Genomic DNA, 55,756 nt, shown 5'->3' on the forward strand with positions numbered 1-55,756 from the left:
TACTGCGCGCCCTGAGCGAAGCAGACGCCATTGCGGCCTCAGAGCAAGAGGTGCGCGACATCCTGCTCAGTGAGGCGCAAAAATACCATAAAGAGGTTCAGTTTGATGGGCTGGGTTCCGTGCTTATCCGCGTCAACCAGAGCCGGGGCCCGAAGGTGATGGTCTGCACCCATATGGATGAAGTCGGTTTTATGGTGCGTAGCGTCTCGCGCGAAGGGGCCATTGATGTCCTGCCCATCGGCAACGTGCGCATGATGGCCCGCACCCTTCAGCCGGTGCGCATCACCACGCGTAACGGGGAAAAAATACCGGGACTGCTGGATGGGGATCTGAAAGGAGAAAACGTTGACAATTTGCGTGTCGACATTGGCGCGACGTCGGCGGAGGAGGTGTTCGCCGCCGGTATCGACGCAGGCGACCGCGTGACGTTCAATACGCCCTTTCAGACCCTTCCTCACCATCGGGTGATGGGTAAAGCCTTCGACGATCGTCTCGGCTGTTACCTGCTGATCGCGCTGCTGCGCGAGCTGCACCAGACGCCGCTCGACTGCGAGCTGTGGCTGGTGGCCAGCTCAAGTGAAGAGGTCGGCCTGCGCGGCGGCCAGACCGCCACGCGCGCCATTCATCCTGATATCGCGCTGGTGCTGGATACCGCCTGCTGGTCAAAAAATTTCGATTATGGCAGCGCCAACCATCGCCAGATCGGTGCGGGCCCGATGCTGGTGCTGTACGACAAAACGCTCATCGCCCCAGCCAAACTGATTGCGCTGGCTGAGACGATCGCGCGCTCGCAAGGGATCCCGCTGCAAAAAGACATGTTCAGCAACGGCGGAACGGACGGCGGGGCGATCCATCTCTCCGGCACTGGCGTGCCGACTCTTGTGCTTGGTCCCCCGACCCGACACGGGCACTGCGCGGCATCCATTGCCGACGAAAAAGACATTCATCACACCCAACAACTGCTTGTCGCGCTTGTGGCATGCATGAACCGTGAGACCGTGGATCATCTGACGGACTTCAGATGCTGATCTCACGCGGCCAGGAGGAAGTATGCTTTCAATTGAATTTTTCTGCCCACTGCCCAACGGCCTGCATGCGCGTCCGGCCTGGGCGTTAAAAGAGCAGTGCAGCGCATGGCGCAGCGACATCCGTTTTATCAACAGACGGCTTAACACTCACGCGGATGCCAAAAGCTCGCTGGCGCTGATCAGTACCGGTACGCTGTTTAATGACAGCTGCGTGCTGGAAATTAACGGCAGCGACGAGGAGCAGGCCCGACGCGTGCTGGAGGCGTATCTCACCGGCGCGTTTATCGACAGCGACAGTATTCCCTCCGGCGACGCGCCGCACGTTGCGCATCCCCTGCCCCGTTCGCTTGTAAGGCTTGCTCCCCACCTTCAGCACGGCATTACGCTCGCCAGTGGCATCGGGGCTGGCACTCTGCGAGGCTGGCAGAGCGATAACCTCAAACGTTATTGTCAGATCCCCGCCTCGCCGGAAGATATTACCCGCCTGGAACACAGCCTGGCGACGCTGGCTGAACAGCTCAACCACCGTCTGCGCGGGCTGGACGGCGAGAGTAAAACCATTCTCAGCGCGCATCTTTCGCTGATCCAGGATGAGGAGTTTGGCGGCACCATACGCCGACTGATCGCCGAGGAACGGCTAAGCCTTGCGGAGGCGATCATTCGTAATATGGAGCTGATCTGCGACAAGCTGTCGCTCTCCGCCAGCGACTACCTGCGTGAACGCGTCAGCGATATTCGCGACATCAGCGAGCAGCTTCTTAACATTACCTGGCCGGAGTTGCAGCAAACCTCCGCATTCACCCTCAGCGCTCCCACTATTCTGGTGGCGGAAGATCTGACGCCCAGCCAGTTTCTCAGCCTCGACACGCAGTATCTGAAAGGCATGGTGCTTGAAAAAACAGGCCGGACGTCGCATACGCTGATCCTGGCACGCGCGGCCTCCGTGCCTGTGCTGAGTGGTTTAACGGTCGCCTCGCTGGCGCCGTTGATGGGAAAAAAGGTCATTCTGGACGGCATCTGTAGCGTGCTGGTCGTTGAACCCAACGACGCGGTGAATGATTACTATAGCGTGGCGCAGCGCCTTGCCGACCGACGCCACCAGCAGCAGATCAAAGATGCGGGTCTTCCAGCACTCACCCGCGACAACGTACCGGTAAAGATTGCCGCCAACATCGGCAGCGCGCTGGAAGCGCCCGGGGCGTTTGCCTGCGGCGCGCAGGGTATCGGGCTGTTTCGCACTGAAATGCTGTATATGGACAGAGACTCCGCGCCGGACGAGCAGGAGCAATTCGAAGCCTATCAGCAGGTGCTGCTCTCCGCGCAGGGCAAGCCGGTCATCTTTCGCACAATGGACATCGGCGGCGATAAGCAGATCCCTTACCTGAACATTCCCCAGGAAGAAAACCCGTTCCTCGGCTATCGCGCCGTTCGTATTTATCCCGAATTTGCCGATCTCTTCCGCACCCAACTGCGCGCGATCTTACGCGCAGGCGCCAGCGGCAATGCGCTGTTGATGATCCCGATGGTGCACAGTCTCGATCAGATTTTATGGATCAAACAGGAGCTGCAAAACGTTCGTGACGCCCTGGCCTCACAGGGGTTACGTCACACCGCACACCTGCCGCTGGGGATCATGGTTGAAGTGCCTTCAGTCTGCTTTATCATCGATCACTTCTGCGAAGAGGTGGATTTCTTCAGTATCGGCTCGAACGATATGACTCAGTATCTCTACGCTGTCGATCGCAACAACCCGCGCGTTTCGGCGCTGTATAACCCCATCACACCGTCTTTTTTACGCATGGTTCGCCAGATTGTCACCGCAGCGCATCGTCACGGGAAATGGGTCGGCATTTGCGGGGAACTTGGCGGAGAGCAGCGCTACCTCCCTCTTCTGCTTGGTCTGGGCTTAGATGAGTTCAGCATGAGCGGGCCGCGCATCCCTGCGGTAAAAACCCAGCTGCGTCAGCTGGACATGGCAACCTGCCGGGCGCTGGCGGAAAAGGCCTGCGACAGCCGCAGCGCAGAGGAGATTGAAGCCCTGCTGGCGGATTTCACACCGGAAGCGCCGCCGCGTCCCTTGCTGGCCCTGGAGACTATCGTGGTCAATGAGCCGCTGACCTCAAAAGAGCAGGTACTTCAGTTCTTATGCGGAAATCTTGCGATTCATGGCAGGACCGAAAACCCGCTGGAGCTTGAAGAAGATCTCTGGCAGCGCGAAGAGATTGTCACCACCGCCGTCGGGTTTGGCGTGGCGATCCCTCACACCAAATCGCAATGGATACGCCACTCCAGCATCAGCATTGCACGCCTGGACAAGGCGATTGACTGGGAGTCGGATTTGGGCGACGTCGAGCTGGTGATCATGCTGACGCTCGGCGCTCAGGAAGGGATTAATCACGTGAAGGTCTTTTCCCAGCTGGCGCGGAAGCTGGTCAATAAAACGTTTCGCGAGTCGCTGTTTGCAGCAAAGACGCCGCAAAGTATCCTGGATCTGTTGAACGCTGAAATCACGTTCTGACTGTCACTGAAAGCGTGCGCGATACTCCCCCGGCGTCAGGCCAAACTGGCGCCGGAACAGACGGCTAAAATAGTCGCTATCGGCATAGCCGCAGCGCTTCGCTACTTCCCCCACCGGCAGGTGGTATTTTTGCAGGATGGTTCTCGCCTTCGCCATACGCACCCAACGAACGTAATCCACAAAACTCATCGTCCCCTGTTGGGAGAACAGGCGTGACAGATGGTTAGCCGAAATATTAAAAAGCGCGGCGACGCTGTCCCGCGACAGGGATTCAGCATAGTTTTCCTGCACCCAGTTACAAATGCTCTGATAGAGGAAATCCCCGCGCGACAGTCCCGGTTCAGGCAGCGACGACACCACTTTCCGGCACCAGTGCAGCAGGCTCAGCACCAGCGGTTGAATAATGGCCTGATCCTGCGGGGAAGCGCTCAGGTGCGTCAGGGCCATCAGCATCGCAGCACATTCGCCTCGTTCAGGGTGAGGAAGCTCAACGTGTCGCTGCGCAGGCACGGAGCGCCCGTGACGGGTATCATGAAACACCAGCCCCAGCCACGACGGCGCAAAAAGAATGCTCAGCAGCATGACCGGTCGTTCAAACACCGGGACGCTGGCGGCCTGGGCGGGAAGAAACAGCATTTCCCCCTGGCAGAGGGTCTGCTGCCCGGTAACCAGTCTGTTGCCATATTCCCCGCGAAGAACGACATCAAGCCGTGGCCAGTCGCGGCTCACGCTTCCGACAGCGTCAGACGCGCCACGTTGAGCAAACCAGACTCGCCCCAGTTGCTGTGGGTTGAGCACCAGGCCGCTCAACAGATCGGCAAAAAACTGCTGATCGGCGGGCAACAGGGTTGCGTGCATATCACCCCCTGCGCGCATCCGGGCGTACCAGATCGAAGCGATGGCTGTCACTGATGGCGTAGTAGGCCGTCGGTCCACCCGCACGCAGAATGGGCTGCGCTTTCGCGGTCTGGTAAATCCCCTCTTCCAGCAAACTCTCGGCGATATGGACGCCCACGACTTCGCCGAGCACCAGCCAGGTATCAATCGGTGTCCCATCCGCGCCGGTAAGCTGAATGCACTGTGACAATCGACACTCGAAATTCACCGGGCTTTCCGCCACGCGCGGCGAGCTCACAAGCTGGCTGGCAACGGGCGTCAGGCCGGCAAAGGTAAATTCATCCTCGCCATGAGGGAGCGTGGCGGAGGTTTCATTCATCGCCTCGGCGAGATCGCGCGTTGCGAGGTTCCAGACAAACTCCCCCGTTTCGGTAATATTCCGCACGCTATCCTTCCAGCCGTTGCTGGAAAAACCAATGATCGGTGGGCGATAGTTAAAGCAGTTAAAGAAGCTGTACGGGGCAAGGTTCAGTTGACCGGCCTTATCACAGGATGAGATCCAGCCAATCGGACGTGGACCGATAATGGCGTTCAGCGGGTCGTGCGGCAGGCCGTGCCCCTGAGACGGTTGGTAAAAGTACATATCGCTCTCTCTACGCTGGGGCTGCAACGCGCATTGCCCGGGTTCAGTCTTTCCAGCGTAACGAAATTTCCGTTCAGCGTGAATCGGGACGCCGGGTTTATTGCCAAAAATTCATATGGCGCATGATTGTGACCTTCATCACTTCAAACTTACGGTTTCAGACAGTATCATCAGATAAGTTAAACCCTCGCTGCCAGACGGCGAGGGTTTTCTTTTGGATTGGTTTCTGCGTTACACGCAGCATTAACGACATGGAGTAAAAATGTCCAGACCTACGATTATCATCAATGAACTCGACGCAGAACGTATTGACCGACTGTTGGAGAAACCAGAATTCGCCTCGCTGCCGGTAGCCGATGCGCTGAACGAAGAGCTCGACCGGGCGCAGATGTGTACGCCTGAGACCATGCCGCATGATGTGGTCACCATGAACAGCCAGGTGAAGTTCCGCAACCTGACCACCGGAGAGGAGCTCACCCGTACGCTGGTCTATCCGGCGCAGATGACCGACAGCAGCACGCAACTGTCGGTGCTGGCACCCGTGGGCGCGGCGCTGCTTGGACTGCGCACGGGCGATACCATCCACTGGGAACTCCCGGGCGGCGCCTCAGCTCACCTGGAAGTGCTTGAGCTGCTCTACCAGCCCGAAGCCGCTGGCGATTACCTGCGTTAATCCCTTCTGAACAAGCGACCCCGCTTTGCACAGAGGATGCACACGCATCCTCTTTCCGCAAATTCACCCTATTGTGCTATACCGGACAAAAACCGCTTAATCCACGCTTAGTCTGTTGTAGTGCCGTGGGGACGGTCATGGGTGAGATACTTGTTATCACACTGGTTTTTCTCATCATCCTGGCGATCCTCGTCGTGGCGGTGCTGTATCTTGAGCGCCACTGGTGAGTGAGGAACCTCACACAACGCCGCCGGGGAAGGCATTCACTAGTCCCTTCACTTTCTGCTGCGCTGCCTCCGGGGTGTCTGCGCCAGGCACCAGGATCACCTTGCGGCACTCCTCCTCCCGTTTTTCGAAGATCTTATAGGCGCGTTCCGCATCAGCCAGCGGAAGATAGTGGGTCACAATATCTTCTGGGGTAAGCAGCCCCTTTTCGATGAGCGGCAGCAGCTCTCCCAGCCAGGCATGGACGTGGGTCTGCCCCATCTTAAAGCTCAGCCCTTTATCGAAGGCATCGCCAAACAGGAAGCCGTGAATAAAACCGGCGTACACGCCCGGCACGCTGACCACGCCGCCGCGTCGCACCGCAGCAATGCACTGGCGCAGGGCTTTGCCGCTGCTGCCTTCAATTTTCAGGTTACTGAGGATCGTTTCCGTGGTGCTGCCTTTGGCCTCAAACCCGACGGCATCAATCACCGCATCCACTCCGCGCTGTCCGGCCGTTTGCTCAATGATTTTCTCCGCCGCGTCGTTATCGTCATCAAAGTTAATCGGGATCGCGCCGTAGCGCTCCTGGGCAAACCGCAGTCGATAGGGATGATGGTCAACCACGAAAATCTGCTCTGCGCCGAGAAGCCGCGCGCAGGCAATGGTCAGTAACCCCACCGGCCCGGCCCCGAATACGGCGACGCTGGAGCCTTTCTGGATCTGCGCATTTTTTGCCGCCTGCCAGGCGGTAGGCAGAATATCTGACAGGAAAAGCGCTTTGTCGTCAGACAGCAGCTGGGGCACTTTAAACGGCCCCACGTTGCCTTTCGGGACGCGCACATACTCCGCCTGTCCGCCCGGCACGCCGCCGTAAAGATGGCTGTAGCCAAACAGCGCGGCAGGGGCGGGAATTTGCTTTTTGTTCAGCGCCGCGCCCTGCCCGCGGTTCGTGTTTTCGCAGGCCGCGTACTGTTGCATCTGGCAAAAGAAGCAGTCACCGCAGGCAATCACAAACGGGATCACCACCCGGTCACCTTTCTGCACGTTTTTCACTTCGCTCCCGCACTCCACCACCTCGCCCATAAATTCATGACCAAAGATATCGCCGTGCTGGACCTTGGGAATTTTTCCGCGATAAAGATGCAAATCAGAACCACAGATCGCCGTGGCCGTTACGCGCAGGATGATATCGTCAGGCTGTTCGATGCCCGGATCGGGGACATTATCGACCCGAACATGATGCGGACCGTGATAGGTGAGAGCTTTCATGCAACCTCCGAAAGGGTGTGGGTAAGCTTATAAAAGGGTAGCTACCTCTCGGGATCTGCCCCGGAATCCGGCTGTTTTGAGATTTATCCTGGCGAGATAAAAAAGTGCTGTCGGGATTACAGAAACCTTTTATATTTTGTGGTTGAATGATTTCAGCGTTTATAAACAAGGAGAAACGGTTATGTATCAAACAATCATTATGCCGGTTGATGTTTTCGAAATGGAACTGAGTGATAAGGCTGTACGTCACGCGGAATTTCTCGCGCAGCAGGACGGAGTTATTCATCTTCTGCATGTTTTACCGGGCTCTGCCAGCCTGAGCCTGCATCGTTTCGCTGCTGATGTGCGTCGTTTTGAAGAGCATTTACAGCATGAAGCCGAGACACGCCTGCAAACCATGGTCGGGCACTTCAGCATCGATCCTTCCCGCATCAAAACCCACGTCCGGTTCGGTAGCGTGCGCGACGCCGTTAATGAGCTGGCGGGGGAATTAAATGCCGACGTGGTAGTGATTGGTTCACGTAACCCTTCCATCACCACTCACCTGCTGGGGTCGAACGCCTCCAGCGTGATCCGCCACACCCACATTCCGGTAATGGTCGTGAGATAAAAAAAGAGGCCACCTTTTGGTGGCCTCTGGCATTGCAGGTGTCGTCTTGCTTTCTTTTATTATGCGGTTTTGGTGCGGATCAGATAATCAAACGAGCTCAGCGACGCTTTCGCACCTTCGCCAGTGGCGATGATGATCTGTTTGTACGGCACGGTGGTGCAGTCGCCCGCCGCAAATACGCCCTTCACGCTGGTTTCGCATTTCGCATCAATGATGATCTCGCCCATGCGGTTGCGCTCAATCGCGCCTTCCAGCCAGGTGGTGTTTGGCAGCAGGCCAATCTGAACAAAGATCCCTGCCAGCGCCACGCTGTGGATATCGCCACTCACGCGGTCACGGTATTCCAGACCGGTCACTTTGCTGCCGTCGCCTTTCACTTCTGTCGTCTGGGCATTGAGCACAATATCGACGTTATTCAGGCTACGCACCTTATCCTGCAACACCTGGTCCGCTTTCATCTCCGGGGCGAACTCCAGCAGGGTAACGTGTTCAACAATTCCCGCCAGATCGATAGCCGCTTCCACGCCGGAGTTACCGCCGCCGATCACCGCTACGCGTTTACCTTTGAACAGCGGGCCGTCACAGTGCGGGCAATAGGTCACGCCTTTGGTGCGATACTGATCTTCGCCCGGGACGTTCATGTTGCGCCATTTCGCGCCGGTGGCAATGATCACGCTGCGCGCCTTCAGCACCGCGCCGGACGCCGTTTCAATCTGGTGCAAACCACCCTCGACCGCGGCCGGAACCAGTTTGCTGGCGCTCTGGCTGTCAATGACATCCACGTCGTAGTCGCTGACGTGCGCTTTCAACGCCCCGGCCAGCTTCTGGCCTTCGGTTTTCGGCACGGAAATGTAGTTTTCAATGTCAACGGTATCCAGAACCTGACCACCGAAACGCTCGCCCATCAGACCGGTACGGATCCCTTTACGTGCGGAGTAAACCGCTGCCGCCGCGCCCGCCGGGCCGGAGCCAACAATCAGTACGTCGTACGCATCGCGTTGGTTCAACTCTTCCGCCGCACGTTTTTCTGCGCCGGTATCCACTTTGGCGACGATTTCGGTCAAGGTCATACGCCCCTGGCCGAACTCCTGACCATTCAGGTAAACTGCCGGAACGCCCATCACGTTGCGCTCGGTGATTTCGTTCTGGAACGTACCGCCGTCAATCGCCGTGTGCTTAATGCGTGGGTTGAGGACTGACATCAGGTTCAGCGCCTGCACCACGTCCGGACAGTTATGGCAGGAGAGTGAGTAATAGGTTTCAAACTCAAAATCACCGTCGATATCGCGGATCTGCTCCAGCAGCGCCTGCGCTTCTTTTGACGGATGACCACCGGTCCACAGCAGCGCCAGCACCAGGGACGTAAATTCGTGCCCCAGCGGAGAGCCCGCGAAACGCGGCCCCTGGTCAGACCCTGGGTTGGCGATCAGGAAAGAAGGCTTACGGACTGCCAGCGTGTTGTCTTCTTTGAAGGTCACTTTCGTCGACAGCTCAGCAATCTCTGTCAGCAGCGCTTTGATTTCTGCCGATTTCGCGCTGTCGTCCAGCGTGGCAATCAGCTCAACAGGTTTGGTCAGTTTCTCAAGGTAGGCCTTGAGCTGGGTTTTCATGTTAGCGTCGAGCATTATTCTTCCCTCTCTTAAAACGTCATCATGCAAGCCGCCTTATACGGGCTGCCTGAATGCAACTTGCATCATGGTGCTGGAATGAAATGGGCGCGGGGAGCGCCCATTGATTGCCGGGTGGCACTTCGTTTACCCGGCCTACGATACTGTAGGCCAGTGCAAGCGTAGCGCCGCCAGGCTTTACAGACTTAGATCTTGCCAACCAGGTCCAGAGATGGAGCCAGCGTCGCTTCGCCTTCTTTCCATTTCGCCGGGCACACTTCGCCTGGGTGAGAAGCAACGTACTGAGCCGCTTTCACTTTGCGCAGCAGGTCAGATGCATCACGGCCGATACCTTCAGCGGTAACTTCGATAGCCTGGATAATGCCCTGCGGGTCAACAACGAAGGTCGCGCGGTCTGCCAGGCCTTCATCTTCACGCATGTTGTCGAAGTTACGGGTCAGGGCGCCAGTCGGGTCGCCGATCATCGCGTATTTGATTTTCGCGATAGTTTCAGAGCTGCTGTGCCACGCTTTGTGGGTGAAGTGGGTATCGGTAGAAACAGAGTAAACGTCTACGCCCAGCTTTTGCAGTTCTTCGTAGTGGTCTGCCACGTCGCCCAGTTCGGTCGGGCAAACGAAGGTGAAGTCAGCCGGATAGAAGAAGAACACGCTCCAGCGGCCTTCGGTATCTTTCTCAGTTACTTCGATGAACTCACCGTTTTTGAACGCCTGGTTTTTGAAAGGTTTAATTTTGGTGTTAATCAAGGACATCTGTACTTCCTCCGTGTTTTCGTTGAGATGTAAGGTAACCAACTTTGTTCATCGGGGCTAATGCGTATGCTTTATCAAATCAATCAGCCAAACCTTACAACAGCAACAAGACAGCAAGGTGAACCTTTTAAAGGAAAACCTGAAAGTAAAAAGGCCGCCTCAACGGGCGGCCCTGATACCTGAATTCCCCGCAGGTACATTCAGTGCCAGCCGAAGCTGGCGTTGCGTTGCGCTCTACATACCTTGTATCAAGGCCGTAACAGCGGTTTGATTACAGCACCCGCGCGCGCATTGAGCAATGGACAAGAGGGATAGTCCTGCCTATGGTTGTGATAGGCTAAACCGAACAGGCTTCTGAAACGTTATAAATTTAATTTCATAATAAATTTCGCGCTATATATAAATGCCAGTTGTTATTCAAATAATTCAATCACACTTCAAAGATAAAATTATCTTAATAAACCTTGAAGTTGTGTTTCAATAATCCAAAGCCATGATATATTAAGATCACTTAAATTTTGAATTAAGCAAGTTACCCACACGGATTGAAAAAGGTAACTTTCCTCTGTCGTACTCCATGATGTGATAACGACAGCAAACACAGCACACTCAGGACGAAACATGGCCAACCTCTACGACCTAAAAAAATTCGATCTCAATCTGTTAGTCATCTTCGAATGCATTTACCAACATCTCAGTATCAGTAAGGCTGCCGAGACACTTTATATCACGCCATCCGCCGTGAGCCAGTCGCTGCAACGCCTGCGTGGCCAGCTCAATGACCCCCTGTTCATCCGTTCAGGTAAGGGAATTACGCCGACCACGGTGGGCACCAACCTCCATCATCATCTTGAACAGAATCTCAACCAAATTGAACAGACGATCAACATGATGCATCACTCGGACATCAAGAAAAAGTTCGTTATCTATTGCTCCCAAATGGTGTCGCCTGGCTATATGCTCGAACCGATGAAACTATTAATATCCGAGGAAAATTACGAGATAGAACAACGCGATATGCTTATCTCTCCGGAATCCGCAGAGGACCTGCTCGCCTACCGTAAAGCCGACCTGATTTTCACAATTGCCCCGGTAAAAAATCGCTCTGTGGTTTGTGTTCACTTTACCACGGTGCCAATAACGTTAATCTGCCGGGAAAACCATCCAAGACTCACCGATACGGTCAGTCTCGAGGCGTTATACCGGGAAAAATTCACCTTTTACCAGAGTGCGCACCCGGGCGTTAAAGAGTTCCAGAATCGCGCCAATGACGTTTTCCCGGAAAGAAATATTGCTTTTCGCACGGACTCCATCAGCTCGCTTATCTCCATGGTCAGTTCATCTGATCTGTTAGGCTTTATACCCGTATCAATCTATGAAGCCTATAAAGAGACGTTAAAATTAAAACGGATCGCCGCCCCATTTGAATTGCCCGAAATACATGTCTATATGCTTTACAGCCGTTCATCGCTGAACAGCAGCGTTTTTTCAACGTTCATTGAGAAAATGCATAAACTCTGTCTTTCCGCTCCATCTGCGTAAAATCATTTATATGATGAATATAAAAATCGCAAACTGAAAAAATGATCCCGTGAAAATAATGAAAAATGATTTCATAATATCGTCTTAATTTTTTCCAGACATTTAACACGCAGGATGCGATTAACCATGTCGATCTATAAAATCCCTTTACAGGAAAATGTTTTAGACGCTTCAGCGGAACGCATAGACTGGACGCTAAACAATTTCTCCAGGGTATGCGTTTCCTTTTCCGGTGGAAAAGATTCTACCGTGATGCTGCATCTCGTTGCCCAGCAAGCACGGCAATTAAAGCGAAAAATAGATGTCATCTTTCTGGACTGGGAAGCGCAATTCTCCTCAACCATTCAGCATGTTGACACGATGAGAACGCTGTATCGTGATGTTATCCATCAGTTCTGGTGGGTAGCGCTTCCGCTCACGACCCAGAACGCACTGTCACAGTTTCAACCTGAATGGCAGTGCTGGGAACCCGGGACAAACTGGGTTCGCCAGCCACCGGAAGATGCCATTACCGATTATCACTATTTCGATTTTTATCAGCAGGGAATGACGTTTGAAGTCTTCGTGCGAGAGTTTGCCGAATGGTATGCGCAAAAACGTCCTGCCGCCGTCATAGTGGGGATCCGCGCCGATGAATCCTACAACCGTTTTCTGGCGATCGCGTCGGCACGTAAGCAGCGCTTTTCTGACGATAAACCCTGGACGACCGTCGCACCGGGTGGTCACTCCTGGTATATCTACCCTCTGTACGACTGGAAAACCGCCGACATCTGGACGTGGTTCGCGAAATCAAAATGTTGCTATAACCCCTTATACGACCTGATGTACAAGGCGGGGGTGCCGCCACGTTATATGCGCATCTGCGAACCGTTTGGCCCGGAACAGCGTCAGGGCTTGTGGCTCTATCATGTCATTGAACCCGAACGCTGGGCGGCGATGTGTGAGCGTGCCTGCGGGGTGCGCAGCGGCGGTATTTATGCCGGGCACGATAACCATTTTTATGGCCACCGGAAGATCCTGAAACCAGACCATCTTGGCTGGCGCGAATACGCCATGCTGCTACTCGACAGCATGCCGCAAAATACGGCGGAGCATTACCGCAATAAAATTGCGGTTTATCTCCACTGGTATCAAAAGCGAGGCATGAACGATATTCCCGATACGCAGGAGGGCGACATTGGCGCCAAGGACATCCCCTCCTGGCGACGTATCTGTAAGGTTTTACTTAATAACGATTACTGGTGCAGGGCCCTGTCATTTAGCCCAAATAAACCAAAACACTATCAGCGCTACAGCGACAGAGTGAAGGCAAAACGCAAGGAGTGGGGCATTTTATGCGACAGCGAATAATCACCGAAATTGACATCTACCTTCAATCACTTACCGAAGAGGATCGAATCAATGCCATTAACGCCTTCCGTCAGGCAATACATAAAAACAGCCCTTTTCGTGAGCAACCTATAGACTGTGTGCTCTGGGTTAAGCAGGACGCGATTACCGCCAACGATTACAACCCCAATAACGTTGCCCCACCGGAAAAACGATTACTCAGCAAGTCACTGGAACTTGATGGATTCACCCAGCCTATCGTTGTGACCGAAAGCGAACAGCAGCAGTATGAAATCGTGGACGGTTTTCACCGCCATGAAATTGGCACAACCCGGGCGGTTTTGAAGCGCCAGCTCAAAGGGTACTTACCCGTCACTTGCCTGCGCCAGGAGCGACAGGACAAACATAACCGAATGGCGGCCACCATTCGCCACAATCGGGCTCGTGGGCGGCATCAAATCAACGCCATGTCAGAGATTGTTCGTGAACTGGTTCAGCTCGGCTGGGACGACGAGAAGATAGGCAAGGAGCTTGGGATGGATAGCGACGAAGTGCTGCGCCTCAAACAAATCAACGGTCTGCTCGAACTCTTCGCAGACCGTCGTTTTTCTGAAGCCTGGACGGTGAAATAGTCAGAGCGCGTTTAACCGCGCTGCCGCTGCCAGCAGCGTCGATTCCTGCTTCGCAAAGCAAAGTCGGATCAGCTTATGCGGGAAGGGATCGGCGCAGAACACCGACAGCGGAATGGCCGCCACGCCCACCTCTTTCGTCAGCCACTGGCAGAAACTCACGTCGTCCAGATCGGAAATCGCGCTGTAGTCGGCCAGCAGGAAATAGGTCCCTTCACAGGGTAAAATCTCCAGACGGCTTTTGCTCAACGCAGCCACAAACCGATCCCGACGCGCACGGTAGAAATCCGGTAGCTCACGGTAGTGTCCGGGTTCGCTGCGCAGCATATCCGCCAGCGCCAGCTGAGCGGGTGTGTTCACCGCAAACGTCAGATACTGATGCACTTTACGCAGCTCAGCGCTGATGGCGGCGGGCGCCACGCAGTACCCGACCTTCCAGCCGGTCATATGGTAGGTTTTGCCAAATGACGATACCGCGATTGCACGCTCACGAAGCTGCGGATGCGCCAGCACGCTGGCATGCCCCTCTTCGGCGAAGCAGATATGCTCATACACCTCGTCGCTCAGAACATAGATTTCACGTTCGGCGATGGCCTGCCACAGGGCGGCAAAATCGCTCTTCTGCCACACCGTCGCCGATGGGTTGTGCGGCGTATTCAGGATCACCAGCCGGGTTTTATCGCTCAGCAGCGCGGCAAACGCCTGCCAGTCCGGACGAAAATGCGGCGGCTGGAGCGCCACGCGTTTCACTACGCCGCCGGCCAGTTCAATCGCCGGGGCGTAGCTATCGTAGCTCGGGTCAAAACAAATCACCTCATCGCCCGTACGCACCAGGGCGGTTATCGCCGCATACAGCGCTTCGGTCGCCCCTGCGGTTACCGTGATCTCGCTGTTCGCATCAGGTTTATAGCCATACAGCTCAGCCGTTTTATCCGCAATGGCTTCACGCAACGCCTGCACGCCGGTCATCGGCGCGTACTGGTTGGCTCCCTGCGCCACGTGGTACGCCAGACGCTCCTGCAAATATTTCGGCCCGTCAAAATCCGGAAAACCTTGTGAGAGGTTAATGGCGTTGTGCTGCTGCGCCAGGGCGCTCATCTGGGTAAAAATCGTCGTGCCAAGATTTGGAAGTTTACTCTGCGGGATCAACGGGTTATTGCTCATTGTAGTGTGCCTGCCTGTAATACTTATGTTGCTGACACTATAACACGATGTTAGTCTTTGGCAATCAAGACGCTTAGACGTCTAAACGATATAAATATTCCTGACCGAGAGGGTAAAAGGAAATGACAGACAACCTGCAACTCACACACCTGGTCGAGGCCTGCCGCTGGATTGGCGCTAAAGGCTGGGCGCCCGCTACCGGCGGCAATATGTCCGTGCGTCAGGATGAACACCTGTGCTGGCTGAGCGAATCCGGAAAAGATAAAGGCAGCCTGACCACCGCCGATTTTCTACAGGTTGAAATCGCCACCAACCGTGCGCCGTCTGGCCGTAAACCGTCGGCAGAGACCGGGCTGCATACCCTCATCTATCGCCTGTTTCCCGAGGCTAACGCCGTCCTGCACGTTCACACTGTCAATGCCACGGTGCTGTCGCGTCTGGTCAACGAGGCCGAGCTGAAGATCACCGGTTTCGAGATGCAAAAATCCCTTACCGGGCAGACCACGCACCAGGATACGGTGGCCATCCCGGTGTTTGATAACGACCAGGACATCGACGCCCTCGCCTCGCGCATCGCCCATTACGCGCAGGAACGCCCGCTTAATTATGGTTTTCTTCTGCGCGGTCATGGCTTAACCTGCTGGGGACGCGACGTGGCCGAAGCCCGCCGTCATCTGGAAGGGTTAGAATTCTTATTTGAATGCGAAATGCGTTTACGACAATGGGAGAGAGTATGATTCGCGCGATTGTGACGGATATTGAAGGGACCACCAGCGATATCCGTTTTGTCCATGATGTTTTGTTCCCCTACGCGCGTGAGCGGCTGGCGGCCTTTGTGACCGCGCAGCAGTACGCCGAGCCGGTCAAATCGATTCTGGACAACCTGCGCGATGAAATCAGCGCTCCGCATGCCAGCGTCAGCGATCTCATCAACGTACTGTTTACCTTTATGGATGAAGACCGCAAATCGACGGCGCTCAAAGCCCTGCAAGGCATCATCTGGCAGGACGGTTACGTCAACGGTGACTTTACCGGACACCTCTATCCTGACGTACTGCCCGCGCTGGAAAAATGGAAGGCGCAAGGGATTGATCTCTATGTTTATTCCTCTGGCTCCGTCACCGCGCAGAAACTGTTATTTGGCTACAGCGACGAAGGTGATATTACTCATCTGTTCAGCGGCTATTTTGATACCCACATTGGCGCCAAGCGCGAGGTGCAGTCTTATCAAAATATTGCGGCGCAAACGGGCATTGCCCCGTCGCAGATCCTGTTTCTGTCGGATATTCATCAGGAGCTGGACGCAGCTGAGCAGGCGGGTTTTCGTACCCTGCAACTGATTCGCGGTGAAGATGACGGCGCAAGCCATCATCATCAGATCCACCAGTTTGACGAGATCAATCCGGAGCAGATCCCTTCATGAGCGCATTGACCATTTATTCCGATAAAGACGCCAGTCAGCACCAGTGGCACAGCACCGACGCCGCCGAGATTGCCCAACAGCTGAACGCCAAAGGCGTGCGGTTTGAACGCTGGGCTGCGGATCGCGATTTAGGACACGATCCCGCACCAGAAGCCGTGATCGCGGCCTATCAGCATGCGATCGACAAGCTGGTGGCAGAGAAAGGTTACCAGAGCTGGGATGTGATCAGCCTGCGCGCCGACAATCCGCAGAAAGAGGCGCTGCGCGCGAAGTTTCTGAACGAACACACTCACGGTGAAGACGAAGTGCGCTTTTTCGTGGAAGGGGCGGGATTGTTCTGCCTGCACATCGGCGATGAGGTGTATCAGGTGCTGTGCGAGAAAAACGACCTGATTTCCGTTCCCGCGGGCACGCCGCACTGGTTTGATATGGGCTCAGAGCCGAACTTTACGGCGATTCGTATTTTCGATAACCCGGAGGGTTGGGTCGCACAGTTTACCGGGGATGCGATTGCGGATGCGTATCCACGCCTGGCATGATCTTTTCTCCCTCTCCCTTGTGGGAGAGGGCTGGGGTGAGGGGGAACATACGGCTCTGGTGGTCAGTTCCATATTCAGACATTAATCAAATACTGGCGATAATCCTCTGCACATCAGCGCCAACCAGCCTCGCCAGATGCACAAACTCCACTACGTCTAACCTGCGTTCACCACTTTCCACTTTAGCGATAAACGATTGGGGTTTCCCCAAAGCCTCCGCAAGCTGGGCCTGAGTAATCCCCTTCTCTTTACGAGCTTTCTTCAACGCATTGATAACAAGCTGGTATTCTTCTGAATAAACTGAGGCCATTGTTCCGATTCCATACAAATATCCTGAAATCGAATATCCACCTATTGCCTTTTTATCCCAAAACAGGTTAATTGAGTGCGTAACGCAAACCTGTAAGGAGTAAAGAATGCAACGTCAAAACTGGCATCCTGCCGATATTGTTGCGGCATTAAAGAAACAAGGAACAAGCCTGGCAGCGTTGTCACGCAAGGCCGGCCTTTCTTCATCCACATTAGCAAATACACTCTCGCGCCCGTGGCCAAAGGGTGAATTGATTATCGCTCAGGCGTTGAACATTCCACCGGATGTGATATGGCCGGAAAGATATTTTGGTAAAAATGGTGAACGCATATTCCGTCAGATGAGAGCGACCAGGAAAAAAACGTGTCTTTGACATGAACAGCGTTTTCCCCCCTTCGGGGAAGCCCATCAGTTCATGCTGCTCACGAATTTCCCTTTCGCTACCTCGTCCGGCGTGACCACGCCTGTATCCAGCACCCAGCCGCTAATCAGCGAGGCGGGGGTGACGTCAAACGCCGGGTTGTAGACTTGCGCGTTTTCCGGCGCCCACTGCACCACGCCAAAGCTCCCCGCCACGCCCGTCACTTCACTGGCCGCGCGCTGCTCAATCGGGATTGCGTCACCGTTCGGGCAGTCCGGGTCGAGGGTCGTTTGCGGGGCAGCGACGTAGAACGGAATGCCGTGAAACTTCGCCAGCACCGCCAGGGAATAGGTGCCGATTTTGTTCGCCACGTCGCCGTTGGCGGCAATGCGGTCTGCACCCACCCACACGGCGTCCACCTGCCCTTTTGCCATCAGGCTGGCGGCCATGGAGTCGGTAATCAGCTGATACGGTACGCCCAGCTCGCCGAGTTCCCACGCGGTCAGCCTGCCGCCCTGCAATAGCGGACGGGTTTCATCCACCCAGACGTTGCTTACCTTGCCTTCCTGATGCGCGCGAGCAATCACCCCCAGCGCGGTACCGACGCCCGCCGTCGCCAGCCCGCCGGTGTTGCAGTGGGTCAGCAGACGGCTGCCGCGCTTCACCAGCGCTCTGCCCGCACTGGCAATAGCGTCACAGAGCCGTTTGTCTTCGTCAATCAGCCGCAGCGCTTCAGCCACCAGCGCCGGAACATAATCTTCCTGCCACAGCGCCAGCTTCATGCGGTCGAGATTGTTCATCAGGTTCACCGCCGTCGGGCGGGAGGCGCGCAGGGTTTCCAGCGCCACCGCCAGCTCGTCGCGGCTTTTGCCGCTTTCCGCTAACAGCGCCAGCAACAGGCTTGCAGAGAGACCAATCAGCGGCGCGCCGCGCACCCGCAGGGCGTGGATGTGCCCGACCAGCACCTCGACCGTCGAGGCATCCAGCCAGCGTTTCTCCTGTGGAAGCGCCTGCTGGTCGAGAATAAAGAGCTGATTATCCGCCACCCGCAGGCTGGTCGTCTGTAATGTCTGCATGTCGTTAATTCCCTGTTGCGTTGTTGTAGCACATTGTGTCAGGATGAAATCCAGATGTATAGACGTCTACATGTCTTAATTAGCAAAACTGAGGAGCAGGCCATGTCGCAATACCGTACCTTTACCGCTCAGGACGCCGTGGAGTATGCCAGGCAGTTTGGCGGACTTGACGATCCTTCATCGCTGGTAGAGGCGCAGGAAATCGGCGACGGCAACCTCAACCTGGTCTTTAAAATTTTCGACCGCGCGGGCGTGAGCCGCATCGTCGTTAAGCAGGCGCTGCCCTATGTACGCTGCGTCGGCGAATCCTGGCCGCTGACGCTGGATCGTGCCCGTCTTGAAGCGCAAACCCTGGTCGAGCATTACCAGCACAGCCCGCAGCACACGGTGAAAATCCACCACTTTGACCCGGAACTGGCGGTGATGGTGATGGAAGATCTCTCCAGCCATCGCATCTGGCGCGGCGAGCTGATTAACAACATTTACTACCCCCAGGCGGCGCGTCAGCTGGGGGAATATCTGGCTCACACCCTGTTTCACACCAGCGATTTTTATCTGCATCCGCACGATAAAAAAGCGCAGGTAGCGAAATTCATCAACCCGGAGATGTGCGAGATCACCGAAGATCTGTTCTTTAACGATCCGTACCAGATCCACGCGCGCAACAGCTACCCGGCCGAGCTGGAAAACGATGTTGCCGCCCTGCGCGACGACGCCCAGCTTAAAATCGCCGTGGCCTCCCTCAAGCACCGCTTTTTCTCGCACGCCGAAGCCCTGCTGCACGGAGACATTCACAGCGGTTCGATTTTTGTGGCCGACGGCAGCCTGAAGGCCATCGACGCTGAGTTCGGCTATTTTGGGCCGATTGGCTTTGACGTTGGCACCGCCATCGGCAACCTGCTGCTGAACTTCTGCGGCCTGCCTGGGCACCTCGGCATTCGCGATGCCGCCGCCGCGCGCGAGCAGCGCCTGACCGATATTCAGGAACTGTGGAACACCTTCGCGGAGCGCTTCCAGGCGCTGGCAAACGAGAAAGCCCGCGACGCCGCACTCAGCGCGCCGGGCTATGCCTCCGCGTTCCTGAAAAAGGTTTGGCATGACGCCATCGGGTTCTGCGGCACCGAGCTGATTCGCCGCAGCGTCGGGCTTTCACACGTGGCGGATATCGACACCATCCAGGATGAAGCCATGCGCCACGAATGCCTCCGCCATGCAATATCCCTCGGTAAAGCGCTGATTGTCATTGCCGACCGCATCGACAGCGCGGAAGAGCTGGTGGCGCGAGTGCGGCAGTACAGCTGATTTTCTCCCTCTCCCTGTGGGAGAGGGCCGGGGTGAGGGCATCAAACCGCACTCACCCCAGATACTCAATCACCGACATCCCGCCGTTATAATCCGTGCTGTAAATAATCCCCTGCGCATCCACAAACACGTCGCACGACTGGATCACCTGCGGGCGATTCGGCCGCGTGTCCATCATTCTCTCCGGCGCGGCGGGCACCAGCGCCCCCGTTTCCACCGGGCGATACGGATTGGAAATATCGTACGCGCGCACGCCCGCGTTCTGGTACGTCGCGAAGATCAGCGTTGAGCTGACGAAGCTTCCCGGCCGGTTCTCGTGCAGGTTGTGCGGGCCAAAATGCGCCCCTTTCGCCACGTAGTAGGTTTCATCCGGCTGCGGGAAGGTCGAGATGCTGACCGGGTTCGACGGCTCGCGGATATCAAACAGCCAGATCAGCTTTTCGCCGTCTTCCTGATTGTCGAGCACCGCTTCGTCCAGCACCACCAGCAGGTCGCGGTCCGGCAGCGGCAGCGCGGTGTGCGTTCCGCCGCCAAACGGCGGGCTCCAGTTGCGATGGCTAATCAGCTTCGGCTGCGCGCGGTCCTTCACGTCCAGCAGCGTCAGGCCGCCGTCACGCCAGCTGCCATACGCGGTGTCGCCGGCAATAATCGCATGGTGCAGCGCGTAGCGTTTGCCTTCCGGCCAGCCCGGCTTCTCACCTTCGGCCTGGTTCATCCCGGGCAGCCACCAGCGCCCCGCGACTTCAGGCTTACGCGGGTCCGCCAGATCGATAGTCAGGAAAATGTAATCGGTAAAGCCGTCGATCAGCGCTGAAACGTAGGCCCAGCGGCCACCGACGTACCAGATGCGGTGAATGCCGATGCCGCTCAGCGACAGAAAGCCGATTTCGCGCGGCCTGTCCGGCGTGGAGATATCAAAGACGCGAAGCCCGGCGCTCCAGCCTTTATCCTGCACGTCGCTGACGGTCTCCCCCACCTGGCGGGTGTAGTAGACCTTCTCATCGGCAAAACGCGCATCGGCAAACAGATCCCGGGCGTTAATCACCAGCAGCAAATCGTCGTGCGCCTGGAGGTGTACGTTCCAGGTACCCGGCGGCGCGGGCACGTAACCTGCGGCTTTTGGTTTTTTCGGATCGCGCACGTCGACAATGGAAAAGCCCTGCGACACCATATGACCGATATAGGCGAAACCACGGTGCACCATCAGCTGTACACCGTCCGGACGACCGCCCTGGTCGCTATGGCCAATCAGCCGCATATTGCGGCTGTATTCGGGAGGGGGTAATTGAGACACCTTATGCTCCTTACGCCCGGTGGCGCTACGCTTACCGGGCCTACGGGTGCGAAATGTAGGCCCGGTAAGGCGCAGCCGCCACCCGGCTTGGTTTACTTGTTTTTAGCGGCAAGCGTCGCAAACCACGGCGCGATAAAATCTTCCGTCTGGCCCCAGCCTGGAATGATTTTCCCCAGAGACGCCACGTTCACCGCGCCCGGCTGGGCGGTCAGCAGCGCCTGCGGAATAGCCGCCGCCTTGAAATCGTAGGTAGCAGGCGTCGCTTCTCCGGCAATCTTATTGGCTATCAGGCGTACGTTGGTCGCGCCAATCAGCTTCGGATCTACCGCCACGCTCACCTTCCACGGGCTACCCGGCTCGCGCATCAGCTGGAGATCCTGGTTGGAGATGTCGATGCTGTAGAGCTTGATCTCGGTGCGGCCGTTCTCTTTCAGCGCCTTATACGCGCCCTGGCTGAAGGCATCCCAGGTCCCCCAGATGGCGTCGATTTTACCTTTCGGGTATTTCGCGAGGATCGCCCCCACCTTGTTGGCGGTGTCGCCCTGCACGTCCGAGGAGACCGCGCCGATGGACTCCAGCTCTTTAATCTCCGGATACTGTTTTTGCAGTTCTTTGTAGGCCGCCTGACGGCGCTCCATCGGTGGGAAGCCCGCGACCCACAGCTTGACGATATTGGCCTTGCCGTTGAAATCTTTCGCCAGTTGACCAAAAGAGAGGTTGGTCAGGGAGGCATCGTCCTGCTGGGTAACGGTTACGCCCGGGATCTCGCCGTTCACGGCGGTATCAAACACCGAAACTTTAATCCCGGCATCCACCGCCTTCTTTACCAGCGCGGTGGAGTACGGATCGCGCCCCTGAGAGAGAATAATCCCGTCGTATTTCTGGCTGATGGCCTGGTTCACGAAATCCTGGAATCTGGCGTCGTCCCCGTTACTTAAAAACGTGCTGACCTTAAAGCCGAGCTTTTTCCCTTCCTGAATCGCCCCGGCAACAAACTGCGTGGTGTTGTCGTCCGAGCCCAGGTTGCGGATCACCGCAATGCGAATGGGGCCGTCATGGCTGGCAATGGCGGCCGGAACCGGCGCGGGGGTAGCCGCCAGGCCCGGCAAAGAAGTGAGTAATCCAAGAGCTACCAAAGAGAGCGCAATCTTTTTCATTTATTATCCCGTTGTGTTGTCAGCGTTTTTGTATGTAAGTAATCGCCAGTGCCATCGCGAGCACCAGCCCTTTTATAATGTCCATGGCGTAATACGGCACGGAGAGCATCACCAGCCCGTTCGACAGCACGCCGAGGATCACCGCCCCCACCAGCGTGCCCAGCGCGTTCGGCTTGCCGGACCCGGCCAGCGAGAACCCGATCCACGCCGCCGCCACCGCATCCATCAGGTAGCCGCCCCCCGCATTCACCTGCGATGAACCGATACGCGAAGCCAGCAAAATTCCGCCCAGTCCCGCCAGCAGCGAGGCGATCACGTAGGCCGCCACCTTGTAGCGCGTGGTGCGAATACCGGAGAGACGCGCGGCTTCCGGGTTGCCGCCAATGGCGTACATCCGGCGTCCGTGGGTGGTCAGCGACAGGCCCAACTGCGCCAGAATCGTCACCACCAGCATGACGATCACAATGGTCGGCACCTGCCCCAGCAGGCTGAACGCCGCCGGAATGGTCCCTTCCGCCATGTCGCCGCTCGGCAGCACCATGTTCTCGGTAATCGACCCGCCGTAGCTGTAGGTCATCGCCACGCCCTGGATGACAAACAGGCTGGCAAGGGTCGCGAGCATGTCCGGAATGCGCAGGATGACGATCAGAAAGGCGTTAAACAGGCCGACCAGCGTGCAGAGCGCAAGGGTCAGCAGAATCGACTCGGTGGTGCCGAAGCCGTGCCAGACGAAAAGCGAAATCACCAGCGCGTTCGCCAGCGACGCGGTTGACCCCACCGAGAGATCGAACCCGCCGACGGTCAGCGAAATCGAGACGCCGATGGCAATCACCGTCACGATGGCAATCGAGCGCAGAATGTTGATGATGTTGTTCGGATCGAGGAAGCTGTCCGACGCCAGGCCAAACACCGCCACCAGCGCGACGACGGTCAACAGCATGCCCCACCTGTAGAGAAAATCGAAAATCTGCTGACGGCCAGACGCCGCCGCGTTCACTGAAAGGGCCTTGCTCACGACGCCGTTCCTCCGGTTGAATAATAAAGTAGTGTCTCTTCCCGGGCCTCGGCTCCGGCGATTTCCGCCAAGATGCGTCCGTCCCACAGCACGCAGATGCGGTCGCACAGCCCGACCAGCTCGGCGAACTCGCCCGAGGCGTAAATCACCCCTTTGCCCTCGCGCGCCAGGCCGTCGATCAGCTGAAACAGATCGGTTTTGGCCTTCACGTCCACGCCTTTGGTCGGCTCGTCGAATATCAGCACGCTGGCGTCATTGCGCAGCCATTTGCCGATGGCGACCTTCTGCTGGTTACCGCCGGAAAGCCGACGCAGCACCTGCCCCGGCCCGCGCGTGCGCACACCGACGCGGGCGATCACCTCTTCTGCCCAGCGCCACGCCTGACGATGACCAAACAGGCTCCAGCGCGAGAAGCTGTTATCGGCACACACGGCAAGGTTCATGCTCACCGGCTCGTCGATAAAAATGCCCTCTTTGCGCCGCTCCTCCGGCACCAGCGCCAGACCGCGCAGTACCGAGTCTGCCGGATCGCGCGGTTTCCAGGCCTGATGGTTCAGCTCGCCGCGCGCGACGCGGCTTTTGCTGGCGCCAAACAGCGCCTTGCAGAGTTCCGTTTTCCCCGCCCCCGCCAGCCCGGCAATGCCGAGGATTTCACCTTTGCGCAGGTGCAGGGAGATATCTTTCAGCAGCGCATCGTCGTGCAGCCCTTCCACCCGCAGCAGCGTCTCCTCACCGTGCGGCGGGCGCGGGGGCGGATAGATATCGCTCAGCTCGTGGCCGAGCATCTTCTCAACAATCGCTTCGCCGCTCAGATCCGCCATCGGGCCGGACTCAATCAGCCTGCCGTCGCGCAGCACCGTCAGGGTGTCGCAGATGGCCTTCAGCTCGTGAATGCGGTGAGAGATAAACACTACGCCGATACCCTGCTGTTGCAGACGTCTTACTACCGCAAACAGACGCTCACTCTCGTGCGCGTCCAGCGGCGCGGTGGGCTCATCAAGGATGAGAAAACGGCAGTGGTGCGAGAGCGCCCGCGCCAGCAAAATCTGCTGTTTTTCAGCCAGCGTGCAACTGTCGATGGAGCGGCGTACGTCGAGCGAAACATCCAGCTGCGCCAGCGCCTGCCGCGCCTGCTGGCGGATGTCGCGCCAGCTGTAGCGATGCCCCGGATGCGCCAGCTGGTCGAGCATGATGTTTTCGGCAATGCTTAACCCGGGGATGAGCGCCACATCCACCTCCTGCTGCACAAGGTGGATACCCAGCCGTTTGGCGTCCAGCGGCTCGCGGATACTTACCGGCTGGTTGTTAATGCAGATTTCGCCTTCATAACGATCGTGCGTCCCGCACAGCACCGCCATCAGCGTCGATTTCCCCGCGCCGTTGGCGCCGGTCAGCGCATGCACCGACCCGCCGTTCAGGGTGAAATCCACGCGCGACAGGGCCTGAAAGCCGGAAAAGGCCAGGCTGATACCGCGCATCTCAAGGCGACTGGAAACCATCCGCGTAAATCCTTCATTACTCTTCTGATTTAGCGAATTTTTCACAGCTCTTGTTGACTGACAACGACGTAAAAGGCATAAGTTAAAGCAAAATATTATTAGCCATCCGGATGTCCAGACATAACATCGGGTTAGCGCTTGCTAAAAAAGGACAACTTCATGAGCAACACCGATATCCGCGTCGTGCCCGGCCCGGCGAACTACTTCTCTCATCCGGGAAGCCTTGCCCACCTGGATGATTTCTTTACTCCGGAACAGCTTTCCCGCGCGGTGTGGATCTACGGCGAGCGGGCAATCGAGGGCGCACGCCCTTATCTGCCGCAGAGTTTTAACGCGACGGGGGCAAAACATCTGCTGTTTAAGGGCCATTGCAGCGAGCGTGACGTCACCCATCTGGTGAACGAGTCGGGTAGTGAAACCAGCGTGGTGATTGGCGTGGGCGGCGGTGCGGTAATGGATACCGTCAAGGCCGTGGCGCGTCGTCTGAGCGTGCCGTTCGTAGGCATTCCCACTATCGCCGCCACCTGCGCGGCGTGGACCCCGCTCTCCGTCTGGTACAACGATGCCGGTCAGGCGCTACAGTTTGAGATTTTTGACGACGCCAACTTTCTGGTGCTGGTGGAGCCGCAGATCATCCTTAACGCCCCGGCGGAATATCTGCTGGCGGGCATCGGCGATACGCTGGCGAAGTGGTACGAAGCGGCGGTGCTCGCCCCTCAACCTGAGAGTCTGCCGCTGACCGTGCGTCTTGGCCTGAACGGTGCGCTGGCGATCCGTGACGTGCTGCTGGCACGCAGCGAAGAAGCGCTTGCGGATCAGCAGCGCGGCGAACAGACGCAGGCGTTCCGGGACGTGGTGGATGCGATTATTGCCGGAGGCGGAATGGTCGGCGGTCTGGGTGAGCGCTATACCCGCGTGGCGGCGGCGCACGCGGTGCACAACGGCTTAACCGTGCTGCCGCAGACGGAAAAATACCTGCACGGCACCAAGGTGGCCTACGGCATTCTGGTGCAGAGCGCCCTGCTCGGTCAGGACGACGTGCTGGCGCAGCTGGTGGCGGCGTACCAGCGCTTCAATCTGCCGACCACGCTTCGCGAGCTGGACGTCGATATTCACAACCGCGACGAGCTGGATAAGGTCATTGCCCACACCCTGCGCCCGGTGGAGTCGATTCACTATCTGCCGGTGACGTTAACGCCTGAGGTGCTGCGCGCCGCGTTTGCGAAGGTGGAATCCTTCAGCCGTTAATCGCGCCAACGGGCTATACCTAATGATGATTCTCTCCACTCTTGCAACGAGGTCATCATGCAGATCGATTTAACAGGTAAAAAGGCGCTGGTTACTGGCGCCAGTCGTGGGCTGGGGCCGCGGGGCAAATTTCCGGCACCGGTCTGGACGTAGACGGCGGTCTGAACGCCTGATCGCAAATTTACTGTATGCCTCTGTCGCCCGGCAGAGGCCTGTTCGAGCCGCCTCGACGATTCGCGGTTTGCCGCTTTCTCGCGGTTTTTCTCCGCTCTACAGTACCCATAAGAAATTCGGAATTTATCTAATAGTCTTATTATTTCCTTATATTTTGTGTGGGCGTACAGTGGAGGTACGGATGAAGATTGTCTGGTCAAAGACCGCTGAGAAGCAATTTTCTAAAATCGATACGCGATATCAGAACCGCATTAAATTCAGGCTGGAGAAGATGGATGATAAAACATCACCTGTCGCGGATATCAAGAAATTATCATCTCCCGAAAACCACTACAGGCTGCGATTAGGTGATTACAGGGTAATTTACACCTTCGGGGATCCGCCGGGTGATATCTGCTACGTAGTGGCGGTTAAACGCCGGACAACAACCACCTACCTTCATGAGGAGCATACGGAATATGACTGTTCAGTTCATAAAGGATAAAGAAGGGAAAAAACAGTATGTTGTCATTCCTTATAGTGAATATTTTCGCATGCGTTTAGCCACGCTTGAGTATGACGATGAGGATGAAAGCGACTGGGAAGACATCCCTTATGAATCAGATATCTACGATAACGTAGGTTTACCTGGTGAAGTATGCGACATCATGCATAACGAGAACGTCAGCCTACAGGCCGCCTGGCGCATTTTACGCGGCATGTCCCAGCAGGAGGTGGCGGAGAAGCTTGGCATCAGCCAGTCCGCCGTGTCACAGCTGGAAGCGCTGGACTCCCGACCGCAAAAGCGCACCCGCGAAAAGCTGGCGGCAATTTACGGCTGTAAACAGGAGCAGATCAGCCTCTATTTACCAAAAGAGGGTTAACAGCACTTCGCCCCGCCCTTGCCGCCGTAGCGGGCGTCCTGACGGTCGCGGAAAAATTCTTCGTAGGTCATGGGCGTCTGGTCCGGGTGGTTGACGCGCATATGCTCGACGTAGTTGTCGTAATCCGGCACGCCAATCATCATTTTAGCGGCCTGGCCCAGGTATTTACCTGCTTTGGAAAGGGTGTCGAACATAGTTCTGATCTCACAGGAAATGTAGGCCGGGTAAGGCGAAGCCGCCACCCGGCACACGGGTTAATGCGCCCCTTTCGCCTGGGTGACAATCTCGTCCAGGTTCTCAGGCATTGGCTCATACGGCGTCTCTTTCGCCGTCGGTTTGTCGACTTTCAACGCCGCCAGCGCGGTTTTCAGAGAATACAACGCCAGCACCACAACCACCACCATAAAGAAGATGGTCAGCCCGGCGTCCAGACGGTTGTTAAACACCAACTGCGACAGTTGAGATTCGGTGTACTGTGCCGGGATCTTACCGCTGTCGATCATCGCCTGGAACTTGTTGGCGATCGCCAGGAAGCCCACCTTATTGTCCGGGCTGAAGGCTTTCTGCCAGCCCGCGGTCAGGGTACAGATCAGCAGCCACGCCGTTGGCACCAGCGCCACCCATGCGTAACGCTGGCGCTTCATCTTGAACAGGACTACGGCACAGAGCATCAGGGCCATGCCCGCCAGCATCTGGTTGGCGATACCGAACAGCGGCCACAGGGTGTTAATCCCGCCCAGCGGATCGACCACGCCCTGATGCAGGAAGTAGCCCCACGCCAGCACGCACAGCGCCGTCGCCAGCAGGTTAGCCGGGAGTGAATCGGTACGCTTCAGGTTCGGGGAGATCACCCCCAGCAGATCCTGCAACATAAAGCGCGCCGCACGCGTACCGGCATCCACCGCCGTCAGAATAAACAGCGCCTCGAACAGAATGGCGAAGTGATACCAGAACGAGACATCCATCAGCCCGCCCAGCGCGCCGTGCAGAATGTAGGCCATGCCCACCGCCAGCGTTGGCGCCCCGCCTGCGCGGGAGATAATTGACTGCTCGCCGACCTCATTAGCGATATGCGTCAACGTTTCAGGGGTAATCGCAAAGCCCCAGCCGCTGACCACCTGCGCGGCAGAGGCAACCACGTCAACGGTGCCGGCCGGGGCCAGTACCGCCATTGGGCTGTTCATCGCAAAGTAAACGCCCGGGTCAATAATACAGGCCGAAACCAGCGCCATAATCGCCACGAAGGATTCCATCAGCATGCCGCCGTAGCCAATCAGGCAGGCCTGATTTTCATTCGCCAGCATCTTCGGCGTGGTTCCGGAGGCGATCAGCGCGTGGAAGCCCGACACCGCGCCGCAGGCGATGGTGATAAACAGGAACGGGAACAGGTTACCGGTCCAGACCGGGCCGGTGCCGTCAATAAATTTGGTCAGCGCAGGCATGGTCAGGGTCGGGCGCATAATCAGAATGCCGATCGCCAGCCCGACGATGGTGCCGATTTTCAGGAAGGTAGAGAGGTAGTCACGCGGGGCCAGCAGCAGCCATACCGGCAGCACCGCCGCCACGAAGCCGTAGCCCACCAGCATCCAGGTCAGTTGCACGCCGGTGAAGTCGAAGAACGGCGCCCAGGTCGGGCTTTCCGCTACCCAGCCGCCGGAGATAATGGCAAACACCAGGAACACCAGGCCAATAACTGAAACTTCACCAATGCGCCCCGGACGCAGATAGCGGATATAGATCCCCATAAACAGCGCCAGCGGAATGGTGAAGGCGACGGTATAGGTTCCCCACGGGCTGTGGGTCAAGGCTTTCACCACGATCATCGCCAGCACCGCGAGGATGATCACCATGATCATAAAGGTCGCCACCAGCGCAATCACCCCGGCGGTTGCGCCCATCTCCTCTTTCACCAGCTCACCCAGCGAACGACCGTCGCGGCGGGTGGAGACGAACAGCACCATGAAGTCCTGCACCGCGCCCGCCAGCACCACCCCCGCGAGGATCCAGATCATCCCTGGCAGGTAGCCCATCTGCGCGGCCAGTACCGGCCCCACCAGCGGGCCTGCCCCGGCAATCGCCGCGAAATGGTGACCGAACAGCACTTTTTTATCGGTCGGCACGTAGTCCAGACCGTCGTTATGACGCACGGCCGGCGTCATGCGCGTGCCGTCTACGCCCAGTACCGTCTTAGCGATATAGCGGCCATAAAAACGGTATGCGATCAGATAAATGCAGACGGAGGCGACGACGATCCACAGCGCGTTGATCTGCTCCCCCCGGTTGAGGGCGATATAGCCCAGGGCAAAGGCTCCCACCACGGAGAGCACCGCCCACGTAAGGTATTTCCCTGAGTTGTTCATAGTTGTTGTCCGTTGTTGTGAAACAGTGAGATGTTACATTTTGTTTCTAGAACAACGGATAAAATTTAACAACTTTGAAACGCAATAATGCGTGGCCAAACCAGAGATTTACACCACAGTGTTAAGCCGATCACTTTCAGCTGAATGACTTACCCCAACACCATCGTACTCAACCGACAGGTACAGCACCGCCGCCCCTGCTCGTCGAACACCACGATCTCCCAGCTCTGGCTGGAACGGCCCAAATGCAGCGGCTGACACACGCCGCGTACCTTACCGTGAGAGACCGCGCGGTGGTGCGTGGCATTCAGTTCCGTGCCCACCACGTTCTGCCCGTCACGGGTCATCAGAAAACCGGCCATTGAGCCCAGCGTTTCCGCCAGCGCCGCCGAGGCGCCGCCATGCAGCAGGCCAAACGGCTGGTGGGTGCGGGCATCCACCGGCATCTCCGCTTCCAGCGTATCGTCCCCGAGGCGGGTATAGACGATGCCAAGGTGCCCCACCATCGTATTCAGGCTGGTGGCATTCAGCTCCTCGAGCGTTAAATGACGTTTCCAGATCATTACGCCCCCAGCGTGGAGCCGCCGTCCACCACGATATCCTGCAAGGTGATATGGCTGGCGGCATCGGATGCCAGGAACAGCACGGTCGCAGCAATCTCCTGTGGACGGGCAATTTTACCGAGCGGAATGCCGAGCTTGAACTGCTCGCCAAAGCCGCGAATGCGCCGCTGTTCCGCATCATCGCTGGTCCACAGGGTGCGCTGCATGTCGGTATCCGTTGAACCCGGCGACACCAGGTTACAGCGTACGCCGCTGCCCGCCAGCTCCAGCCCGACGGTCAGCGCCAGGCTTTTCAGCGCCGCTTTCGACGCGCCGTAGGCGCTCATGCCGATGCGCGGCGTGTGCGCCGCGTCAGAGGCCACCGTCACAATCGCCCCCCCCTGCTGATGACGGAACTGACCCATCGTCTGCTGGAACAGGTTGAACGCGCCGCCGACGTTGACCGCAAAGGTCTGCTGCCAGTCCTCCTGCGAGAGCTGATCCGTGGCGCCCATACGCAGAATGCCCGCCGCGTTAACCAGCACATCGAGCCGCTCAAGGCTGCTGAGCAAACGCCCGCAGACGTCACTCGCCTGCGCCGCATCCGCCACGTCCAGCGTTTCGGTGGCAAACGGATATTCGCCGTGAGGGAAAGCCAGATCGAACCCGGTCACCTGCGCCCCGGCCTCCACAAATGCCAGCGCGGTCGCATAACCAATGCCCTTACCCGCGCCCGTCACCCAGACCGTTTTACCGGTGAAATCAAAAGCCATCACTTCACCTCGCGGGAGAGCAGCGCCCACCAGGCATCGAGGGTCGGATTTTTTGCCAGCATCACGAAATCAATGTCGCCGTGCACTTTGCGCCAGCGGGCGGCCAGCGCCATCATCCGCACTGAATCCAGACCGTAGTCGATCAGGTTTTCGTCATCCATCGGCTCGTCGGACTCGTCCAGCAGCGGCAGGATCAGCTCACGCAGCGCGGCTTTCGTTGTCGGAACGGACGGCAGCAGCTCGTCGGTCATCACCACGCGGCCCGAACGTCCTGCCACGTATTTCAGCGACATCAGGTGCTCGTCGCGGGTGAAATCCGCCAGCGCGTCGGCGATAAAGAACGGTTTGATGTCGCGCATAAAGGCGTCGGTGGCGGTGGTCATGCAGCCGATGTGGGCGTACACGCCGGTGATCAAAAGCTGGTTGCGCCCGGTCTCTTTAAGCATCTGCTCCAGCGGCGAGCGGTGAAACGCGCTGTAGCGCCACTTCACCAGCACGGTGTCCGCTTCGTCCGGGGTCAGCTCAGCGACGATGCGCTGCTGCTCCGGCGAGCGAGTCAGGCCCGGCCCCCACATATCGTTCAGCAGGGCGCGGTCTTCATCGCTCTGATCTTTCGGCTGCGCGGTGTAGTACACCGGAATATTGTGCTCTTTGCAGTACGCGCGCAGTTTAGCGATGTTCGCCACTACCTGCTGCATCATGTCGCTATTTTCGCCCCAGAAGTTCAGGAAGTACTCCTGCATATCGTGGATCAGCAGCGCGGCGCGCTCCGGTTCAAACGCCCAGTTCACTTTACTGGTCGGCAGTTCGGCGGCGGTTGGCAGCGCGTATGCGGTTAATTTTGGAATGGCCATTCTCTGTTCCTCAGCCCCGGGCGCGTTCAGCAAGCCACAGGCGCAACTGTTTCTTATCAACTTTGCCGACCGGCGTGAGCGGAAGCGCATCCACGCTCTCCACGCGGTCCGGCAGCTTAAATTCGGCGACGCCCTGCTCGCGCAGGAAGCGGCGCACCTCCACCGCGCGCAGGGGCTGTTTCACCACCAGGTACGCGCAGCTTTTTTCGCCCAGCAGGCTGTCCTCCATGCTCACCAGCGCGGCGTGGATCACCGCGTCGTGGCGCAGCAGCAGGTTTTCGATCTCTTCGGCGGCGATCTTCTCGCCACCGCGGTTGATCTGATCTTTCTCGCGCCCCTGCACGGTGATGTAACCCTGCTCATCGATGGCGATCAGATCGCCCGAGCAGTAGAAACCGTTGGCATCAAAGGCGCTGGCGTTGTGTTCCGGGCTATTGAAATAGCCGCGGAAGGTGTAAGGGCCGCGCGTCATCAGACGCCCGACTTCCCCGCGCGGCAGCGGGTTGCCGTCCTCGTCCGCCACCCACACTTCATCGTCCGGGCACATCGGGCGGCCCTGGGTATTGATGATGCGCTCCGGCGCATCGTCGAGGGCGGTGTAGTTCACCAGCCCTTCCGCCATGCCAAACACCTGCTGAAGCTGGCAGCCAATTTCCGCCGGAATACGTGCCGCAAGCGTGGCGGAGAGACGTGCGCCGCCTACCTGGAGCAGTTCGAGGGATTTCAGCTGGGCGTTCCCCGCGCCGTCGGCAATCGCCTGCAACCACAGGCTGACCGCGGGCGGCACCAGTGAGGTGACGTTTATCTGATGCTGCTCAATCAGCGGGAAGCAGAGCGTGGCGCTCGGATCGTTAGCCAGCACCACGCAGCCGCCCGCCGTGAAAACGCCTAACGATCCCGGCGAGCTCATGGCGTAGTTATGCGCCGCAGGAAGCGCGTTCAGATAGCGGGTGTGCGCAGTGATACCGCAGATTTCGTTGCTGCGACGGATGCTGTAGTCGTAGTCGTTGTGCGTACGCGGGATCAGCTTCGGCGTGCCGGTGCTGCCGCCGGAGAGCTGGAAGAACGCCACTTCGTCGGCGGGCGTCGGGTTCGGGATGAAATTGTCCGCCGGGCGTGCAATCGCCGCCTCCAGCGCGTGTTCGCCCTTATCGCCGCGTAGCAGCACAACGCGTACCGAGCGATGCGCATCCACAAAGGTATTGAGAAAATCATCACCCGCGAACAGCGTGTGGTCGCGATCGGCAATCAGCACGGCGGGTTTGATCTGCTCCGCGTAGGCGTTGAGTTCGCTGCGCTGATGGCTAAAGAGCGCGTTAACCGGTGCGACGCCGATTTGCAGCAGCGCGAAGAAGGTGATGTAGAACTCGGCCACGTTGCCGAGCTGCACCAGCGCGGTCTCGCCGCGATGCAGCCCCTGCGCCTGAAGGACAGACGCCAGATTCGTCACCGCCTGATTAAACGCGCGGTAGGTGATGCGGCGATCGCCGTCAATTATCGCGACCGCATCGTTGTCCGCATGGTCCGTCAGGATGTGGGTCAGCGGCAGATCCTGCCAGTAGCCTTTTTCACGGTAGCGGCGGGCAAAATCCTCAGGCCAGCGGGTAAAAGGGATGGTCATGAGTATTCCTTAGTGCAAACCAAACACGTTGAGCATGGTGGAGAGCTTCACGCCCGTCTCGCGCCACTCGCCCACCGGGGAGGAAGCAGGCACAATGCCCGCGCCGGCAAACAGGCGAACGGTATTTTGATGCAGCCGCGCGCAGCGGATAGTTACCACCCACTCGCCGTTACCTTCGCTGTCGCACCAGCCGACGATGCCGCCGAACAGCTCACGATCGAACGGCTCCAGCTCGGCAATCAGCTCTTTTGCCGCCTGATGCGGGAAGCCGCTCAGCGCTGGCGTCGGGTGCAGCAGGCAGGCCAGCGTCAGGGCGTTCTCGTTTTCACGCGCGTCACCTTCTACCGGCGTCGCCAGATGCCACAGCGTCGGGGTGGTGATGAGCTGCGGGGAAGCCGGCATGGTCAGATGATGGCTGCGCGGTTCCAGAATGGTTTTCATCGCCTGCGTTACCAGGTCGTGCTCGTGACGGTCTTTTTCGGAGGCCAGCAGCTTAGTGCCCGCTTCGCGATCCAGCACATCGTCCGGCTGACGGCGCGCAGAGCCCGCCAGCGGCAGCGAGCTAAAGTGCGCGCCCTCTTTACGCAGCAGCAGTTCCGGGCTGGCGCCCAGCAGCACGCCGCCGTCTTCCAGCGGTACGTGGAAGTTAAAGCTAGCCGGGTTCTGGGCGATAAGACGCTCCATCAGCGCGCTGCTATCAATCTGTTTGTCGGTGGCGATATCAATCAGGCGCGACAGTACCACCTTATTCACCTGCGGCGTGGCGGTGAGCGACGCGGCGCGGGCGACCATCTCCTCGAAAACCGGCTGCGGCGGGATCTCGGTGCGTTGTTGCACATTCAGCGTCTGCGCGCCGGAGGCGTAGCGTGCGGACTGCTGACGCGCCGGGCGGGAGAAGGTTTGCCAGCGTTGCGGAATAAACAGCGATGACGGTTTGCGGGTATCGAAGGGGATCGCCCCTACCATCACCGGATGGGCAATGCCGCTATTTTTCGCATTCTGGAAAGCCTGAGCTAATTTCTGCTGAAAGGGGCCCGCCGGATCGTCACCGCCGACGGCGGGTTCAGAAAAACGGGCAAAACAGCCTGACGTGGTAAAACTGCGATAGGGCGACATAAAGAAAAAGCTGTCTGATTGCAGCGTGGTCGCGGTGTGCTGAAGGTCCTCAGCCAATGACGTATCCATATCATCCTCCTAAAATGATAAAAGCAGTAATAATGATTATCATTTATATTTTCGTCGGCTAACCTAATCCCACATCGCCCTGGTGTCAACCGCAGAGCAAACAACTTGTGCGACTAACGCTTGCATACCTTCCCCGCAATCATGAAAATGAGAAGCATTAACTTCAACAAAAACAGGATGCCGCTCTGTGAAACTCCCTGCCGTTTGCCGTAATGCCTTTCTTTTAACAGGACTTTTTGTTTTAGGACTAACCTCAGCGACGGCCGCCGACTGGCCGCGTCAGGTCACAGACAGCCGCGGCGTTCATACGCTTGAGAGCAAACCGACGCGCATTGTTTCCACCAGCGTGACCCTAACCGGCTCCCTGCTGGCCATTGACGCCCCGGTTATTGCCAGCGGAGCCACCACGCCAAACAACCGCGTGGCGGATGCACAGGGCTTTTTACGTCAGTGGGGCGATATCGCGAAACAGCGTAAGGTTGCCCGGCTGTACATCGGCGAGCCGAGCGCCGAAGCCGTCGCGGCCCAGATGCCGGACCTGATTTTGATCAGCGCCACCGGCGGGGATTCCGCGCTGGCACTCTACGATCAGCTTTCCGCCATCGCCCCGACGCTTATCATTAACTACGACGACAAAAGCTGGCAGGAACTGCTGACCCAGCTGGGGACGATCACCGGGCAGGAAACACAGGCCGCAGAGCGCATCGCTGCCTTCGATAAACAGCTCGCTCAGGTGAAGCAGCAGATGAAGCTGCCGCCGCAGCCGGTGAACGCCATCGTCTACACCGCCGCGGCGCACACGGCGAACCTGTGGACGACAGACTCGGCTCAGGGCAAGCTGCTGCACCAGCTGGGCTTCACGCTGGCGGCGTTACCTGATGGATTGCACACCTCGCAAAGCCAGGGCAAGCGTCACGACATTATTCAGCTGGGCGGGGAAAACCTGGCGACGGGGCTGAACGGCCAAGGGCTGTTCGTGTTTGCCGGCGACCAGAAAGACGTGGACGCGATTTACGCCAATCCGCTGCTGGCGCATCTGCCGTCGGTCAAGAACAAGCGCGTCTGGGCGCTGGGAACGGAGACGTTCCGCCTGGATTATTACAGCGCGTTGTTGGTGTTGCAGCGTTTGAATTCAATTTTTAAATAAGTGGCACGTTTCCCGTAGGCCCGGTAAGCGCAGCGCCACCGGGCGTTTTGTCGGGTGGCGGCTACGCCTTACCCGACCTACAGGTTCTGCCTGAACCGACGCAACTCCACCAAAACCGCCAATAAAATTACGCCAACCACGGCTAACACAAACCCGCTGCTGCTCGCCGACGCCACCGGGGTCATTATCGCCCCCAGCCCGCCGAGGATCGCTGCGCCAATCGCATCGCCCGTGACGTTCTGCGCCGTCCACAGGCCGTTAATGCGCCCGAGCATTCCTTCCGGCGTCTGGGTCTGGATCAGGGTGTACTGTAAAAGAGAGCTGACCGCGCTCAGCCAGCCAAAAATCACCAGACACATCACCCCCAGCGCCCACACCGGCATCAGGCTGAAGAAACCAATCGCGATAAACGAGGCCAGCGTCGCCACCAGCATGATTAACCCCGGTCTCGCGCTCTGCGCCAGGTTTCCGCTGGTCAGCGCCCCGCACGCGGCGCCGAGCGGAATGGCGGCGTACAGCACGCCAATCTCTGAGGCGCTCATCTGCCACTCGCCCGCCAGCGCCGGGTACAACACGCGCACGGCGCTCGCCATCGTCAGCAGGCCGCCGAGCAGCGCAATGCCGCCAATCAGCGGGTTGCTGAACAGAAAACGAATCGCGGCCATCAGGGACTTCAGCGGATGCTCGCGCGGCTGCGGCGGCGGTGGCAGGAGCGGCAGACGCAGCAGCGTCAGGGTGGTGATAAAGGTTCCCGCCGCGGCAAGGCCGTAGTTCCACGCCACGTTGCCGGTCGCCAGAAGCAGGCCGCCGACCATCGGCGAAATCACCGAACCGAGGCGCACGGTGAGCATGGTGATCGCCCCCGCCTGCATCAGGTTTTCGCGCCCGACCAGCGCGGGCGTGGCCGCCAGCAGCGCCGTCACGCCTAACGAGGCAAAAAAGCCGTCCCACAGGCCCAGGGCATAAATCGCCATCAGCGACGGCTCCGGCAGCATTGCGTTCAGACACAGCCCGACAAAGCCCACCCCGCAGGTGCCGCGCGCCAGCAGGATCAGTTTTTTACGCTCGTAGCGGTCCGCCAGTACGCCGCCCACCATCAGGCCGATAAACATCGCCCCGCCGGTTAAGGTGACGGATAACCCCACCAGCCAGCTGGAGTGGGTCATGGTCTGGATCTGTACCGGCACGGCGACCCCGAGCAGGCCGAGGGATAAAATGGAGATAAAGCGGGCGATAAAAACCGCTCGAAACGCCGGGTGCGTTTTCAGCAGGCTGAGGTTGAGCAGCCAGGATTTTTGATTCATGACAAGGCCTTGAGGTATCGGTCTACCATTTCCATGGGCGCACATGCTAACATAGCCAAATAAGATAGATAACGATAATTACTATCATTATCACATCATGGACGTTGCTATGTCGTTTTCCTCTTCCGCGGTGCGCGCCGTAGCCGTGCCCGTTTTATTGCTGCTGTTGATCCTTGCGATTGCACTCAGTTTGCTGGTTGGCGCGAAGCCGCTGCCCGCGTCCGTTATTGTCGATGCGCTCTCCGGTACCTGCCAGAGCGCCGACTGCATTATCGTGCTCGACGCCCGCCTGCCCCGCACCCTTGCCGGCCTGCTGGCCGGTGGCGCACTCGGGCTTGCCGGTGCCCTGATGCAAACCCTCACCCGCAACCCGCTGGCGGACCCTGGCATTCTCGGCGTGAACTCTGGTGCCAGTTTCGCCATTGTGCTCGGCGCGGCGCTGTTTGGTTTCACCTCTCCATCTGAACAGCTGGTGATGGCCTTCTGCGGCGCGCTGGCCGCCTCGCTGGTGGTGGCCTTTACCGGCAGCCAGGGCGGCGGACAGCTCAGCCCGGTACGTCTGACACTGGCGGGCGTGGCGCTCGCGGCGGTGCTGGAAGGCTTATCGAACGGCATCGCCCTGCTCAACCCGGACGTGTATGACCAGCTGCGCTTCTGGCAGGCCGGTTCGCTGGATATCCGTACCCTTGATACCCTGAAAGTGGTGGCATTCCCGGTGTTTATCTCTGCCGCCGTAGCGCTGTGTTTAAGCCGGGCGCTCAACAGCCTGAGCCTCGGCAGCGACACCGCGACCGCCCTCGGCAACCGCGTGGCGCGCACGCAGCTGACGGGCCTGCTTGTCATCACCGTGCTGTGCGGCAGCGCGACCGCCGTCGTCGGGCCGATTGCCTTCATCGGCCTGATGATGCCGCACATGGCGCGCTGGCTGGTGGGGGCGGATCACCGCTGGTCGCTGCCGGTCACGCTGCTGGCGACCCCTGCCCTGCTGCTGTTTGCCGACGTACTGGGCCGCCTGCTGGTGCCGGGTGAATTGCGCGTCTCGGTGGTCAGCGCCTTTATCGGCGCGCCGGTGCTGATCTTCCTGGTACGACGCAGACGCGGGGGTGGCGCATGATGGCCCCGTCCCGTCGATTACTCACCAGCGTCGCCCTGCTGGTCGTCGCCAGTCTGCTGCTGGCGGTCTGGAGCCTGCAAAGCGGTGCCGTAACGCTTGATTTCGCGCAGGTCTTTCACGCTCTCACCGGCAGCGCGCCGCGTAACATCACCATGGTGGTCACCGAATGGCGACTGCCGCGCGTGGCGATGGCGATCCTGGTTGGCGCGGCGCTTGGCGTCAGCGGCGCGATATTCCAGTCGCTTATGCGTAACCCCCTCGGCAGCCCGGACGTGATGGGCCTGAATACCGGCGCGTGGAGCGGCGTGCTGGTGGCGATGGTGCTGTTCGGGCAGCATCTCATGGCCATTACCTTTACGGCGATGGCGGGCGGCATTCTCACCTCCCTGCTTATCTGGGCCCTGGCCTGGCGCAACGGCATCGACACCTTCCGCCTGATCATCATCGGGATCGGCATCCGCGCGATGCTGATGGCGTTTAACACCTGGCTTCTGCTACAGGCGTCGCTGGAAACCGCACTCTCCGCCGGGCTGTGGTACGCCGGTTCCCTCAACGGTCTGACGTGGGGAAAAACCTGGCCCGCCGCGCCGCTGATTATCCTGATGTTTATTGGCGCGTTGCTGCTGGTCAGGCGCATGCGCCTGCTGGAGATGGGCGACGACAGCGCCTGCGCGCTGGGCGTGAGCGTAGAGCGCTCGCGCCTGATGCTGATGCTGGTGGCGGTCTTGCTGACCGCAGCGTCTACCGCCATCGCCGGGCCGATCTCGTTTATTGCCCTTGTCGCGCCGCATATCGCGCGGCGACTTAGCGGCACCGCGCGCTGGGGATTAACCCAGGCAGCGCTATGCGGCGCAGTATTACTGCTAGCCGCCGATCTCTGCGCTCAGCGGCTGTTTACGCCTTATCAACTGCCGGTGGGCGTGGTGACCGTCAGCCTCGGCGGGATTTACCTCATCGTCTTGCTCGTTCAGGAGTCACGCAAGAAATGACAGATTCAACACCCCGCTTGCGCGGCGAAAACTTGACCCTCGGCTACGGTAAAAAAATCATTGCCCGGGACTTATCCGTTGCCATTCCGGACGGCCACTTCACCGCCATCATCGGGCCAAACGGCTGCGGCAAATCGACATTGCTGCGCACGCTGAGCCGCCTGATGTCGCCGGTTGAGGGCAGCGTGTTCCTCGACGGGGAGCAGATCCAGCGCTTCGCCAGCAAAGAGGTGGCGCGCCGAATTGGGCTGCTGGCGCAAAACGCCACCACGCCGGGGGATATTACCGTGCAGGAGCTGGTCTCCCGCGGGCGCTATCCGCACCAGCCGCTGTTTACCCGCTGGCGTAAAGAGGATGACGAGGCGGTGAACCGAGCGATGCAGGCGACGGGTATTACCGAGCTCGCCCAGCAGAGCGTGGACACCCTCTCCGGCGGGCAGCGTCAGCGCGCGTGGATCGCGATGGTGCTGGCGCAGGAGACCTCCATCATGCTGCTGGACGAGCCGACGACCTGGCTGGATATCAGCCATCAGATTGACCTGCTGGAGCTGCTGAGCGAACTGAACCGCACGCAGGGCTACACCCTGGCGGCAGTGCTGCACGACTTAAACCAGGCGTGCCGCTACGCTACGCATTTGATTGCGCTGCGCGACGGCGAGATTGTGGCGCAGGGCGCGCCGAAGGAAATTGTGACGCCGGATCTGATCGCGCGGATCTACGGCATGCGCTGCATGATTATTGACGATCCGGTGGCGGGTACGCCGTTGGTGGTGCCGTTGGGCAAGCGTGCGGTCTGATGCCCTCACCCCGGCCCTCTCCCACAGGGAGAGGGAGCAAACCATCCCCTCTCCCCGTGGGAGAGGGTTAGGGTGAGGGGCTTTAAACGTTACCCCAAAATTTCCTTCAGTACCGGCCCAATCTTTTCAAACGCCTGCGGTGAAATAATATCCACGTGGGCGCAGTCCTGGCTGTACACCTCCAGCTCACCCACCCACGGCGCCCACGCGGCCTGCGGATCCAGGGTTCGCGTTCGCTCGGCGACAAACAGCGTCGCTTTACCGTCAAACCGCGCGCTGTGTGCCGTGGTGAGCAGCCGCACCGCGTCCGCATAGTTGCCTTCAATGGCGTTAAACAACTCGCTGGAGCCCTGCCCCTGCTGGGCGGCAATAAACGCCTGACGTTCGCGCTCAATTTCCGCCAGCACCTCCGGATCGAGGCCGTTGGCCTCTTTCTCCGCCCAGTTCTGGGTTTCCGGCGGCCAGGTATCCAGCAGGCCGAGGAACGCTACGTCTTCACCCTGCTCGCGCAGACGCGCCGCAATGCCCTGCGCCAGCGTGCCGCCGAGGGAATAGCCGGACAGATAATACGGCCCCTGCGGCTGTTGCTTACGCAACGTGTTCAGATGATGTTCGATCACCGCATCGAGATCCGCACACTGCTGCATCGGCCCCTCAGGCCGGGGAGACTGAATGCCGACGATTGACCAGCGCGGGCTGAGGTAGCGCGCCAGGACGCTAAACTGCCAGGCAAAGCCGGACGCCGGATGGAAGCAGAACAGCGTGGGGCCGTTGCTTTCACGCAGCGGGAGAACGGTTTCATACCCCAGACGCTGCGCCTGCTCGTCGCTCATCTGCGAGTCCAGCAGGGCGCTAAGCTTGCTCACCGTCGAGGCGACCATAATCTGCCCCGGCGTGACCTTGCGGCTGAACGCACGGCTGAGCTGAGCCGCAAGGCGCATCGCCAGCAGCGAGTGGCCGCCGAGGGCAAAGAAATCGGCCTCGATATCGTTCACCGCGCAGCCCAGCAGGGCAGAAAACGCCTGCGCCACGGTGACTTCAGTTTGCGTCTCGGGCGCGCGACCGGAAGTTTTGCTGGTCAGCTCCGGCAGCGGCAGCGCCTTGCGATCCAGCTTGCCGTTGGCGCTTAACGGCAGCGCGCTGATTTGCAGCAGCACCACCGGCACCATATGCGGCGGCAGCTGGGCTTTGAGTGAGGTAAGCAGCGCGTCGCGATCCAGCGGTAAGCCGGATTCAGAGACAACGTATCCCACCAGCTGGCGGGCATCGCCGCCCGTGGCAGCCGCCTGGTTGAACACGCAGGCGTGCGCCACCGCCTGGGCCACATCCGGCAGCGCGAGCATCGCCCGGTCGATTTCGCCCAGCTCGATGCGCTGGCCGCGGATTTTCAGCTGATCGTCGCTGCGGCCCAGATATTCCACCGCGCCGTTGTCCAGCCAGCGGGCAACGTCCCCGGTGCGGTACATTCGCTCGCTGGGGGCAAACGGATCGGCGATAAAGCGGCTGGCGGTAAGGTCGGGGCGTCCCAGATACCCCTGCGCCAGCTGAATGCCGGTGAGATACAGATCCCCCGCCACGCCGAACGGCACCGGGCGCATCATCGCGTCCAGAATGCGCAGCCCCGTATTCCACACCGGGAAGCCGATCGGCACGCTGTTGCCTTCCACCGCCGCCAGCTCGGGGCCGTACGCCGGATACCAGCTGACATCCACCGCCGCTTCGGTCGGGCCATAGAGGTTGTGCAGCGGCGCATGGGTGAGCTGTTCCCACTCGCGACACAGCGCAGTCGGCAACGCCTCGCCGCTACAGAACACCTGCTTCAGCGTCCTGCAACAGTCGACGTTTTCCGGCGTCAGCGAGGCGACGAACGCCGCCAGCATCGACGGCACGAAGTGGGTGGTGGTCACGCCGTACTGCGCGAAGAAACTCTGCATTGCCTGCGGATCGCGGTGCGCGTCCGGCTCGGCCATCACCAGCTTCGCCCCGGCGATAAACGGCCACCAGAACTCCCACACCGACACGTCAAAGCTGCACGGCGTTTTCTGCGCCACCACGTCATGCGCCGCCAGTGGATAATGATCCTGCATCCACTTCAGGCGGTTAACGATGGCGGTATGGCCGACCATCACCCCTTTTGGACGCCCCGTCGAACCGGAGGTAAAGATGATGTACGCGGTCTGCTCCGGCTTCGCCAGTCGCAGAGGTTCAGCATCGGTGGCCGGTAATAGTGTGTTGTAACTAAAGGTGGCGATCGGCAGATCGTTAAAGCGCGGAAGCTGCTCGTCGGTGGTAATGAGCAGCGACGGCTTCGCGTCCTCCAGCATCATCCGCAGACGGTCATCCGGGTAACCGGTATCCAGCGGCAGCCAGGCGGCGCCAGCTTCAACAATCCCGTGCAGCGCCAGGGTCAGGAACACCGAGCGCGGGAGCGCCACCGCCACGCTGTCGCCCGGCTTCACGCCGCGCGCGCGCAGCAGGTTTGCCAGCGCGACCACCTGCTCGCGCATCTGGCGGTAGTTCAGTTCAGTATGGGCATCCGCCAGCGCGGGGGCGTCCGGCGTTTTGCTCGCCTGCTCCGCCACAAGATCCGCCAGCGTGGTGGACGGCAGCGCCAGCCCGGTATCGTTGATGCGCGCCAGCCGGGCGTATTCCTGCTCTGATACGGTTTCCACGTCGCCACAGCGCAGGTCCGGATTGGCGGCAAACTGTGTCAGCATTGCGTTCAGGCGCGCCGCGTGCCCCTTCAGCGTCGCCTCGTCGTAACGCTGTCCGTTGGCGAGGATCTCAATGCTCAGTCCGCCCTGCTCGTCCGGGAACAGCGCCAGCTCCAGATCGTTCACCGGGCCGGTTGCCAGCGTGTGGGTAATGGCCTCCACGCCGTCGATATTCAGCTGATAATCGAACACCTTGACGTTCAGCACCGGACCAAAAAGGGCTTCGTCGCCTGCGGCACGTCCGCTGTCGCGCACGATCTGCTCGGCGTCGTAACGCTGATGGCGGCGCATCTTTTTCAGCTGGTTCGCCAGGCGCAGCGCCAGTTCCGGCAGGCTCTCCTGCGGGCGAATATTCACCGCCAGCGGCAGGACGTTGAGCACCGGTCCGGTCGCAGTGAGCGCCGCGGAACCCATGCGGCGCATAAAAATAAACCCGGCGGCGTAGTCCAGCCGTCCGGTCAGGCGGCCCAGCCACAGCGCCACCAGCGCAAGGGCCAGATCGGTACGCTGCGCCTGGCCTGCCTTCTGTGCAAGCTGGCTGAACGCACGGCCGTCCATCGCAATTTTCAGGCGCAGGATATCGGTGGTGGCGGCGCGTCCCGGCAGCGGCGCGGAAGAGAGCGAGACCGGAGAAGGAAGCTGTTTGCGTTGTTCGGCCCAGAAAGCACCGTCGCGCTGATACGCCTCGCTGTCGCGATAGCGCTGATACTCCTCCACCACCTCGGCGAACGGGGTGAACGGCGAGGCCGGCGTGGATTCACCTTTCTGCCACGCAGCGTAAATGGCGGCGATCTGACGGGTAATAGCCGGGAAGCTGAAGCCATCTACCACCAGATGATGATACCGCTGATACCAGTACCAGTGGCTTTCTCCCACCTGGATCAGCTGGTGAAACGCCAGCGGCTGACCGCTGTCGACGCGCAGGTTCTGGTTGAGATCGGCCTCCATCAGCGCCACGGCGGCGTCGTGGGAGTCAACGCGCACGATGGACGGCTCCGGCAGGAGCATGGCCTCATCGATCCACTGCCACACCTCACCGTTATCTTCGGCAAAACGCATCCGCAGGGTGTCGGCCTGCATCATGCCTTCAGCGATGGCTTTTGCCAGCAATGGCGCATCGATAGCGCCTTTCAGCTCGGTGTAGTGCGCGACGCTCCAGGCGTTTGGCAGGGAGGAAAGCTGCTCTGCCATCCAGATCCCCGGCTGGGCGGCGACAAGAGGGAGACGGTTCATGCGCGCTCCCCCGCAAAACATGACGGCTCAAGCGTCTGCCACTGTTCCGCCAGCCACTGCTGGCACGCCTCCTGAGATTGCGGTTCGCAGACCACGCGCCAGCCCGCGGGCAACTCGCACTGCTGCGGCCACAGGCTGTACTGCCCCTGGTCATTTTGCAAAATGGCGAACTGTCCCTGCGGATTATCGAAAGGATTGCTGAATTCCATACAGACTCCGTTATTGAATAAGCGGCTGCCAGAGGGTCATCAGCCCCTGCGTCAGCCCACCGCGCCAGCAAAGCGCATCGTGTCCGCCGTCAACCTGACGCCAGAAAACCGGTTGCTGAGTGTGTAGTTCGGCGAGGATCGCCTGGTTTGCGCGCAAAATAAGCGGCTCGTTGCGCCCGGCCTCAAGGACGATGCGCAGCCCGCGAGCGGTTTTGTCACCCGCTTTGAGTTGTTCGATGAGCAGCCCGTCCTGCTGCGCGCCGCGGTGCGGCCACCAGTAGGATCCGGACTGGCTGAGGATGCAGCCAAAACGCTGCGGCCAGTTGAGGCCCGCATAGAGGGAAGAGAGCCCGCCGAAGCTCTGACCCGCCACCACGGTATGGTCGGCGCGGTCGCTGAACGGGGCCATGCTTTTCACCTGCGGGAGAAGTTCGTCCTGCACCGCCAGCCAGAAATCAGGGTTACACGGCAGCTCGCGGCTGCGGTGTGCGGTGTCAATCACGTCGATTAAGACATAGACCGCAGGCGGCAGTTTGCCTTCAAGGGTGAGCGACGCCAGCGCAGGCCAGACGGGCATGCTTTCGGCCCAGAACTGCCCGTCGAGCAGCACCGCCAGCGGGCGCTCGGGGCTTTCATCCCCGGTGGTAAAAATCCACACGCGGCGACGGTTCTTCAGACGCGCGCTGTGCCACTCAATGCAGACAGGCTTTTTGTAAGGGGTATCGGGATGGTTCCAGCCGGGCTGTACGGGCGCCTCCGGCATCTCCAGCGCCGAGACGGCGTGCCCGCGCCCGCCGCGCCAGCTCTGGGCATTCAGCGGGTCGGACACCGCGTGCGGCAACAGTTTGCGCCAGCCTTCGCGCAGCGCCATGCGGTCCGGCTGATCGCCTTCAAACACTGCGCTGGCAAAATCGTTTTCATTGTCGGAGGGGATAAAACAGTAGCTGCCGCGCCATTCGGGGCTGAACTCGCCCTGCCACTGCCAGACGTCGGTATCCGGGATACGTTCAAGGGACTGCGGACGGGCATTTTGATGGTGATCGGTCACACCGGTGACGTAGAGCCAGACGCGTTTAACCGTCGACGTTTTCTGCGTTCCCGCCGGGTCCCGCCACCAGAATGTCACGCGATAGTTTTCCTGATGACGTTCCCGTTCCGGCCCGTCTTTCGCCTGCCACCACGCTTCACTTCCGGTTGTTAACGCCGTCACCCTTATAACCCCATGTTTAACAGTCTTTTTTGTTTCAGAGCAAATTTTATTGATAATATTATTGATAACTATTTGCATTTGCAATAGCGTAATGCCCGCGCTGTGGGAAGCGCGCTCATTAAATAACCATAAAAGCGGGACGTACAATGAATAAGAAGATTCACTCTCTGGCCTTGCTGGTCAATTTAGGGATTTATGGTGTCGCGCTGCCCGTCATGGCAGACGACAACACCGCCTCCGCGCAGCATGAAGACACCATGGTGATCACCGCCGCCGAGCAGAATTTGCAGGCGCCGGGCGTGTCGACCATCACCGCCGACGAGATCCGCAAAAACCCGCCCGCGCGGGACGTGGCGGAAATCATCCGCACCATGCCGGGCGTTAACCTGACCGGCAACTCCACCAGCGGCCAGCGCGGGAATAACCGTCAGATTGACATTCGCGGCATGGGCCCGGAAAACACCCTGATCCTGATCGACGGCAAGCCGGTCACCAGCCGCAACTCCATCCGTCTGGGCTGGCGCGGCGAGCGTGATACCCGCGGCGATACCGGCTGGGTCCCGCCGGAGATGATCGAGCGCATCGAAGTGATCCGTGGCCCGGCTGCTGCCCGCTACGGTAACGGTGCGGCGGGCGGCGTGGTGAACATCATCACCAAAAAATTTGACGACCAGTGGCACGGCTCCTGGAACACCTACCTGAATGCGCCAGAGCATAAAGACGAAGGTTCCACCAAACGCACTAACTTCAGCCTGAGCGGCCCGCTGGGCGGGGATTTCAGCTTCCGCATGTACGGTAACCTGGATAAAACCCAGGCCGACGCCTGGGACATTAACCAGGGCCATCAGTCTGACCGTACCGGCGCATATGCCGACACGCTGCCGGCAGGCCGTGAAGGGGTCGAGAATAAAGACATCAACGGCGTGGTGCGCTGGGACTTTGCGCCTATGCAGTCCCTGGAGTTTGAGGCGGGATACAGCCGCCAGAACAACCTTTACGCGGGCGATACCCAGAATACCAACAACGACAACAGCTCAAGCGGGCTGGTGAAGAAGAACTACGGTAAAGAGACTAACCGTATCTATCGTCAGAACTTCGCGGTGACCTGGAACGGCGGCTGGGATAACGGCATTACCACCAGCAACTGGGCGCAGTACGAACACACCCGCAACTCGCGTCTGGGCGAAGGGCTGGCGGGCGGTCTGGAAGGATTGTTCAACAGCAATAAATTCACCGACACCGACCTGGCCGACGTGATGCTGCACAGCGAAATCAACCTGCCGATTGATTTCATTGTGAACCAGAACCTGACGCTCGGCACCGAATGGAACCAGCAGCGCATGAAGGACTCGACCTCCTTCACGCAAACCCAACAGGGGGGCACCATTCCGGGCATGAGCGAAGACCGTAGCCCGTACACTTCAGCGGAGATCTTCTCCCTGTTTGCCGAAAACAACATGGAGCTGACCGACAGCACCATGCTGACCCCTGCCCTGCGCTTCGACCACCACACCATTGTGGGTAATAACTGGAGCCCGTCCCTGAACCTGTCGCAGGGTCTGGGGGATGACTTCACCCTGAAGATGGGCATCGCGCGCGCCTATAAAGCGCCAAGCCTGTACCAGACCAACCCGAACTACCTGCTGTACAGTAAAGGCCAGGGCTGCTACGCCAGTTCCGACGGCGTGGGCTGCTACATGATGGGTAACGACGATCTGAAAGCGGAAACCAGCATCAACAAAGAGATTGGCCTGGAGTGGAAACGCGACGGCTGGCTGGCGGGCGTGACCTGGTTCCGCAACGACTACCGCAACAAGATTGAAGCGGGCTACGCGCCGATTGGCCAGACGTCCACCGGCAAAGTCACCACCGATATCTACCAGTGGGAAAACGTGCCGAAGGCGGTAGTGGAAGGTCTGGAAGGCTCCCTGAACGTACCGGTCAGCGATACCATCAACTGGACCAATAACATCACCTACATGCTGCAAAGCAAGAACAAGGAGACCGGCGATCGTCTGTCGATCATCCCGGAGTATACGCTGAACTCTACCCTGAGCTGGCAGGTGCATCAGGACGTATCGCTCCAGTCGACCTTCACCTGGTACGGCAAGCAGCAGCCGAAGAAGTACAACTACAAAGGTCAGCCGGTGACCGGGTCTGAAAAAGACGAAGTCAGCCCGTACAGCATCGTGGGCCTGAGCGCGACCTGGGACGTGACCAAAAACGTCAGCCTGACCGGCGGCGTGGACAACGTCTTCGACAAGCGCCAGTGGCGCGCCGGTAACGCCCAGACCACGGGTAATACCACGACGGGTGCGTATATGTACGGTGCGGGCGCGTATACGTATAATGAACCGGGCCGTACCTGGTATATGAGCGTGAATACGAGGTTCTGATAAAGGCAGTGACTTCCCCCTCTCCCCATGGGAGAGGGCCGGGGTGAGGGCATCAGGCCGCACAATACTGAAGGGAAAAACCATGCACACCACCCACAGCACATTTTCTCTCGCCGGCCACACCCTCCACCGCATCACTTTCGACCCCGCCACCTTTACCGACGCCGATCTCCTCTGGCTCCCCCATCACGCGCAGCTTGCTGACGCCGGACGCAAACGCAAGGCCGACCACCTGGCAGGCCGCATCGCCGCCGCGCACGCCTTACCTGACCACACCATGCCCGCCATCGGCCCCAGCGGGGAACCGCTCTGGCCGCAAGGTATTTCCGGCAGCATCACCCACAGCGGCACGCAGGCGATAGCCGTCGTCACGCAATACCCGGCGCTTATCGGCATCGATTGTGAAACGATCCTCTTCGAAAACGAAGCCAGGGAAATCAAAGACGGCATTATTGATACGCAGGAAGAACCTGTGCTTTCCCGCCAGGGATACCCGTTCGCCCTCGCCCTGACGCTGGTCTTCAGCGCCAAAGAGAGCCTGTTTAAGGCCCTCTTTCCGCAGGTACAGGCCCGGATGGGTTTTGACAGCGCCCGCGTTACCAAGCTCGACGACAAGACGCTCACGCTGGCGTTGACCCGTCAACTGGCAGGCTTTGAAGAAGGCACCGCCTTCCGCCTGCACTGGCAGCAGCACGGCGAACAGGTCATCACCCTGCTGTCACACGCTCCTGGCGACGAGCCTTCACGCTGGTCACCACAAACGTCACGATAAACACCATCGCGAACAGGACCACAATGGTCGGCGCAGGCGCGCTGTCGAGATAAAACGAGGCATAAACGCCGCTTACCGACACCAGCGCTGAAACGGCGACCGCCACCAGCAGCGCCATGTGAAAGCGTCGGGTAATCAGCACCGCCACGGCGCCGGGCGCAATCAGCAGGGAAATCGACAGAATGATCCCCACCGCTTTCAGCGTCGCAACGATGGTCAGCGAAACCATGCACAGTAAGCCGTAGTGCAGCCAGCGGGTGCGCAAGCCACTCGCCTGCGCCTGCTGATAGTCAAAGCAGAACAGCAGAAAATCGCGCCACTTCAGGCCAATCACCAGCGCAATCAGCCCCGCGACGAGACCGCTTTGCAGAATGTCCATCCCGTTAATACCCAGCATATCGCCGAACAGAATGTGGTCGAGATGCACCTCAGGTTTGACGGCGATATAGAGGATCAGCCCGGCGCCGAACATGCCGGAAAAGACGATCCCCATGACCGTATCCTGTTTGATGCGGCTGTTATCCTTCAGATATCCGGTGGCGACCGCGCAGAAAAGACCGGCTACGAACGCGCCCAGCGCCAGCGGCAGGCCCATCATCCAGGCCAGCACGACGCCGGGAAACACCGCGTGGCTCATGGCGTCGCCCATCAGCGCCCAGCCTTTCAGCACCAGAAAAACCGACAGCAGCGCGCAGGGCACGGCCACCATGAGTGAAATCAGCAGCGCGTTGTTCATAAACGCAAACTGGAACGGTTCGAGAAGCAGCGTCAACATGGGTGTGCCTCCCGCGCCCGACGGCGGCTGGCAAGCAGTCCGTGCTTCGGCGCAAAGACGAACGCCATCAGGAACAGCAGCGTCTGGGCGACCACGATAATGCCGCCGGTGGCGCCGTCCAGGTAATAGCTGGCCCACGCGCCGAGGAAGCTGGTGATGCTGCCAATGGCGACCGCAATCATCAGCAGGCGCGGGAAGCGGTCGGTCAGCAGCCACGCGGTCGCGCCGGGCGTGACCACCAGACAGATCACCAGAAATGCGCCGACGGTTTGCAGCGCCGCCACGGTAGAGACCGCCAGCAGCGTGAAGAAGAGAATTTTCAGGCGTTCAGGACGCAGGCCGATGGCGCGGGCGTGGTTCTCATCAAAAAAGGTCACCATCAGATCTTTCCATTTGAACAGCAGGATAACTATCGACACCACGCCGATAATCGCCAGCTGGACGATATCTTCCGGGGCGATAGCCAGAATATTGCCGAGGACGATGGTCTGAATGTTCACCGAGGTCGGGTTGAGCGAGACCATAAACAGCCCCAGCCCGAAAAACGAGGAGAAGATCAGCCCGATAATGGCGTCCTCCTTCAGGCGGCTGCGCTGGTTGAGAAACAGCATGCTGCCCGCCGCCAGCCCGCCCGATAAAAACGCCCCCAGCGAGAACGGCAGCCCGAGCATGTAGGCCCCCGCTACGCCCGGCACGATGGAGTGCGACAGCGCATCGCCGATCAGCGACCAGCCTTTGAGCATCAGATAGCAGGAGAGAAACGCGCATAGCCCGCCCACCATCGCCGAGACCCACATCGCGTTGAGCATGTACTCGTAGCCGAAGGGTTCGAGAAGCACGTTCATTTGGCCTCCTGACGGTGCGTAACGAAGGGGCGTTCGTCGTCGGTAATAATGCGATCTTCCGAGCCGCTGAGCACCACGTGGCGCAGCACGCCGCTAAAGGCGCGCTCGAGATTCTCGGCGGTAAAGGTGATATCCGTCGGGCCGCTTGCCAGCACGGTGCCTTTGACCATCACCGTGTAATCGCAGAATTCCGTGACCGAGCCCAGGTTATGGGTCGAGACCAGCATCGTTTTGCCCTCGTCGCGCAGCTCCCGCAGCAGGCTGATGATCCTGGCTTCGGTTTTGACGTCCACGCCGGTAAACGGCTCGTCGAGCAGGATCACCTCGCCCTGCTGGGCAATCGCCCGCGCCAGAAACACGCGCTTCTTCTGCCCGCCGGACAGCTCGCCAATCTGCCGATGGCGCAGCTCGAGCATATCTACACGCTTCAGGGCGTCGGTGACGATCTGCTTATCGCATTCTTTGGGACGACGCAGAAACCCCATATGCCCATAGCGGCCCATCATCACCACGTCCTCGACGAGCACCGGAAACGACCAGTCGACCTCTTCCGACTGCGGCACGTAGGCGACCAGGTTCTGACGCAGCGCCCGGTGAGGCGGCAGCCCCAGAATGGAGATAGTGCCGCTCGCCGCCCGCACAAACCCCATCACCGCCTTAAACAGCGTGGACTTGCCGGAACCGTTCACCCCCACCAGGGCGGCAATCGATCCGCCCGGCACGCTGAACGATGCGTCGCGCAGCGCCGTGTGGCCGTTGCGGTAGGTCACGGTCACGTCGGTTACAACAATCCCCTTCTGCATGGTTACTCCTTCATCCCGTCACGGATGCCCTGCACCAGCGTGCGGGTGGTGACGTTCAGCAGATCGATATAGGTCGGCACCGGGCCGTTTTCCGCGCTCAGAGAGTCGACGTACAGCACGCCGCCGTAGTGGGTGTCGGTTTCCCGCGCCACCTGACGGGCGGGCTTATCAGAGACCGTACTTTCGCTAAACACCGCCGGAATGTGATGTTTTTTCACCATGTCGATAACCTTGCGCACCTGCTGCGGCGTGCCCTGCTGATCGGCGTTGATCGGCCACAGGTAAAGCTCCTTCAGGCCCAAATCCCGCGCCAGATAGGAGAACGCCCCTTCGCTGGTTACCATCCAGCGTTTGTCTTCAGGTATCTCCGCGACCTGCTTGCGCAGCGGTTCGAGAGTGGCGGTGATCTTCTGCTTGTAGGCTTCCGCATTGCGCTGATAGGTCTGTGCGTTGGCCGGATCGTACTTCACCAGCGCGTCGCGGATGTTATCGACGTAAATCAGGGCGTTATCCGGCGACATCCACGCGTGCGGATTGGGCTTGCCGTTATAGGGCCCTTCGCTGATGCCCATCGGGGTGATGCCTTTGGTGACAATCACCTCCGGCACGCCGTTCAGATGCTGATAAAAGCGCTGGAACCACAGCTCCAGATTCATGCCGTTCGCCAGGATCAGCTGTGCCTTCTGCGCGCGTTTGATATCGCCCGGGGTGGGCTGGTATTCGTGAATTTCCGCGCCCGGTTTGGTGATGGAGGTGACCTCTGCGGCATCCCCCGCCACGTTTTTCGCCATATCAGCAATAACGGTAAAAGTGGTGATGACCTGGAACTTTTCAGCCGCCAGCGCGCCGGTCGTGGTCGCAGTCATGAGCAGCGCGCCGAGCAACAGACGCTTCAATCCTTGCCGTGGATGCATCGCAGAAGTCTCCTGAGGTGATTAAATTCAAAGCAAAATTAGCCTGTGCTATAAGGTATAGCACAGGCTATGTTTAAATGAAAATAATTATCATTAGAGTTGTGTCAACCTGGACTGTCAGGCGGAATTTTTAGGAAATGTGCTTTCTTTTTTCTCTCACGGTCAGGAGTATTATTTACGGCCAATACCCATATTAACAAAAGGGAATTGACATGCCGGTTAATGAAAGAATTCACCCCACTTCGGGAACCCCGATTAATCCGGGCGGGATCCGACAGCTCACAATTGGTGAAATCGCCCTTGCGAAGACGCTTTACGGTTACAGCATCCGTTATCATCTGGTGTGGGTACACAGGGAAAGCTATCTTCCTTTTAATTTGCAACCCGTTGATGTGGCGATGAGTCCCAACGGGGAAATGTGGTTTAGAGAAGACACATATTCTCCGGATTTTTCATTAGAAAAATTGTTAGATAAAAAACACCTATTCATGCATGAAATGATGCATGTCTGGCAGGCCCAAAAAGGGATGTTTGTCAGAACAAGGGGATTATTCTCTGGTATTGCTGACTACACCTATAGCTTTGATAAAGCAGATCTATTGCATTACGGATTAGAACAGCAAGCATCGATCGTAAGTGACTACTGGTTATTACAATTTTATGGGTTTGAAAAATATACATTTCTGCCAAAATATCGAGATATTAATTCGAATGAACCCGTTTATTCTCTGCTGCAAAAATATAAAAATATTCTGAAAGGATTCCCAGGATGAAAACTATAACGCTCATCTCACCATTATGTATTCTCCTGACGGGGTGCCCTGGTTGCCCGCCGTTGTCTCATCCCAGAGCTACTTTTATTGATGGTAACCATGTTTGCTTTAGTATTGATAAAAAAGATGTCGTGAACTATTACACCATTGATTCCAGCAAAGGTCCCGACATTACTACCATCACAAGTTCGGGAAGGAATAAAATCAGTTGGTCTTATCCTAACAGTTGCATAGATGTGAATTGGGAGTATGGCTATACGTATGTTATTAGCTATGGTTTAAATAATAAAAAATATCACCACGAATTTTTCATTGATAATGACGGACAGCTTACTAATTTAGGAGGATTATAATGTCATTACCCGCTTACTTATTTCTCTACGATGAAAACGGAATGCAGGTTCAGGGCGACTGTATGATGCCAGGCCGGGAAGGTGCTATCGAAATTATGAACAGCAGTTACGGCATAAAACAGGCAGTGGACAGCCATACCGGGAATATGACCGGAACACGGCTGCATAGTCCGGTTACCGTGCATAAGCAATTAGATAAAGTGAGCCCTTATCTTGCTGTTGCCGCCTGCGAGGGCAGACGGCTGCAAAAAGCCATTATCAAATATTATGAAATTGTTGAAGCGGGAGCAGAAAGGGAGATCTACACCATGACGCTTGATAGCGTAGTGATCTCATCTCTGGATTTCACGCACGTTTATTACCCAGGCAGCTCAGCCCCGAATATGCATGAAGTTGTTGGGCTTCGATTCCGCGGCATCCAGTGGAATTATGTGAAAGGCAATATTCTTTATGGCGATGCATGGATGAAACCAGCTCAGAAAGAGAAGAGTAACGCATAATTTACCTGCCTCATAAAGATCAATGTATGCTGCTGCTCAGAAACGGCGATCCTGGTATTCCCTGGATCGCCTGGTTAATCTTAAGCGCTACCCTTTTCGACTTTCGTTCACGGGCAAATCCCCCGTATCAATTAACGCTCCCGGAAACGTCTCCAGCCACTTCATCATCTTCAGTTTGTTGGTATACGTTGCACTGACGCCTTCCAGACAGCCCCACAGCTCACGGGAATTTTGCGGCGTGATCACAATACAATCCGGCATCACGCGGATCTTCACGGCTATTCCTGCTTTAAACCCTGCGCGGGTTAACCACGTGCCGGTTAACGGCAGATAGTTGCGCTCCATTCGAGTATAAAGTTCCACACAGGCGGAACCCGCCTCTCCTCTTTCATGCAGATACGCAGAGTGAACCGGCTCGTCATGCAACGCCCGGATGCGTTTTTTGCGTAGCTTCTCGCGATTTTCTTGCTGAATCTCTAAATCTGCATTTTCTGTTTGGGCAATAGCCCGCTCTGGCATAGAATTCTTCGCAGCCATAATCAACTCCGTGTTAGTTGTTTGTGGTTAGCGGTATGGGGGTGGTCGCACACCTTTGTACCGCGATTCCTTTTCTTACCTTTTTACCTATTCTTTCAAGATCTCAGTGCTGGCTTAACTGCCGCTATTATACTGCCATGGATAAATGTACAGGGGTCGAATATTAGGGAAATGCGAGGCGGCTCGAGTAAATGAAGAAAAATAAAATGGTGAATATAAAGAAAGGAAATATTGCCCTTCAGATCCAATGCTCATTAAACGCCTGATGGCGCTTCGCTTATCAGGCCTACGATAAACCGGTTTTGTAGGCCGGGTAAGGCATCGCCGCCACCCGGCATGGGGGCAGCGGCGCTGCCTTTGTAGGTTCTTCAGATCAAGCCTCAAACATCCGGGAACATCACGCTATTCCCCGGCGCTTCCCTGTGCAGATGGATAAAGTTCAGGTGCCGTTCATACTGATCCAGAATGTCCGTAATCACCTGCTCCTTGCTGTAATCCATCAAATCATTCCCCTGGCTGCCTTCCAGCAGGAAGGTCTCCAGCCGGTAATAGGTCGACTTCCCGCTGCGCGCCCGGTAGGTGAACCCGGGCACCGAATACTGCTGCGGCCAGATCTGATAGACAAAGTTCTGCTCGTCGCCCATGTGCACCAGCAGATCCAGGTGCCCCAGATTTTCGTCCTCTTCCGGGGGCAGGTTTTTCAGCTCCACGTAGGCGCCACGCAGCTTCAGCTCCTGGGCCACCTCTTCCATCGCCGGGAAGCAGACCGTCTCCATCATCTGGCTGGTGTAGCGCGTGCCGGGGTAGTTCATCAGACGCGAGAGACGTTTTTTCCAGCTCAGCCTGTCCTGCGCGCCCAGCGGACGCGGGGCGGTGTCGCGGCTGGCGCTGACGCGGCGGTAGTCTTCCACCTTAAGCGATTTATACAGCCCGGCCATCACGAAGAAGATCACGAAGCTGAACGGCAGGCCCATGATCACCGTGGTGTTCTGCAACGCCGAGATACCGTTGGTCATCAGCATGCCGAGCGTCAGCAGGCCGATGGCGACGGACCAGAAGATGCGCAGCCAGTTCGGCGCGTCGCTGTTAATGTCCTTGAGCTTCGAGGTGAAGTTCCCCAGCACCAGCGCGCCGGAGTCCGCCGAGGTGACGTAGAACAGCAGGCCGGTAATGGTCGCTACGGACGCGCTAAAGGTAAACGCCGGATACTGCGCCAGCAGGCTGTAGAAGCCGCGCTCCGGGTGCGCCATCGCTTCCTGGGCAAAAGTCGCATTGCCGTGGATGATCTCGTGCAGCGCGCTGTTGCCGAAAATCGACAGCCACAGCAGGGTAAAGGTGAACGGGATGATCAGCGTGCCCATCACGAACTGACGGATGGTGCGCCCACGCGAAATGCGCGCGAGGAACAGGCCGACAAACGGCGACCACGCCACCCACCACGCCCAGAAGAAGAGCGTCCAGTTGTTCATCCACTCTGTCGGACGGTCAAAGGCGAAGCTGTTCAGCGTCATGCCCATAAAGCGGTTCACGTAATCACCCACGTTCAGCACTAAGGCATTGAGCAGGAACGAGGTGTCGCCCATAAACAGCACGAACAGGATCAGCCCCAGCGCCAGCGCGACGTTCAGCTCGGAGAGCACGCGAATCCCTTTATCCACGCCGGAAGTCACCGAGATGGTGGCGATAATCACCGACAGCGCAATCAGCGCCGCCTTCGCCGCCATCGAATCCGGGATGTCAAACAGCACGCTCAGCCCGTAGTTAAGCTGCACTACGCCAATTCCGAGCGTTGTCGCGATACCAAAGATGGTGCCGATCACCGCCGCGATGTCTACCGTGTGCCCAATAGGGCCGTTAATCTTTTTGCCGAAAATCGGGTACAGCGCGGAGCGGATGGTAAGGGGCAAATTATAACGATAGCTAAAGTATCCAAGCGCCATGCCCATCAG

At 58.4% G+C, this 55,756-nt stretch carries 55 protein-coding genes (3 of these 55 running past the window's edge); 26 read left to right on the plus strand and 29 right to left on the minus strand.

Annotated elements, in window-relative coordinates; translation table 11 throughout:
- On the plus strand, positions 1-15 hold the end of the coding sequence (ypdF, locus tag H2Z33_RS01655) for an aminopeptidase (protein WP_063134787.1). It extends 1,098 nt beyond the left edge of the window; 15 of the gene's 1,113 nt are visible here — the last part of the coding sequence; its start codon lies off the left edge, out of view; it ends in the stop codon at positions 13-15.
- Positions 1-1,028: the 3' portion of an aminopeptidase gene (gene ypdE, locus H2Z33_RS01660; protein WP_063134786.1), read on the plus strand. The gene continues 13 nt to the left of window position 1, outside the view; only the last 1,028 of its 1,041 coding nucleotides appear in the window; the start codon falls outside the window, past its left edge; the stop codon is at positions 1,026-1,028. Before ypdF ends, ypdE begins: the two co-directional genes overlap by 28 nt.
- A gap of 22 nt (positions 1,029-1,050) precedes the next feature.
- A complete protein-coding gene (gene ptsP / locus H2Z33_RS01665; RefSeq protein ID WP_063134785.1) occupies positions 1,051-3,546 on the plus strand; it encodes a phosphoenolpyruvate--protein phosphotransferase in 2,496 nt (831 codons plus the stop codon).
- Positions 3,547-3,549: 3 nt separating this feature from the next.
- Here ptsP and H2Z33_RS01670 read toward each other — a convergent pair whose 3' ends face one another.
- The gene (locus H2Z33_RS01670) at positions 3,550-4,404 is read right to left on the minus strand and encodes a helix-turn-helix domain-containing protein (protein ID WP_032671319.1); all 855 of its coding nucleotides are present in this window, start codon (positions 4,402-4,404) and stop codon (positions 3,550-3,552) included.
- Position 4,405: 1 nt separating this feature from the next.
- Positions 4,406-5,026, minus strand: coding sequence for a flavin reductase family protein (locus tag H2Z33_RS01675; RefSeq protein ID WP_003858756.1), 621 nt, complete (start codon positions 5,024-5,026; stop codon positions 4,406-4,408).
- Positions 5,027-5,288: 262 nt separating this feature from the next.
- Here H2Z33_RS01675 and rnk point away from each other — a divergent pair, with 262 nt between their 5' ends.
- Positions 5,289-5,699: a nucleoside diphosphate kinase regulator gene (gene rnk, locus H2Z33_RS01680; protein ID WP_006809650.1), complete on the plus strand. Its 411-nt coding sequence runs from the start codon at positions 5,289-5,291 to the stop codon at positions 5,697-5,699.
- Between the two features lie 137 nt (positions 5,700-5,836).
- Positions 5,837-5,926, plus strand: a complete 90-nt coding sequence (gene yldA / locus H2Z33_RS23525) for a small membrane protein YldA (RefSeq protein ID WP_015571155.1) — start codon at positions 5,837-5,839, stop codon at positions 5,924-5,926.
- 10 nt (positions 5,927-5,936) lie between these two features.
- Here yldA and H2Z33_RS01685 read toward each other — a convergent pair whose 3' ends face one another.
- Positions 5,937-7,175: a zinc-dependent alcohol dehydrogenase gene (locus tag H2Z33_RS01685; protein ID WP_015571156.1), complete on the minus strand. Its 1,239-nt coding sequence runs from the start codon at positions 7,173-7,175 to the stop codon at positions 5,937-5,939.
- Between the two features lie 181 nt (positions 7,176-7,356).
- Here H2Z33_RS01685 and uspG point away from each other — a divergent pair, with 181 nt between their 5' ends.
- Positions 7,357-7,785 (plus strand): universal stress protein UspG, encoded by a 429-nt coding sequence (uspG, locus tag H2Z33_RS01690; protein WP_006809652.1) that lies wholly within the window; start codon positions 7,357-7,359, stop codon positions 7,783-7,785.
- A gap of 59 nt (positions 7,786-7,844) precedes the next feature.
- On the opposite strand, the gene ahpF is transcribed toward uspG, so the two are convergent.
- A complete protein-coding gene (gene ahpF, locus H2Z33_RS01695) occupies positions 7,845-9,410 on the minus strand; it encodes an alkyl hydroperoxide reductase subunit F (RefSeq protein WP_045142408.1) in 1,566 nt (521 codons plus the stop codon).
- 188 nt (positions 9,411-9,598) lie between these two features.
- Complete coding sequence (gene ahpC, locus H2Z33_RS01700) at positions 9,599-10,162, minus strand: alkyl hydroperoxide reductase subunit C (protein WP_014882974.1); 564 nt, start codon at positions 10,160-10,162, stop codon at positions 9,599-9,601.
- A 621-nt stretch (positions 10,163-10,783) separates the two neighbouring features.
- On the opposite strand from ahpC, the gene citR reads away from it, so the two are divergent.
- The 3 genes from citR to H2Z33_RS01715 all read left to right on the plus strand — a co-directional run bounded on the left by citR (position 10,784) and on the right by H2Z33_RS01715 (position 13,665).
- On the plus strand, positions 10,784-11,704 hold the full coding sequence (citR, locus tag H2Z33_RS01705; RefSeq protein ID WP_063134784.1) for a DNA-binding transcriptional repressor CitR: 921 nt from the start codon (positions 10,784-10,786) through the stop codon (positions 11,702-11,704).
- 126 nt (positions 11,705-11,830) lie between these two features.
- Positions 11,831-13,054: a phosphoadenosine phosphosulfate reductase gene (locus H2Z33_RS01710; protein WP_063134783.1), complete on the plus strand. Its 1,224-nt coding sequence runs from the start codon at positions 11,831-11,833 to the stop codon at positions 13,052-13,054.
- Positions 13,039-13,665 (plus strand): IbrB-like domain-containing protein, encoded by a 627-nt coding sequence (locus tag H2Z33_RS01715; RefSeq protein WP_032671323.1) that lies wholly within the window; start codon positions 13,039-13,041, stop codon positions 13,663-13,665. Before H2Z33_RS01710 ends, H2Z33_RS01715 begins: the two co-directional genes overlap by 16 nt.
- On the opposite strand, the gene H2Z33_RS01720 is transcribed toward H2Z33_RS01715, so the two are convergent.
- Positions 13,666-14,826 (minus strand): pyridoxal phosphate-dependent aminotransferase, encoded by a 1,161-nt coding sequence (locus tag H2Z33_RS01720; protein ID WP_032652943.1) that lies wholly within the window; start codon positions 14,824-14,826, stop codon positions 13,666-13,668.
- A gap of 122 nt (positions 14,827-14,948) precedes the next feature.
- Between H2Z33_RS01720 and H2Z33_RS01725 the strand changes: the two genes are divergently transcribed.
- The 3 genes from H2Z33_RS01725 to H2Z33_RS01735 are packed head-to-tail and all read left to right on the plus strand — an operon-like array spanning position 14,949 to position 16,788.
- Positions 14,949-15,563, plus strand: coding sequence for a methylthioribulose 1-phosphate dehydratase (locus H2Z33_RS01725; RefSeq protein ID WP_017382494.1), 615 nt, complete (start codon positions 14,949-14,951; stop codon positions 15,561-15,563).
- Positions 15,560-16,249: an acireductone synthase gene (gene mtnC, locus H2Z33_RS01730; protein ID WP_032647663.1), complete on the plus strand. Its 690-nt coding sequence runs from the start codon at positions 15,560-15,562 to the stop codon at positions 16,247-16,249. The genes H2Z33_RS01725 and mtnC overlap by 4 nt, the downstream gene beginning before the upstream one ends.
- Positions 16,246-16,788 carry a 1,2-dihydroxy-3-keto-5-methylthiopentene dioxygenase gene (locus tag H2Z33_RS01735; RefSeq protein ID WP_023315605.1) on the plus strand — a complete coding sequence of 181 codons (543 nt, stop codon included), beginning with the start codon at positions 16,246-16,248 and terminating at the stop codon, positions 16,786-16,788. The genes mtnC and H2Z33_RS01735 overlap by 4 nt, the downstream gene beginning before the upstream one ends.
- Positions 16,789-16,873: 85 nt before the next feature.
- On the opposite strand, the gene H2Z33_RS01740 is transcribed toward H2Z33_RS01735, so the two are convergent.
- A complete protein-coding gene (locus H2Z33_RS01740) occupies positions 16,874-17,098 on the minus strand; it encodes a helix-turn-helix transcriptional regulator (RefSeq protein ID WP_032652941.1) in 225 nt (74 codons plus the stop codon).
- 106 nt (positions 17,099-17,204) lie between these two features.
- On the opposite strand from H2Z33_RS01740, the gene H2Z33_RS01745 reads away from it, so the two are divergent.
- A complete protein-coding gene (locus H2Z33_RS01745) occupies positions 17,205-17,471 on the plus strand; it encodes a helix-turn-helix domain-containing protein (protein WP_032652939.1) in 267 nt (88 codons plus the stop codon).
- A 35-nt stretch (positions 17,472-17,506) separates the two neighbouring features.
- Here H2Z33_RS01745 and mtnA read toward each other — a convergent pair whose 3' ends face one another.
- Complete coding sequence (gene mtnA / locus H2Z33_RS01750) at positions 17,507-18,535, minus strand: S-methyl-5-thioribose-1-phosphate isomerase (RefSeq protein ID WP_063134782.1); 1,029 nt, start codon at positions 18,533-18,535, stop codon at positions 17,507-17,509.
- 102 nt (positions 18,536-18,637) lie between these two features.
- Here mtnA and mtnK point away from each other — a divergent pair, with 102 nt between their 5' ends.
- Positions 18,638-19,837 carry an S-methyl-5-thioribose kinase gene (mtnK, locus tag H2Z33_RS01755; protein ID WP_017694331.1) on the plus strand — a complete coding sequence of 400 codons (1,200 nt, stop codon included), beginning with the start codon at positions 18,638-18,640 and terminating at the stop codon, positions 19,835-19,837.
- 52 nt (positions 19,838-19,889) lie between these two features.
- Here mtnK and H2Z33_RS01760 read toward each other — a convergent pair whose 3' ends face one another.
- The 4 genes from H2Z33_RS01760 to H2Z33_RS01775 form a co-directional block, all read right to left on the minus strand.
- Positions 19,890-21,131 (minus strand): LVIVD repeat-containing protein, encoded by a 1,242-nt coding sequence (locus H2Z33_RS01760; protein WP_074133767.1) that lies wholly within the window; start codon positions 21,129-21,131, stop codon positions 19,890-19,892.
- A 92-nt stretch (positions 21,132-21,223) separates the two neighbouring features.
- Entirely contained in the window at positions 21,224-22,288 is a 1,065-nt protein-coding gene (locus tag H2Z33_RS01765) for a sugar ABC transporter substrate-binding protein (RefSeq protein WP_015571167.1), read from the minus strand.
- A 19-nt stretch (positions 22,289-22,307) separates the two neighbouring features.
- A complete protein-coding gene (locus H2Z33_RS01770) occupies positions 22,308-23,303 on the minus strand; it encodes an ABC transporter permease (RefSeq protein ID WP_032103096.1) in 996 nt (331 codons plus the stop codon).
- Positions 23,300-24,802 (minus strand): sugar ABC transporter ATP-binding protein, encoded by a 1,503-nt coding sequence (locus H2Z33_RS01775; RefSeq protein WP_063134780.1) that lies wholly within the window; start codon positions 24,800-24,802, stop codon positions 23,300-23,302. The genes H2Z33_RS01770 and H2Z33_RS01775 overlap by 4 nt, the downstream gene beginning before the upstream one ends.
- Before the next feature lie 159 nt (positions 24,803-24,961).
- On the opposite strand from H2Z33_RS01775, the gene H2Z33_RS01780 reads away from it, so the two are divergent.
- The 3 genes from H2Z33_RS01780 to H2Z33_RS01790 all read left to right on the plus strand — a co-directional run bounded on the left by H2Z33_RS01780 (position 24,962) and on the right by H2Z33_RS01790 (position 27,087).
- On the plus strand, positions 24,962-26,050 hold the full coding sequence (locus tag H2Z33_RS01780) for an oxidoreductase (RefSeq protein ID WP_047741145.1): 1,089 nt from the start codon (positions 24,962-24,964) through the stop codon (positions 26,048-26,050).
- 355 nt (positions 26,051-26,405) lie between these two features.
- Positions 26,406-26,708 carry a type II toxin-antitoxin system RelE family toxin gene (locus H2Z33_RS01785; protein WP_015571170.1) on the plus strand — a complete coding sequence of 101 codons (303 nt, stop codon included), beginning with the start codon at positions 26,406-26,408 and terminating at the stop codon, positions 26,706-26,708.
- Positions 26,683-27,087, plus strand: a complete 405-nt coding sequence (locus tag H2Z33_RS01790) for a helix-turn-helix domain-containing protein (protein ID WP_063134779.1) — start codon at positions 26,683-26,685, stop codon at positions 27,085-27,087. Before H2Z33_RS01785 ends, H2Z33_RS01790 begins: the two co-directional genes overlap by 26 nt.
- Here H2Z33_RS01790 and H2Z33_RS01795 read toward each other — a convergent pair.
- From H2Z33_RS01795 to entC, 7 genes are all read right to left on the minus strand, one after another.
- Positions 27,084-27,281, minus strand: a complete 198-nt coding sequence (locus tag H2Z33_RS01795) for a YbdD/YjiX family protein (protein WP_006809671.1) — start codon at positions 27,279-27,281, stop codon at positions 27,084-27,086. The two genes, H2Z33_RS01790 and H2Z33_RS01795, sit on opposite strands and share 4 nt — an antisense overlap.
- Positions 27,282-27,341: 60 nt before the next feature.
- Complete coding sequence (cstA, locus tag H2Z33_RS01800) at positions 27,342-29,447, minus strand: pyruvate/proton symporter CstA (protein WP_015571172.1); 2,106 nt, start codon at positions 29,445-29,447, stop codon at positions 27,342-27,344.
- Between the two features lie 149 nt (positions 29,448-29,596).
- A complete protein-coding gene (gene entH, locus H2Z33_RS01805) occupies positions 29,597-30,010 on the minus strand; it encodes a proofreading thioesterase EntH (RefSeq protein ID WP_015571173.1) in 414 nt (137 codons plus the stop codon).
- On the minus strand, positions 30,010-30,762 hold the full coding sequence (gene entA, locus H2Z33_RS01810; RefSeq protein WP_015571174.1) for a 2,3-dihydro-2,3-dihydroxybenzoate dehydrogenase EntA: 753 nt from the start codon (positions 30,760-30,762) through the stop codon (positions 30,010-30,012). The genes entH and entA overlap by 1 nt, the downstream gene beginning before the upstream one ends.
- The gene (locus H2Z33_RS01815) at positions 30,762-31,616 is read right to left on the minus strand and encodes an isochorismatase (protein ID WP_015571175.1); all 855 of its coding nucleotides are present in this window, start codon (positions 31,614-31,616) and stop codon (positions 30,762-30,764) included. The genes entA and H2Z33_RS01815 overlap by 1 nt, the downstream gene beginning before the upstream one ends.
- Before the next feature lie 10 nt (positions 31,617-31,626).
- Entirely contained in the window at positions 31,627-33,237 is a 1,611-nt protein-coding gene (gene entE / locus H2Z33_RS01820) for a (2,3-dihydroxybenzoyl)adenylate synthase EntE (protein ID WP_017382511.1), read from the minus strand.
- A gap of 9 nt (positions 33,238-33,246) precedes the next feature.
- A complete protein-coding gene (gene entC, locus H2Z33_RS01825) occupies positions 33,247-34,422 on the minus strand; it encodes an isochorismate synthase EntC (protein WP_017382512.1) in 1,176 nt (391 codons plus the stop codon).
- A 187-nt stretch (positions 34,423-34,609) separates the two neighbouring features.
- On the opposite strand from entC, the gene fepB reads away from it, so the two are divergent.
- Positions 34,610-35,569 (plus strand): Fe2+-enterobactin ABC transporter substrate-binding protein, encoded by a 960-nt coding sequence (gene fepB, locus H2Z33_RS01830; protein ID WP_047637524.1) that lies wholly within the window; start codon positions 34,610-34,612, stop codon positions 35,567-35,569.
- A 77-nt stretch (positions 35,570-35,646) separates the two neighbouring features.
- On the opposite strand, the gene entS is transcribed toward fepB, so the two are convergent.
- Entirely contained in the window at positions 35,647-36,873 is a 1,227-nt protein-coding gene (entS, locus tag H2Z33_RS01835) for an enterobactin transporter EntS (protein ID WP_017382514.1), read from the minus strand.
- Between the two features lie 109 nt (positions 36,874-36,982).
- Here entS and fepD point away from each other — a divergent pair, with 109 nt between their 5' ends.
- The 3 genes from fepD to fepC are packed head-to-tail and all read left to right on the plus strand — an operon-like array spanning position 36,983 to position 39,773.
- Positions 36,983-37,987: a Fe(3+)-siderophore ABC transporter permease gene (gene fepD / locus H2Z33_RS01840; RefSeq protein ID WP_017382515.1), complete on the plus strand. Its 1,005-nt coding sequence runs from the start codon at positions 36,983-36,985 to the stop codon at positions 37,985-37,987.
- Positions 37,987-38,976 carry an iron-enterobactin ABC transporter permease gene (fepG, locus tag H2Z33_RS01845; protein WP_026094382.1) on the plus strand — a complete coding sequence of 330 codons (990 nt, stop codon included), beginning with the start codon at positions 37,987-37,989 and terminating at the stop codon, positions 38,974-38,976. The genes fepD and fepG overlap by 1 nt, the downstream gene beginning before the upstream one ends.
- Entirely contained in the window at positions 38,973-39,773 is an 801-nt protein-coding gene (gene fepC, locus H2Z33_RS01850; RefSeq protein ID WP_063134778.1) for an iron-enterobactin ABC transporter ATP-binding protein, read from the plus strand. The genes fepG and fepC overlap by 4 nt, the downstream gene beginning before the upstream one ends.
- An 89-nt stretch (positions 39,774-39,862) precedes the next feature.
- Here the strand turns inward: fepC and entF are convergent, their stop codons facing one another.
- From entF to fes, 3 genes are read right to left on the minus strand one after another with little or no spacing between them, the layout of a single operon-like run.
- Entirely contained in the window at positions 39,863-43,720 is a 3,858-nt protein-coding gene (gene entF, locus H2Z33_RS01855; RefSeq protein ID WP_063134777.1) for an enterobactin non-ribosomal peptide synthetase EntF, read from the minus strand.
- Positions 43,717-43,929 carry an MbtH family protein gene (locus H2Z33_RS01860; protein ID WP_015571182.1) on the minus strand — a complete coding sequence of 71 codons (213 nt, stop codon included), beginning with the start codon at positions 43,927-43,929 and terminating at the stop codon, positions 43,717-43,719. Before H2Z33_RS01860 ends, entF begins: the two co-directional genes overlap by 4 nt.
- 10 nt (positions 43,930-43,939) lie before the next feature.
- On the minus strand, positions 43,940-45,139 hold the full coding sequence (fes, locus tag H2Z33_RS01865; protein ID WP_017694342.1) for an enterochelin esterase: 1,200 nt from the start codon (positions 45,137-45,139) through the stop codon (positions 43,940-43,942).
- Between the two features lie 146 nt (positions 45,140-45,285).
- On the opposite strand from fes, the gene H2Z33_RS01870 reads away from it, so the two are divergent.
- Both H2Z33_RS01870 and entD read left to right on the plus strand, forming a co-directional pair.
- Positions 45,286-47,535: a TonB-dependent siderophore receptor gene (locus tag H2Z33_RS01870; RefSeq protein WP_017382520.1), complete on the plus strand. Its 2,250-nt coding sequence runs from the start codon at positions 45,286-45,288 to the stop codon at positions 47,533-47,535.
- An 82-nt stretch (positions 47,536-47,617) separates the two neighbouring features.
- Positions 47,618-48,307 carry an enterobactin synthase subunit EntD gene (entD, locus tag H2Z33_RS01875; protein ID WP_063134776.1) on the plus strand — a complete coding sequence of 230 codons (690 nt, stop codon included), beginning with the start codon at positions 47,618-47,620 and terminating at the stop codon, positions 48,305-48,307.
- On the opposite strand, the gene H2Z33_RS01880 is transcribed toward entD, so the two are convergent.
- The 4 genes from H2Z33_RS01880 to H2Z33_RS01895 are packed head-to-tail and all read right to left on the minus strand — an operon-like array spanning position 48,243 to position 51,644.
- A complete protein-coding gene (locus tag H2Z33_RS01880) occupies positions 48,243-49,082 on the minus strand; it encodes a metal ABC transporter permease (RefSeq protein ID WP_023303259.1) in 840 nt (279 codons plus the stop codon). The genes entD and H2Z33_RS01880 overlap by 65 nt on opposite strands.
- The gene (gene sitC / locus H2Z33_RS01885) at positions 49,076-49,927 is read right to left on the minus strand and encodes an iron/manganese ABC transporter permease subunit SitC (RefSeq protein WP_023296090.1); all 852 of its coding nucleotides are present in this window, start codon (positions 49,925-49,927) and stop codon (positions 49,076-49,078) included. The genes H2Z33_RS01880 and sitC overlap by 7 nt, the downstream gene beginning before the upstream one ends.
- Positions 49,924-50,730 (minus strand): iron/manganese ABC transporter ATP-binding protein SitB, encoded by an 807-nt coding sequence (gene sitB / locus H2Z33_RS01890; protein ID WP_032657506.1) that lies wholly within the window; start codon positions 50,728-50,730, stop codon positions 49,924-49,926. Before sitB ends, sitC begins: the two co-directional genes overlap by 4 nt.
- A 2-nt stretch (positions 50,731-50,732) precedes the next feature.
- A complete protein-coding gene (locus tag H2Z33_RS01895) occupies positions 50,733-51,644 on the minus strand; it encodes a metal ABC transporter substrate-binding protein (RefSeq protein ID WP_032652915.1) in 912 nt (303 codons plus the stop codon).
- A gap of 212 nt (positions 51,645-51,856) precedes the next feature.
- Between H2Z33_RS01895 and H2Z33_RS01900 the strand changes: the two genes are divergently transcribed.
- The 3 genes from H2Z33_RS01900 to H2Z33_RS01910 are packed head-to-tail and all read left to right on the plus strand — an operon-like array spanning position 51,857 to position 53,270.
- Entirely contained in the window at positions 51,857-52,417 is a 561-nt protein-coding gene (locus H2Z33_RS01900; RefSeq protein ID WP_045339332.1) for a hypothetical protein, read from the plus strand.
- Entirely contained in the window at positions 52,414-52,770 is a 357-nt protein-coding gene (locus H2Z33_RS01905; protein WP_074133766.1) for a putative T6SS immunity periplasmic lipoprotein, read from the plus strand. The genes H2Z33_RS01900 and H2Z33_RS01905 overlap by 4 nt, the downstream gene beginning before the upstream one ends.
- Positions 52,770-53,270 (plus strand): Hcp family type VI secretion system effector, encoded by a 501-nt coding sequence (locus H2Z33_RS01910; RefSeq protein ID WP_063134775.1) that lies wholly within the window; start codon positions 52,770-52,772, stop codon positions 53,268-53,270. Before H2Z33_RS01905 ends, H2Z33_RS01910 begins: the two co-directional genes overlap by 1 nt.
- A gap of 87 nt (positions 53,271-53,357) precedes the next feature.
- Here the strand turns inward: H2Z33_RS01910 and H2Z33_RS01915 are convergent, their stop codons facing one another.
- Together H2Z33_RS01915 and betT are read right to left on the minus strand one after the other, a co-directional pair.
- A complete protein-coding gene (locus H2Z33_RS01915) occupies positions 53,358-53,807 on the minus strand; it encodes a SymE family type I addiction module toxin (RefSeq protein ID WP_074133765.1) in 450 nt (149 codons plus the stop codon).
- 380 nt (positions 53,808-54,187) lie between these two features.
- Positions 54,188-55,756, minus strand: the 3' portion of a protein-coding gene (gene betT, locus H2Z33_RS01920) for a choline BCCT transporter BetT (protein ID WP_058689226.1). It continues 465 nt past the right edge of the window; only the last 1,569 of its 2,034 coding nucleotides appear in the window; the start codon falls outside the window, past its right edge; its stop codon occupies positions 54,188-54,190.

The organism is Enterobacter sp. YSU, from assembly GCF_016082135.1.
GTDB lineage: Bacteria > Pseudomonadota > Gammaproteobacteria > Enterobacterales > Enterobacteriaceae > Enterobacter > Enterobacter hormaechei_C.

What these genes read in the sequence shown, in the direction of transcription:
- entF (WP_063134777.1), bottom strand. Translation starts at nt 43,720, where the DNA reads ATGAACCGTCTCCCTCTTGTCGCCGCCCAGCCGGGGATCTGGATGGCA.
- H2Z33_RS01720 (WP_032652943.1), bottom strand. Translation starts at nt 14,826, where the DNA reads ATGAGCAATAACCCGTTGATCCCGCAGAGTAAACTTCCAAATCTTGGC.
- H2Z33_RS01910 (WP_063134775.1), top strand. Translation starts at nt 52,770, where the DNA reads ATGTCATTACCCGCTTACTTATTTCTCTACGATGAAAACGGAATGCAG.
- entD (WP_063134776.1), top strand. Translation starts at nt 47,618, where the DNA reads ATGCACACCACCCACAGCACATTTTCTCTCGCCGGCCACACCCTCCAC.
- cstA (WP_015571172.1), bottom strand. Translation starts at nt 29,447, where the DNA reads ATGAACAACTCAGGGAAATACCTTACGTGGGCGGTGCTCTCCGTGGTG.
- H2Z33_RS01795 (WP_006809671.1), bottom strand. Translation starts at nt 27,281, where the DNA reads ATGTTCGACACCCTTTCCAAAGCAGGTAAATACCTGGGCCAGGCCGCT.
- H2Z33_RS01715 (WP_032671323.1), top strand. Translation starts at nt 13,039, where the DNA reads ATGCGACAGCGAATAATCACCGAAATTGACATCTACCTTCAATCACTT.
- citR (WP_063134784.1), top strand. Translation starts at nt 10,784, where the DNA reads ATGGCCAACCTCTACGACCTAAAAAAATTCGATCTCAATCTGTTAGTC.
- entE (WP_017382511.1), bottom strand. Translation starts at nt 33,237, where the DNA reads ATGACCATCCCTTTTACCCGCTGGCCTGAGGATTTTGCCCGCCGCTAC.
- mtnC (WP_032647663.1), top strand. Translation starts at nt 15,560, where the DNA reads ATGATTCGCGCGATTGTGACGGATATTGAAGGGACCACCAGCGATATC.
- H2Z33_RS01775 (WP_063134780.1), bottom strand. Translation starts at nt 24,802, where the DNA reads ATGGTTTCCAGTCGCCTTGAGATGCGCGGTATCAGCCTGGCCTTTTCC.
- H2Z33_RS01785 (WP_015571170.1), top strand. Translation starts at nt 26,406, where the DNA reads ATGAAGATTGTCTGGTCAAAGACCGCTGAGAAGCAATTTTCTAAAATC.
- H2Z33_RS01895 (WP_032652915.1), bottom strand. Translation starts at nt 51,644, where the DNA reads ATGCATCCACGGCAAGGATTGAAGCGTCTGTTGCTCGGCGCGCTGCTC.
- mtnK (WP_017694331.1), top strand. Translation starts at nt 18,638, where the DNA reads ATGTCGCAATACCGTACCTTTACCGCTCAGGACGCCGTGGAGTATGCC.
- sitB (WP_032657506.1), bottom strand. Translation starts at nt 50,730, where the DNA reads ATGCAGAAGGGGATTGTTGTAACCGACGTGACCGTGACCTACCGCAAC.
- H2Z33_RS01790 (WP_063134779.1), top strand. Translation starts at nt 26,683, where the DNA reads ATGACTGTTCAGTTCATAAAGGATAAAGAAGGGAAAAAACAGTATGTT.
- H2Z33_RS01740 (WP_032652941.1), bottom strand. Translation starts at nt 17,098, where the DNA reads ATGGCCTCAGTTTATTCAGAAGAATACCAGCTTGTTATCAATGCGTTG.
- mtnA (WP_063134782.1), bottom strand. Translation starts at nt 18,535, where the DNA reads ATGCAGACATTACAGACGACCAGCCTGCGGGTGGCGGATAATCAGCTC.
- H2Z33_RS01670 (WP_032671319.1), bottom strand. Translation starts at nt 4,404, where the DNA reads ATGCACGCAACCCTGTTGCCCGCCGATCAGCAGTTTTTTGCCGATCTG.
- H2Z33_RS01870 (WP_017382520.1), top strand. Translation starts at nt 45,286, where the DNA reads ATGAATAAGAAGATTCACTCTCTGGCCTTGCTGGTCAATTTAGGGATT.
- yldA (WP_015571155.1), top strand. Translation starts at nt 5,837, where the DNA reads ATGGGTGAGATACTTGTTATCACACTGGTTTTTCTCATCATCCTGGCG.
- fepC (WP_063134778.1), top strand. Translation starts at nt 38,973, where the DNA reads ATGACAGATTCAACACCCCGCTTGCGCGGCGAAAACTTGACCCTCGGC.
- sitC (WP_023296090.1), bottom strand. Translation starts at nt 49,927, where the DNA reads ATGAACGTGCTTCTCGAACCCTTCGGCTACGAGTACATGCTCAACGCG.
- ptsP (WP_063134785.1), top strand. Translation starts at nt 1,051, where the DNA reads ATGCTTTCAATTGAATTTTTCTGCCCACTGCCCAACGGCCTGCATGCG.
- H2Z33_RS01735 (WP_023315605.1), top strand. Translation starts at nt 16,246, where the DNA reads ATGAGCGCATTGACCATTTATTCCGATAAAGACGCCAGTCAGCACCAG.
- fepD (WP_017382515.1), top strand. Translation starts at nt 36,983, where the DNA reads ATGTCGTTTTCCTCTTCCGCGGTGCGCGCCGTAGCCGTGCCCGTTTTA.
- H2Z33_RS01710 (WP_063134783.1), top strand. Translation starts at nt 11,831, where the DNA reads ATGTCGATCTATAAAATCCCTTTACAGGAAAATGTTTTAGACGCTTCA.
- H2Z33_RS01685 (WP_015571156.1), bottom strand. Translation starts at nt 7,175, where the DNA reads ATGAAAGCTCTCACCTATCACGGTCCGCATCATGTTCGGGTCGATAAT.
- H2Z33_RS01815 (WP_015571175.1), bottom strand. Translation starts at nt 31,616, where the DNA reads ATGGCCATTCCAAAATTAACCGCATACGCGCTGCCAACCGCCGCCGAA.
- H2Z33_RS01880 (WP_023303259.1), bottom strand. Translation starts at nt 49,082, where the DNA reads ATGTTGACGCTGCTTCTCGAACCGTTCCAGTTTGCGTTTATGAACAAC.
- H2Z33_RS01745 (WP_032652939.1), top strand. Translation starts at nt 17,205, where the DNA reads ATGCAACGTCAAAACTGGCATCCTGCCGATATTGTTGCGGCATTAAAG.
- H2Z33_RS01915 (WP_074133765.1), bottom strand. Translation starts at nt 53,807, where the DNA reads ATGGCTGCGAAGAATTCTATGCCAGAGCGGGCTATTGCCCAAACAGAA.
- H2Z33_RS01765 (WP_015571167.1), bottom strand. Translation starts at nt 22,288, where the DNA reads ATGAAAAAGATTGCGCTCTCTTTGGTAGCTCTTGGATTACTCACTTCT.
- ahpF (WP_045142408.1), bottom strand. Translation starts at nt 9,410, where the DNA reads ATGCTCGACGCTAACATGAAAACCCAGCTCAAGGCCTACCTTGAGAAA.
- H2Z33_RS01780 (WP_047741145.1), top strand. Translation starts at nt 24,962, where the DNA reads ATGAGCAACACCGATATCCGCGTCGTGCCCGGCCCGGCGAACTACTTC.
- entC (WP_017382512.1), bottom strand. Translation starts at nt 34,422, where the DNA reads ATGGATACGTCATTGGCTGAGGACCTTCAGCACACCGCGACCACGCTG.
- H2Z33_RS01900 (WP_045339332.1), top strand. Translation starts at nt 51,857, where the DNA reads ATGCCGGTTAATGAAAGAATTCACCCCACTTCGGGAACCCCGATTAAT.
- entS (WP_017382514.1), bottom strand. Translation starts at nt 36,873, where the DNA reads ATGAATCAAAAATCCTGGCTGCTCAACCTCAGCCTGCTGAAAACGCAC.
- H2Z33_RS01905 (WP_074133766.1), top strand. Translation starts at nt 52,414, where the DNA reads ATGAAAACTATAACGCTCATCTCACCATTATGTATTCTCCTGACGGGG.
- H2Z33_RS01860 (WP_015571182.1), bottom strand. Translation starts at nt 43,929, where the DNA reads ATGGAATTCAGCAATCCTTTCGATAATCCGCAGGGACAGTTCGCCATT.
- fepG (WP_026094382.1), top strand. Translation starts at nt 37,987, where the DNA reads ATGGCCCCGTCCCGTCGATTACTCACCAGCGTCGCCCTGCTGGTCGTC.
- entH (WP_015571173.1), bottom strand. Translation starts at nt 30,010, where the DNA reads ATGATCTGGAAACGTCATTTAACGCTCGAGGAGCTGAATGCCACCAGC.
- rnk (WP_006809650.1), top strand. Translation starts at nt 5,289, where the DNA reads ATGTCCAGACCTACGATTATCATCAATGAACTCGACGCAGAACGTATT.
- entA (WP_015571174.1), bottom strand. Translation starts at nt 30,762, where the DNA reads ATGGCTTTTGATTTCACCGGTAAAACGGTCTGGGTGACGGGCGCGGGT.
- uspG (WP_006809652.1), top strand. Translation starts at nt 7,357, where the DNA reads ATGTATCAAACAATCATTATGCCGGTTGATGTTTTCGAAATGGAACTG.
- H2Z33_RS01675 (WP_003858756.1), bottom strand. Translation starts at nt 5,026, where the DNA reads ATGTACTTTTACCAACCGTCTCAGGGGCACGGCCTGCCGCACGACCCG.
- H2Z33_RS01725 (WP_017382494.1), top strand. Translation starts at nt 14,949, where the DNA reads ATGACAGACAACCTGCAACTCACACACCTGGTCGAGGCCTGCCGCTGG.
- ahpC (WP_014882974.1), bottom strand. Translation starts at nt 10,162, where the DNA reads ATGTCCTTGATTAACACCAAAATTAAACCTTTCAAAAACCAGGCGTTC.